At 71.2% G+C, this 53,989-nt stretch carries 61 protein-coding genes and 1 tRNA gene (2 of these 62 only partly in view); 27 read left to right on the top strand and 35 right to left on the bottom strand.

The window, feature by feature from the left end; translation table 11 throughout:
- The 6 genes from leuE to ABZ635_RS00800 form a co-directional block, all read right to left on the bottom strand.
- Positions 1-291, bottom strand: the start of a protein-coding gene (gene leuE, locus ABZ635_RS00825; protein ID WP_357756806.1) for a leucine efflux protein LeuE. 387 nt of this gene lie to the left of the window's left edge; the window shows 291 of its 678 coding nt (coding positions 1-291); its start codon is at positions 289-291; its stop codon lies beyond the left edge, outside the window.
- Positions 292-435: 144 nt separating this feature from the next.
- Complete coding sequence (locus tag ABZ635_RS00820) at positions 436-1,119, bottom strand: hypothetical protein (RefSeq protein WP_357756803.1); 684 nt, start codon at positions 1,117-1,119, stop codon at positions 436-438.
- A 138-nt stretch (positions 1,120-1,257) separates the two neighbouring features.
- On the bottom strand, positions 1,258-2,208 hold the full coding sequence (locus ABZ635_RS00815; RefSeq protein ID WP_357756800.1) for a M56 family metallopeptidase: 951 nt from the start codon (positions 2,206-2,208) through the stop codon (positions 1,258-1,260).
- Positions 2,205-2,582 (bottom strand): BlaI/MecI/CopY family transcriptional regulator, encoded by a 378-nt coding sequence (locus tag ABZ635_RS00810; protein ID WP_357756798.1) that lies wholly within the window; start codon positions 2,580-2,582, stop codon positions 2,205-2,207. Before ABZ635_RS00810 ends, ABZ635_RS00815 begins: the two co-directional genes overlap by 4 nt.
- 155 nt (positions 2,583-2,737) lie before the next feature.
- Positions 2,738-3,727: a cytochrome c biogenesis CcdA family protein gene (locus ABZ635_RS00805; RefSeq protein WP_357756795.1), complete on the bottom strand. Its 990-nt coding sequence runs from the start codon at positions 3,725-3,727 to the stop codon at positions 2,738-2,740.
- Between the two features lie 5 nt (positions 3,728-3,732).
- Positions 3,733-4,521: a thioredoxin domain-containing protein gene (locus ABZ635_RS00800; protein ID WP_357756792.1), complete on the bottom strand. Its 789-nt coding sequence runs from the start codon at positions 4,519-4,521 to the stop codon at positions 3,733-3,735.
- Positions 4,522-4,632: 111 nt separating this feature from the next.
- Between ABZ635_RS00800 and ABZ635_RS00795 the strand changes: the two genes are divergently transcribed.
- Positions 4,633-5,112 carry a hypothetical protein gene (locus tag ABZ635_RS00795; protein WP_357756789.1) on the top strand — a complete coding sequence of 160 codons (480 nt, stop codon included), beginning with the start codon at positions 4,633-4,635 and terminating at the stop codon, positions 5,110-5,112.
- A 69-nt stretch (positions 5,113-5,181) separates the two neighbouring features.
- Positions 5,182-6,399, top strand: a complete 1,218-nt coding sequence (gene fdhA / locus ABZ635_RS00790; RefSeq protein ID WP_357756786.1) for a formaldehyde dehydrogenase, glutathione-independent — start codon at positions 5,182-5,184, stop codon at positions 6,397-6,399.
- A 121-nt stretch (positions 6,400-6,520) separates the two neighbouring features.
- Here fdhA and ABZ635_RS00785 read toward each other — a convergent pair whose 3' ends face one another.
- A complete protein-coding gene (locus ABZ635_RS00785; RefSeq protein ID WP_357756783.1) occupies positions 6,521-6,727 on the bottom strand; it encodes a hypothetical protein in 207 nt (68 codons plus the stop codon).
- A gap of 183 nt (positions 6,728-6,910) precedes the next feature.
- Here ABZ635_RS00785 and ABZ635_RS00780 point away from each other — a divergent pair, with 183 nt between their 5' ends.
- The 8 genes from ABZ635_RS00780 to ABZ635_RS00745 all read left to right on the top strand — a co-directional run bounded on the left by ABZ635_RS00780 (position 6,911) and on the right by ABZ635_RS00745 (position 14,529).
- Entirely contained in the window at positions 6,911-7,105 is a 195-nt protein-coding gene (locus ABZ635_RS00780) for a DUF1918 domain-containing protein (RefSeq protein ID WP_357756780.1), read from the top strand.
- A 646-nt stretch (positions 7,106-7,751) separates the two neighbouring features.
- Complete coding sequence (locus ABZ635_RS00775) at positions 7,752-8,831, top strand: Gfo/Idh/MocA family oxidoreductase (protein WP_357756777.1); 1,080 nt, start codon at positions 7,752-7,754, stop codon at positions 8,829-8,831.
- Complete coding sequence (locus ABZ635_RS00770; RefSeq protein ID WP_357756774.1) at positions 8,824-10,212, top strand: hypothetical protein; 1,389 nt, start codon at positions 8,824-8,826, stop codon at positions 10,210-10,212. The genes ABZ635_RS00775 and ABZ635_RS00770 overlap by 8 nt, the downstream gene beginning before the upstream one ends.
- Positions 10,209-11,453, top strand: coding sequence for a hypothetical protein (locus ABZ635_RS00765; protein WP_357756771.1), 1,245 nt, complete (start codon positions 10,209-10,211; stop codon positions 11,451-11,453). The genes ABZ635_RS00770 and ABZ635_RS00765 overlap by 4 nt, the downstream gene beginning before the upstream one ends.
- Positions 11,454-11,595: 142 nt before the next feature.
- Complete coding sequence (locus ABZ635_RS00760) at positions 11,596-12,459, top strand: phytanoyl-CoA dioxygenase family protein (RefSeq protein ID WP_357756768.1); 864 nt, start codon at positions 11,596-11,598, stop codon at positions 12,457-12,459.
- Positions 12,456-13,127: an ABC transporter ATP-binding protein gene (locus ABZ635_RS00755; RefSeq protein WP_357756765.1), complete on the top strand. Its 672-nt coding sequence runs from the start codon at positions 12,456-12,458 to the stop codon at positions 13,125-13,127. Before ABZ635_RS00760 ends, ABZ635_RS00755 begins: the two co-directional genes overlap by 4 nt.
- The gene (locus ABZ635_RS00750) at positions 13,103-13,840 is read left to right on the top strand and encodes a hypothetical protein (protein WP_357756762.1); all 738 of its coding nucleotides are present in this window, start codon (positions 13,103-13,105) and stop codon (positions 13,838-13,840) included. Before ABZ635_RS00755 ends, ABZ635_RS00750 begins: the two co-directional genes overlap by 25 nt.
- Positions 13,837-14,529 (top strand): hypothetical protein, encoded by a 693-nt coding sequence (locus tag ABZ635_RS00745; RefSeq protein WP_357756760.1) that lies wholly within the window; start codon positions 13,837-13,839, stop codon positions 14,527-14,529. Before ABZ635_RS00750 ends, ABZ635_RS00745 begins: the two co-directional genes overlap by 4 nt.
- 121 nt (positions 14,530-14,650) lie before the next feature.
- Here the strand turns inward: ABZ635_RS00745 and ABZ635_RS00740 are convergent.
- The 3 genes from ABZ635_RS00740 to cysS form a co-directional block, all read right to left on the bottom strand.
- A tRNA-Thr gene (locus tag ABZ635_RS00740) sits at positions 14,651-14,723 on the bottom strand.
- A gap of 86 nt (positions 14,724-14,809) precedes the next feature.
- Entirely contained in the window at positions 14,810-15,787 is a 978-nt protein-coding gene (rlmB, locus tag ABZ635_RS00735) for a 23S rRNA (guanosine(2251)-2'-O)-methyltransferase RlmB (protein WP_357756757.1), read from the bottom strand.
- Between the two features lie 173 nt (positions 15,788-15,960).
- Positions 15,961-17,364, bottom strand: a complete 1,404-nt coding sequence (cysS, locus tag ABZ635_RS00730) for a cysteine--tRNA ligase (RefSeq protein WP_357756754.1) — start codon at positions 17,362-17,364, stop codon at positions 15,961-15,963.
- A gap of 321 nt (positions 17,365-17,685) precedes the next feature.
- On the opposite strand from cysS, the gene ABZ635_RS00725 reads away from it, so the two are divergent.
- Entirely contained in the window at positions 17,686-19,707 is a 2,022-nt protein-coding gene (locus ABZ635_RS00725; RefSeq protein WP_357756927.1) for a DUF2637 domain-containing protein, read from the top strand.
- Positions 19,708-20,342: 635 nt separating this feature from the next.
- Here ABZ635_RS00725 and ispF read toward each other — a convergent pair.
- The 3 genes from ispF to phoU form a co-directional block, all read right to left on the bottom strand.
- Positions 20,343-20,813 (bottom strand): 2-C-methyl-D-erythritol 2,4-cyclodiphosphate synthase, encoded by a 471-nt coding sequence (gene ispF, locus ABZ635_RS00720; protein WP_357756925.1) that lies wholly within the window; start codon positions 20,811-20,813, stop codon positions 20,343-20,345.
- Between the two features lie 31 nt (positions 20,814-20,844).
- Complete coding sequence (locus ABZ635_RS00715) at positions 20,845-21,327, bottom strand: CarD family transcriptional regulator (RefSeq protein WP_357756751.1); 483 nt, start codon at positions 21,325-21,327, stop codon at positions 20,845-20,847.
- A 355-nt stretch (positions 21,328-21,682) separates the two neighbouring features.
- Complete coding sequence (phoU, locus tag ABZ635_RS00710) at positions 21,683-22,345, bottom strand: phosphate signaling complex protein PhoU (protein ID WP_357756748.1); 663 nt, start codon at positions 22,343-22,345, stop codon at positions 21,683-21,685.
- 124 nt (positions 22,346-22,469) lie between these two features.
- On the opposite strand from phoU, the gene ABZ635_RS00705 reads away from it, so the two are divergent.
- On the top strand, positions 22,470-23,660 hold the full coding sequence (locus tag ABZ635_RS00705) for an ATP-binding protein (protein WP_357756745.1): 1,191 nt from the start codon (positions 22,470-22,472) through the stop codon (positions 23,658-23,660).
- Positions 23,657-24,355: a response regulator transcription factor gene (locus ABZ635_RS00700; RefSeq protein ID WP_357756742.1), complete on the top strand. Its 699-nt coding sequence runs from the start codon at positions 23,657-23,659 to the stop codon at positions 24,353-24,355. The genes ABZ635_RS00705 and ABZ635_RS00700 overlap by 4 nt, the downstream gene beginning before the upstream one ends.
- A 111-nt stretch (positions 24,356-24,466) precedes the next feature.
- Here ABZ635_RS00700 and ABZ635_RS00695 read toward each other — a convergent pair whose 3' ends face one another.
- Entirely contained in the window at positions 24,467-25,924 is a 1,458-nt protein-coding gene (locus ABZ635_RS00695) for a PLP-dependent aminotransferase family protein (RefSeq protein WP_357756739.1), read from the bottom strand.
- A 70-nt stretch (positions 25,925-25,994) separates the two neighbouring features.
- Between ABZ635_RS00695 and ABZ635_RS00690 the strand changes: the two genes are divergently transcribed.
- Positions 25,995-26,633: a pyridoxamine 5'-phosphate oxidase family protein gene (locus ABZ635_RS00690; protein ID WP_357756736.1), complete on the top strand. Its 639-nt coding sequence runs from the start codon at positions 25,995-25,997 to the stop codon at positions 26,631-26,633.
- Between the two features lie 96 nt (positions 26,634-26,729).
- Here ABZ635_RS00690 and dtd read toward each other — a convergent pair whose 3' ends face one another.
- Together dtd and ABZ635_RS00680 are read right to left on the bottom strand one after the other, a co-directional pair.
- A complete protein-coding gene (gene dtd, locus ABZ635_RS00685; RefSeq protein WP_357756734.1) occupies positions 26,730-27,155 on the bottom strand; it encodes a D-aminoacyl-tRNA deacylase in 426 nt (141 codons plus the stop codon).
- 48 nt (positions 27,156-27,203) lie between these two features.
- Positions 27,204-29,054 (bottom strand): DUF2207 domain-containing protein, encoded by a 1,851-nt coding sequence (locus tag ABZ635_RS00680; RefSeq protein ID WP_357756731.1) that lies wholly within the window; start codon positions 29,052-29,054, stop codon positions 27,204-27,206.
- A 213-nt stretch (positions 29,055-29,267) separates the two neighbouring features.
- On the opposite strand from ABZ635_RS00680, the gene ABZ635_RS00675 reads away from it, so the two are divergent.
- The 3 genes from ABZ635_RS00675 to ABZ635_RS00665 all read left to right on the top strand — a co-directional run bounded on the left by ABZ635_RS00675 (position 29,268) and on the right by ABZ635_RS00665 (position 33,882).
- Positions 29,268-30,155: a neutral zinc metallopeptidase gene (locus ABZ635_RS00675; protein WP_357756922.1), complete on the top strand. Its 888-nt coding sequence runs from the start codon at positions 29,268-29,270 to the stop codon at positions 30,153-30,155.
- Between the two features lie 176 nt (positions 30,156-30,331).
- Entirely contained in the window at positions 30,332-31,309 is a 978-nt protein-coding gene (locus tag ABZ635_RS00670; RefSeq protein WP_357756920.1) for a neutral zinc metallopeptidase, read from the top strand.
- A gap of 74 nt (positions 31,310-31,383) precedes the next feature.
- Complete coding sequence (locus ABZ635_RS00665; protein WP_357756729.1) at positions 31,384-33,882, top strand: hypothetical protein; 2,499 nt, start codon at positions 31,384-31,386, stop codon at positions 33,880-33,882.
- A 147-nt stretch (positions 33,883-34,029) separates the two neighbouring features.
- Here the strand turns inward: ABZ635_RS00665 and ABZ635_RS00660 are convergent, their stop codons facing one another.
- The 3 genes from ABZ635_RS00660 to ABZ635_RS00650 form a co-directional block, all read right to left on the bottom strand.
- Positions 34,030-34,329: a DUF2516 family protein gene (locus tag ABZ635_RS00660; RefSeq protein WP_017585774.1), complete on the bottom strand. Its 300-nt coding sequence runs from the start codon at positions 34,327-34,329 to the stop codon at positions 34,030-34,032.
- 156 nt (positions 34,330-34,485) lie between these two features.
- Positions 34,486-35,430 carry a M56 family metallopeptidase gene (locus tag ABZ635_RS00655; RefSeq protein ID WP_357756727.1) on the bottom strand — a complete coding sequence of 315 codons (945 nt, stop codon included), beginning with the start codon at positions 35,428-35,430 and terminating at the stop codon, positions 34,486-34,488.
- 5 nt (positions 35,431-35,435) lie between these two features.
- A complete protein-coding gene (locus ABZ635_RS00650; protein WP_083926756.1) occupies positions 35,436-35,798 on the bottom strand; it encodes a BlaI/MecI/CopY family transcriptional regulator in 363 nt (120 codons plus the stop codon).
- A gap of 175 nt (positions 35,799-35,973) precedes the next feature.
- Between ABZ635_RS00650 and ABZ635_RS00645 the strand changes: the two genes are divergently transcribed.
- On the top strand, positions 35,974-36,411 hold the full coding sequence (locus tag ABZ635_RS00645; RefSeq protein WP_357756725.1) for a hypothetical protein: 438 nt from the start codon (positions 35,974-35,976) through the stop codon (positions 36,409-36,411).
- Positions 36,412-36,413: 2 nt separating this feature from the next.
- Positions 36,414-36,569 carry a hypothetical protein gene (locus ABZ635_RS00640; RefSeq protein WP_357756723.1) on the top strand — a complete coding sequence of 52 codons (156 nt, stop codon included), beginning with the start codon at positions 36,414-36,416 and terminating at the stop codon, positions 36,567-36,569.
- Positions 36,570-36,602: 33 nt separating this feature from the next.
- Here ABZ635_RS00640 and ABZ635_RS00635 read toward each other — a convergent pair whose 3' ends face one another.
- Positions 36,603-37,916, bottom strand: a complete 1,314-nt coding sequence (locus ABZ635_RS00635; protein ID WP_357756720.1) for a deoxyribodipyrimidine photo-lyase — start codon at positions 37,914-37,916, stop codon at positions 36,603-36,605.
- 87 nt (positions 37,917-38,003) lie between these two features.
- Here ABZ635_RS00635 and ABZ635_RS00630 point away from each other — a divergent pair, with 87 nt between their 5' ends.
- The 5 genes from ABZ635_RS00630 to ABZ635_RS00610 all read left to right on the top strand — a co-directional run bounded on the left by ABZ635_RS00630 (position 38,004) and on the right by ABZ635_RS00610 (position 42,901).
- The gene (locus ABZ635_RS00630) at positions 38,004-38,975 is read left to right on the top strand and encodes a DUF523 and DUF1722 domain-containing protein (protein WP_357756718.1); all 972 of its coding nucleotides are present in this window, start codon (positions 38,004-38,006) and stop codon (positions 38,973-38,975) included.
- 164 nt (positions 38,976-39,139) lie between these two features.
- Positions 39,140-40,135: an alpha/beta hydrolase-fold protein gene (locus tag ABZ635_RS00625; RefSeq protein WP_357756917.1), complete on the top strand. Its 996-nt coding sequence runs from the start codon at positions 39,140-39,142 to the stop codon at positions 40,133-40,135.
- 120 nt (positions 40,136-40,255) lie between these two features.
- Positions 40,256-41,554 (top strand): D-inositol-3-phosphate glycosyltransferase, encoded by a 1,299-nt coding sequence (mshA, locus tag ABZ635_RS00620; protein WP_357756715.1) that lies wholly within the window; start codon positions 40,256-40,258, stop codon positions 41,552-41,554.
- 40 nt (positions 41,555-41,594) lie between these two features.
- Entirely contained in the window at positions 41,595-42,107 is a 513-nt protein-coding gene (locus ABZ635_RS00615; RefSeq protein WP_357756712.1) for a YbjN domain-containing protein, read from the top strand.
- Positions 42,108-42,154: 47 nt separating this feature from the next.
- Positions 42,155-42,901 carry a phosphoglyceromutase gene (locus ABZ635_RS00610; protein WP_357756710.1) on the top strand — a complete coding sequence of 249 codons (747 nt, stop codon included), beginning with the start codon at positions 42,155-42,157 and terminating at the stop codon, positions 42,899-42,901.
- An 82-nt stretch (positions 42,902-42,983) separates the two neighbouring features.
- On the opposite strand, the gene ABZ635_RS00605 is transcribed toward ABZ635_RS00610, so the two are convergent.
- Together ABZ635_RS00605 and ABZ635_RS00600 are read right to left on the bottom strand one after the other, a co-directional pair.
- The gene (locus ABZ635_RS00605) at positions 42,984-43,346 is read right to left on the bottom strand and encodes a DsrE family protein (RefSeq protein WP_357756707.1); all 363 of its coding nucleotides are present in this window, start codon (positions 43,344-43,346) and stop codon (positions 42,984-42,986) included.
- A gap of 13 nt (positions 43,347-43,359) precedes the next feature.
- The gene (locus tag ABZ635_RS00600) at positions 43,360-44,127 is read right to left on the bottom strand and encodes a hypothetical protein (protein ID WP_357756914.1); all 768 of its coding nucleotides are present in this window, start codon (positions 44,125-44,127) and stop codon (positions 43,360-43,362) included.
- Between the two features lie 215 nt (positions 44,128-44,342).
- Here ABZ635_RS00600 and ABZ635_RS00595 point away from each other — a divergent pair, with 215 nt between their 5' ends.
- Both ABZ635_RS00595 and ABZ635_RS00590 read left to right on the top strand, forming a co-directional pair.
- Positions 44,343-44,888, top strand: coding sequence for an FABP family protein (locus ABZ635_RS00595; protein WP_357756705.1), 546 nt, complete (start codon positions 44,343-44,345; stop codon positions 44,886-44,888).
- 353 nt (positions 44,889-45,241) lie between these two features.
- Positions 45,242-46,261: a folate-binding protein gene (locus ABZ635_RS00590; RefSeq protein WP_357756702.1), complete on the top strand. Its 1,020-nt coding sequence runs from the start codon at positions 45,242-45,244 to the stop codon at positions 46,259-46,261.
- Between the two features lie 82 nt (positions 46,262-46,343).
- On the opposite strand, the gene ABZ635_RS00585 is transcribed toward ABZ635_RS00590, so the two are convergent.
- The 13 genes from ABZ635_RS00585 to ABZ635_RS00525 form a co-directional block, all read right to left on the bottom strand.
- Positions 46,344-47,258: an NADP-dependent oxidoreductase gene (locus ABZ635_RS00585; RefSeq protein WP_357756699.1), complete on the bottom strand. Its 915-nt coding sequence runs from the start codon at positions 47,256-47,258 to the stop codon at positions 46,344-46,346.
- A gap of 214 nt (positions 47,259-47,472) precedes the next feature.
- A complete protein-coding gene (locus ABZ635_RS00580) occupies positions 47,473-47,664 on the bottom strand; it encodes a DUF397 domain-containing protein (RefSeq protein ID WP_357756696.1) in 192 nt (63 codons plus the stop codon).
- A gap of 203 nt (positions 47,665-47,867) precedes the next feature.
- The gene (locus ABZ635_RS00575; protein ID WP_357756694.1) at positions 47,868-48,056 is read right to left on the bottom strand and encodes a DUF397 domain-containing protein; all 189 of its coding nucleotides are present in this window, start codon (positions 48,054-48,056) and stop codon (positions 47,868-47,870) included.
- Between the two features lie 227 nt (positions 48,057-48,283).
- Complete coding sequence (locus tag ABZ635_RS00570; RefSeq protein ID WP_357756692.1) at positions 48,284-48,655, bottom strand: ASCH domain-containing protein; 372 nt, start codon at positions 48,653-48,655, stop codon at positions 48,284-48,286.
- A 47-nt stretch (positions 48,656-48,702) separates the two neighbouring features.
- Entirely contained in the window at positions 48,703-48,891 is a 189-nt protein-coding gene (locus tag ABZ635_RS00565; RefSeq protein WP_357756690.1) for a DUF397 domain-containing protein, read from the bottom strand.
- 220 nt (positions 48,892-49,111) lie between these two features.
- Positions 49,112-49,300: a DUF397 domain-containing protein gene (locus ABZ635_RS00560; RefSeq protein ID WP_357756688.1), complete on the bottom strand. Its 189-nt coding sequence runs from the start codon at positions 49,298-49,300 to the stop codon at positions 49,112-49,114.
- Between the two features lie 31 nt (positions 49,301-49,331).
- On the bottom strand, positions 49,332-49,916 hold the full coding sequence (locus ABZ635_RS00555; protein WP_357756685.1) for an HD domain-containing protein: 585 nt from the start codon (positions 49,914-49,916) through the stop codon (positions 49,332-49,334).
- 10 nt (positions 49,917-49,926) lie between these two features.
- Positions 49,927-50,115 (bottom strand): DUF397 domain-containing protein, encoded by a 189-nt coding sequence (locus ABZ635_RS00550; RefSeq protein ID WP_357756682.1) that lies wholly within the window; start codon positions 50,113-50,115, stop codon positions 49,927-49,929.
- A 222-nt stretch (positions 50,116-50,337) separates the two neighbouring features.
- Positions 50,338-50,868, bottom strand: coding sequence for a UTRA domain-containing protein (locus ABZ635_RS00545; RefSeq protein ID WP_357756679.1), 531 nt, complete (start codon positions 50,866-50,868; stop codon positions 50,338-50,340).
- 283 nt (positions 50,869-51,151) lie between these two features.
- Positions 51,152-51,346, bottom strand: a complete 195-nt coding sequence (locus ABZ635_RS00540) for a DUF397 domain-containing protein (protein ID WP_357756676.1) — start codon at positions 51,344-51,346, stop codon at positions 51,152-51,154.
- Positions 51,347-51,510: 164 nt separating this feature from the next.
- On the bottom strand, positions 51,511-51,708 hold the full coding sequence (locus tag ABZ635_RS00535) for a DUF397 domain-containing protein (RefSeq protein ID WP_357756674.1): 198 nt from the start codon (positions 51,706-51,708) through the stop codon (positions 51,511-51,513).
- Positions 51,709-51,932: 224 nt separating this feature from the next.
- Complete coding sequence (locus ABZ635_RS00530; protein ID WP_357756672.1) at positions 51,933-52,121, bottom strand: DUF397 domain-containing protein; 189 nt, start codon at positions 52,119-52,121, stop codon at positions 51,933-51,935.
- A gap of 12 nt (positions 52,122-52,133) precedes the next feature.
- Positions 52,134-52,991 carry a helix-turn-helix transcriptional regulator gene (locus ABZ635_RS00525; protein ID WP_357756669.1) on the bottom strand — a complete coding sequence of 286 codons (858 nt, stop codon included), beginning with the start codon at positions 52,989-52,991 and terminating at the stop codon, positions 52,134-52,136.
- A gap of 429 nt (positions 52,992-53,420) precedes the next feature.
- On the opposite strand from ABZ635_RS00525, the gene ABZ635_RS00520 reads away from it, so the two are divergent.
- Positions 53,421-53,989 carry the 5' portion of an ATP-binding protein gene (locus ABZ635_RS00520; RefSeq protein WP_357756666.1) on the top strand. The gene runs 40 nt beyond the window's last position, so 569 of the gene's 609 nt are visible here — the first part of the coding sequence; it begins with the start codon at positions 53,421-53,423; its stop codon lies off the right edge, out of view.

The raw sequence follows: 53,989 nt of genomic DNA, 5'->3' as shown, positions 1-53,989 counted from the left end.
GGCGTGCGCGGAGCGCAGCATCCCGATCGCCATCCAGATCAGGTAGGCGGCGCCGGCGTACTTGACCACGGAGAACAGCAGCGGGTTGGCCCGCAACAGGGAGGCCGCCCCCGCCGCGGCCAGCAGCATCAGCAGGGCGTCGCCGGTGAACACCCCCGCGGCGGCCCGGTACCCGGTGCGGGTGCCGCTGCGGGCGGCGACGGAGAGGACGTAGAGGGAGTTGGGCCCCGGCAGGAGCACGATCAGGACGAGTCCCGCCAGGTAGGTCGGCAGGTCGGTAATACCGAGCATGGCCGTAGTGTGTCACCCCGTGCCCGGGCGGCGACGCCTCGGGCGCCGTTTGCGGACACGTCCGGGCCAGGCGTCCCAGCGGCCCGGGCGGGGCCGTGACCGTCCCGGTCGGAGCGCGGGCGGGCCCGGCGCTCCGGGACGGGCTCAGTGCTCGGGGACCGGCGGTTCGTCGAGGGTGACCAGGTCCAGGAACTGTCGCGCTTCGGAGAGGGCGTCGGCCAGTTCCGTCTGCCCGGTTTCGGACACCTCGAAGAACGCCTGCTCCATCCATCCCCGGGTGGTGGCCAACCAGGCCACGACCCGGGGGTCGCGGCGCTCGGGCCTGGTGTGCGTGACCTCGCCCACCAGCGCGACCAACCCCCACAGTGCCTGCGGGGTGTCCCGCCCCCACCACGCCTCCAGGTACGGGCCGAGGTCGTCCCCGGCCTCCGCGAGGGTGCCCCAAGGCGTGTGGCCGAGATCCCCCTCGGTGAGGCCGTGCTCCCACCAGACGGACAGGCACGCCCGCAGTGAGTCGGCCTCGTCCTCGGGCCAGTCGGTCCACCCGGCCCGGCGCAGTGTGGCGAAGAGTCCGTGGAGGTCGCCGTCCCCTCGGAGGGAGAGTTCCAGGAGCCGGGGCAGGAAGTGGCGCAGGTCGTCCACGTCGCCCCAGGTGTTGAGGACCTTGTGGGAGAACCGGCGCAGTCGGTCGGCGTCCAGCTCGCGCAGCGGGACTCCGAGCAGGTCATGGTGGTCGTTCTCGGTGACGCAGTGCTGACACCCCTCGACCCGCGCGGGTCGTGGGTAGCGCGCGAACACCCGGTACACGTCCTCGATCTCGCTCTGCACGTCCCCAGGATGGACCAAGGGCGCCGCGTGCCGCTACGGGTGCGCGGGGTCGTGTCGCGCCCGCCTCGGCGGCCCCCGCGAGGGCGCGTGTCCGCGCCGAGGGCCCGCCGCGTTCGTCCGCTTCCCGGGACGCCCTGGTCAGCCGACGCACTCGCAGTGCGGGAGGACCACGTTCAGGACGGTCGCCACGGCGGTGAGCGCCAACGGCAGGAGCACCGCCAGCGCGGCGACCGCGTAGGCGCCCCGCCCGGCGGTGGGCGGCGGGGCGGGGCGGACCTGACGGCGCACCCGGCGCACCGGGCAGGCCCCGGTCACCGCCAACGCCGCGTCCGGGCCCCGCTCGCCCGCCCCGGCCATGATCCCCAGGGCGTGTGCGAGGGCGCCGGGCCCCTCCTGACGCGCCGCGTGGTCGTCGGCCACCCATTCCACGAGCTCGGGAACCTCCCGTGCGGCCGCTCTGAGCAGGGGGACTCCGGGGAAGGCCGTGTCGAGCAGCCGCGTCCAGGTGACCAGGAGGTGGCGGCGTCCGCGCAGGTGGGCCCGTTCGTGGGCGAGTACGGCGCGGAGTTCGGGGCCGGTCAGCCGGTCCAGCGCGCCCCGGGTGACCACGATCCCGAACCGGCGGCCGGGCACGCAGTAGGCGGCCGGCGCGGGGCGCTCCACCAGCCAGACCCGGTCGAGGTGCAGGGTTCGGCGGTGCGCCTGGACGGCGAGCGCCCGCCCGTGCTCACGGGTCCACGTACGGCGCCGCCGTGCGCGGCGCGCCGCCGTCCACGAGAGCCGGGCCAGTCCGAGGACCCCGAGGAGTCCGGCGACCGCCACCCCTCCCTGGGCCCCGTTCTGCTGGACCGCCTGGAACAGGTCGACGCAGGCGGCGACGACGGCCTTCACTCCGGGCCCCATGACCCGTGTCGCCAGGGTCGCGAGCAGGAGCGCGCAGGCCAGCGGCCACACGACCGTGGTGAGGGTCCACAACGCGAGCGCCGCCCGGGCACTGGCGCCCGTCCCCTCCTGGAACGCGCGCAGCGCCCTGGGCCCCGCCGTGCTCCACAGCACGACGGCGGCCAGGGCGCCCACCGACCAGGTCACGGGCGCTCGTGTCGGGGGATGTCGGCGAGCAGGTCGCGGAGCAGGTCGAGGTCGCTCGGGGCCATCCGGTCGACGAAGCGCAGCAGGGCCCCCTGGGAGTCGCCGCTGTCGTCGAGGGCGCCGTGCATCCGGTCGGCCGCGTACGTGGCCCGGTCGCGCAGCGCGCGGTAGAACCACAGGCGACCGGTGCGTTCCCGGTCGACCCAGTCCTTGCGTCGCAGGTTCTCCAGGACGGTGGAGATGGTGGTGTAGGCGGGTTTGCGGTCGGCCAGCCCCTCGACGACCTCGCGCACGCTCAGCGGGCGTCCGGCGGCCCACAGGACCCCCATCACCGCGGACTCCAGTGACCCGAGCCCCGGAACCGTGTTACTCATGGCCCGCCGTTCCTCATGCGCTTCTCCGTCCCAGGATAGGCAGCCCCGCGCGTCGGAGGCCGGATCGGTGGCGGGCCCCCGCTCGGGAGACCGAGCGCAGCGGTCTTCGGAGACCGTGCGGTGCCGTCCTCGGGGGCCGCGCCCGCCCGGGGGTGTCACTGCGCACGCCCCGCCGCCCCTCCGCTGGCCGGGGAGTCCCCCTCCGGTTCGGGCTCCGCGTGTTCGGACCCCTCGCGTTCGGACCCCACCGGTTCGGGCCCCTCGCGTTCGGACCCCTCCGATTCGGGGGCCTCTCCTGCGGGACCCTCGTCCTCGGCACGGTTCCGGCGGCGTGAGAGCACGGCGGCGCCCACCGCGAGCGCGGCCACCACGGCCAGCGCCACCAGGGCGACCAGGTCGGTACCGGTGCCCAACCGGACGAACACGTCCTGCGCGCGGTCGGCGGTCTCGGCCATCCAGGACGATCCGGGCAGCCCGGTCATCGAGGCCGTGCCGTCGAAGGCCACGAACAGCGCGCCGATGGCTACGAACAACCCGCCGGACAGCAGGGCCGTGGTGTGCGTGCGCAGCGGTCCCAGGGTCACGGTCCGCCCCCGCAACCAACGGCGCCCGCCCAGGTCGAAGTGGTCCCAGAGCAGGGCCAGGAAGAACATCGGCAGCACCATGCCCAGCGCGTAGGCCGCCATCAGGAGCGTCCCGCGCCCGGGTGTGCCGGTCGCCGCCACCGTGAGCACCGCGCCGAGGATGGGCCCGGAGCAGAACCCGGCGAGGCCGTAGACGGCGCCCAGACCCAGGACCGACAGGTTGCCCTGGCCCCCGGCGAACCTGCTCTGCGCGCGGGCCATGACCCCCCAGGTGAAACCGAGGCCGAGGATCTGCGCGATCCCGAAGGCGATGATCACTCCGCCCGCCACCGTGATGAGCAGGTCGCGGTGCCCGTAGAAGAGCACGCTGACCATCGCCGATCCGGCTCCGAGGGGGACCAGGGTGAGGCAGAGCCCGGCGTAGAACACCACGGTGCGCAGGAGCAGCTGGCCGGTGTCGCGGAACGCGTAGGCGAAGAACGACGGCAGGAGCAGGGCGCTGCACGGGCTGAGCAGGGCCAGCAGGCCGCCGAGGACCGCGGCGACGTACCCGATGTCCACGGCGGTCACTCCCCGGCCGCGGCGAGCGCGGTGTCCACGCTCCGGACGAACACGTCGAGGGGCTGCGCGCCCATGACCGGGTCTCCGTTGATGACGAACGCGGGCGTGGCGCTCACCCCGATCTGCTGCCCCTCCACGAAGTCGTGGCTGACGGCGAGACCGGCCTGTTCGGCGTCGGCGTCCTCCCGGAACCGGTCGGCGTCGAGGCCGAGTTCCTCGACGATGTCGTCGAGGAGCGCGTCCGGGTCGTCACTGGACTTGAGTTCCTCCTGCTGGGCGAACACGGCCTCCTGGTACTCCCAGAAGGCACCCTGCTCACCCGCGGCGACCGCGCCGAGGGAGAGGGTGCGGGACAGGTCGCCCAGGTAGGGGAACTCGCGCCACTCGATCCGCAGGTCACCGGACTCCACGTAGCGCTCGACGAGTTCGGGCTGGGTCTCCTGGGCCCAGGAGGCGCAGTAGGGGCAGGCGAAGTCGGAGTAGGCGACCAGGACCACGGGCGCGTCCTCGCTGCCGAGGGACATGGGGTCGTCGGCCTGTCGGCGGGCCAGTGTCTGTCCCCACGCGCGCTGGTCTGCGTCGATGTGGTCGACCACCGAGGCCTCGTCGGGGGCTGCCGCCTCCTGTTCGCCTCCTTCGAGGCGCAGGCCCACGACCACGGCGACGACCAGGGCGGCCACGACCGCGCCGCCGATCAGGAGCGGTGACAGCCCGCCGCGCCCGCGCGCGCCGACGCCCTTGGCCCCGGCCCCCTTGCGGCCCCCGTCCCGTGGCTTCACAGCGTCCTTCGGCATACCGACCCCCATTTTCTATGCTGGATAGAGACTACTCTATGCTCCATAGAAACAAGGTGGGACGCACCGGCGCGGACGAGCCCGGGGCCCACTCTCCCGGAAGGACGGAACATGCGCGACTGGGGCCCGCGCCAGTGGGCGACCGCGGCGGCGGGGACCGCGCTGACACTGGTGATCCTCGGACTGCCCGCGGTACTGATCCCCAACGGGATCTTCGCCCGGGAGATCGAACCCGCGTGGTGGTCGCACCCCGTCTGGGTGGCCGCGGCCGTGCTGTCCGGACTGCTCATGGGCGCCTACACCCGGCCCGCGACCGGGGGATCGGAGGGCCAGGGCGGCAAGCGGGGCCTCGGCGGCGGACTCCTCGCCTGGTTCGCGATCGGGTGCCCGGTGTGCAACAAGCTCGTCCTGCTGGCGCTGGGCACCAGCGGCGCCATGGCCTGGTTCGCCCCGATCCAACCCCTGCTCGCCGCCGCCGGACTCGCGCTGCTGGCCGTCGCCCTGCGGGCCCGGCTCCGGGCGAACGCCTCCTGCCCCCTCCCGGGCACCGCCACGTCGTCACGCCCGGATTCGGTTAGCCGGGGCCGCTAGCGGAAAGAGTGGGAGGACACCCCCACGCAACCGGAGCGAGGCCGCCCAGGCGGAGAGGTAGGAAGGACCATGACCGGTAACAGAGGAGTCGTGTACCAGGGCCCCGGCAGGGTCGAGGTCGAGGACATCGCGTATCCGGACTTCGTGCTGCGCGACGGCCCCGGAGTCAACCCGGCGAACGTGGGACGCGAGGTCCCGCACGGGGTGATCGTGAAGGTCGTCGCCACCAACATCTGCGGCAGCGACCAGCACATGGTCCGGGGTCGCACCACCGCGCCCCAAGGGCTGGTCCTGGGCCACGAGATCACCGGTGAGGTGGTCGAACGGGGCCCCGACGTCGAGTTCGTCCAGGTGGGCGACCTCGTCTCGGTCCCGTTCAACATCGCCTGCGGGCGCTGTGTGAACTGCAAGTCCCGGCACACGGAGATCTGCCTCAACGTCAACCCGGACCGGCCGGGCTCGGCCTACGGGTACGTGGACATGGGCGGCTGGGTCGGCGGGCAGGCACAGTACGCGCTGGTGCCCTACGCCGACTGGAACCTGCTGAGGTTCCCCGACCGCGACCAGGCCCTGGAGAAGATCCTGGACCTCACGATGCTCTCGGACATCTTCCCGACGGGCTACCACGGGTGCGTCAGCGCCGGAGTGGGCGTGGGGTCGTCGGTCTACGTGGCCGGTGCCGGACCCGTGGGGCTCGCGGCGGCCGCCTCGGCCCAGCTGCTCGGCGCCGCGGTGGTGATCGTCGGCGACCTCAACGAGGAACGGCTCGCCCAGGCGCGCGGGTTCGGCTGCGAGACGGTCAACGTCGCCGCGGGCGACCCCGGCGACCAGATCGAACAGCTGCTCGGCGCGCCCGTCGTCGACTGCGCGGTCGACGCCGTCGGGTTCGAGGCGCACGGGACCGGCGACGACGCCGTCAAGGAGGCGCCCGCGAGCGTCCTGAACACGGCGATGGACGTCACCAAGGCGGGCGGGGCCATCGGTATCCCCGGCCTGTACGTGACCGGCGACCCCGGCGCCTCGGACGAGGCGGCCAAGGTGGGTTCGCTGTCGATCCGCTTCGGGCTGGGCTGGTCGAAGTCGCACGCCTTCTTCACCGGCCAGTGCCCGGTGATGAAGTACCACCGCGAGCTGATGGCGGCGATCCTGAACGACCGCGTGCGGATCGCCGACGCGGTCAACGCCGTGGCCATCCCGCTGGAGGACGCTCCCGAGGGCTACCAGTCCTTCGACCAGGGTGCGGCGAGCAAGTACGTGCTCGACCCGAACGGCTACCTGGGCACCTGAGCGCGTGCCTCGGGGCGGCGGTCGGCGGCTCCGCCGCCCCGGGGCCGCCGCCTCCGCGCGCCTGCTCCGGGTCCCGGGCCACCAGGCCCCGAGACACGAGCCGAGGAGGGCGGAGGGCGGGCTACCCCCCGGAGATGCGCCGGGACACGTAGAGCACCGCCCCGGCGGCGAGGGCCGCGATGCCCATGGAGGCCACGAGGGAGGCCAGACCGAGGATCACCCCCTCCAGGGCGACCCAGGACTCCAGGAAGTCCCGGGTGGCGGTCCGCGAAAGCACGAACACACCCATGAAGACGACGAACGCGATGATCGGGGAGAACTTTTCCACTCGTTCATTATGCGAGGTGCGGGCCGGTCCGCACATCCGGGAGGCACGAGCCCCGAACGTTCGCGTTCGACCGAATGGTGAACGTATCCGCAGGTCGACCGGGTTCGTCCGTCCTTGCGAGCGGGTACCACCCGACTGTGACCGGCCTGGGGGAGGCCGGTCCCGGAGCACGGAGGAGAGCGGATGCGCGCCACCATCGGAGACCAGTTGCACACGCACGGCGTCACCAGTTCCAAGGGCGAGCACGAGGCCGAGATCATCGACGTCCTCGGGGCCGATGACGGCCCGCCCTACCTGGTCCGCTTCGCGGACGGTGAGGAGCGGGTGGTCTACCCGGGCCCACGGACGGTCGTGCGCCCCCGCACGCCGAGCGACTGACCGGCGGGGCCCCGGCCCGGTTCCGACCGCACGGGCCGGGGCCCCGGGGTGCCCACACCGTCGATCGGGGCGGGACCATGTCCCGGGCCCTGGGGAGCGAGGTTCCCGACTCCCGGGCCGTCCGCCCCACCGCCTCCCCGGCCATCGCTCCGGGTGACGCCCACGTCACGCCAGCGGGACGCCCGCGCGGCCGCCGACGCGCGCCAGTACGGCCCGAAAGCGACCCCGCGCCCCCGAGCGGAGCCGCGCCGACACGCCCCCGTGCGCACCGGACACACCCCCGGACGGCCGTTCTCCTTTTTCACCGACCGCACTTTTCCACCCCTTCCACAGATCCTCCCCTAACCCGCCGCACACCCGTTCACCGCTTCACCTGCGAGAACGAATACTCCCCCCCAGACAAAGGCGACGTGACCTGGATCACACTGCGCGATCCCTATTGACTCCCGAAGACCGCCGGTGGAAAAGTCACCCCCAGCAAACAACGAAAGGAGGAAACATGAAGACCAAGCGCATCCTCACCGACGTCGTCGGCTAGTCAGTGCATTAACGGGGAGTGGAGTTTCCGGTCCGGAAACTCCACTCCCGATCACTTGGAAACAGGGAACACCCGCACTGATCCATTCATGAGACGGTTGGAGCCATTGTGAAGGTCGCCGTAGTGGGAGTCGGCGCGATCGGGTCCCGGCACACCGCCTACCTCCGCGGAGCCGGCCACCGGGTCGTCACCGTGGACCCCGAACGCCCCGCGGACTTCTCCCACGTCGACGGGCTCACCACCGTCTCCGACGTCGACGCCTGGATCGTCTCCACCCCGACCGACGCCCACCTGAGCGTCGTGGACGAGATCCTGGTACGCGCCCCGGCCGCCCGGGTCCTGCTGGAGAAGCCCGCCTGCGAACCCCGTGACCTCCCGCGTCTGGAACGGTACGCCCTGAACCACCGGGACGCGCGCATCGTCGTCAACGACGTGTACGACCACAGCGTCGCGGTCCGCCAGTTCGCGCGTCTCGTGCGTGACGTAGGCGCGTCCGACCCCGTCAGTAAGATCACGGTCGAATTCACCAAGAACAGGGACCTCGACGCCGACCGGGGGCGTTTCGTCGACTCCTCCTATGGAGAGGTCGGATACGAGTGGTTCCACATGCTGGCCATCGTCAGGTCCCTCGTCCCACGCGACCAGTATCGGCGTTATCTCGCGCGAAGACCTCAGGTCGTCACCGACGAAATGCGGACCCGAACGCGGACGGGCGATATTCCGGAGATCGAACTCTACGCGTCCACCAAAGGTGAAGTGGCATTTCCCGAAACCGCGTCCTTCGCTTTCACGGAGGCTTCCACCAGGGAACAGATCAACAGTGGAGCCATTCCGTACGGATCTGATCTCAGATACCGGTTCGTCAATGTGGAAACACACTCCGGAACCGCGCTCACCCTGGTCTTCGAACCGCACTTCGGGGCGGGGCACGACTACAAGAACGAACACGCCATCCACGTGCGCGGAGCCGAGGTTCCGCACTCGCTGACCATCTCCGGAAACCAGCTTCACCACGCGCTGTCGATCCAACTGCGCGAGCTGGTCGGCGGCGGGCGGGGGACCTCCCGGCTCCGTCTCGCCGAGCACCGGCACATGAGCATGCTCACGGACGCCGTGTTCGCGGACCGCCTCTGCGGACCACGGCCGCCGACGAACCTCCTGGACCTGCGGGGAGTCTCCCATGTATGAGAAGTACTTCGTCGGACCCGAGCGCCGCGAGCGCCGGAGCGTGGAGGAGGTCCTCGACCTCTTCCCGAAGCTCGCCTTCGACGCCGAACGCGCGGACGAGGACCGTGAGCACACTCCCCACCTGCTGGAACGGCTCTCCCTCTTCGCCGCCTACGTGGAGGGGCACACACCGGAGCCGTTCGTCTGGGACCGCCGGGCGAGCGAGGTGGTCGCCCCGCACCCGGTGTACCGGGACGAGGCCTACCGGCGCGGCGACCTCCGGGACCTGCCGACCCTGGACCGGGCCCGGCTGCGCCGGACCCAGCGCCCGTTCGACCCCGAGGCCGCGGGGGCGACGAGCGTGTACGAGAACCGGACGTCGGGGACCTCCGGGGCGCCTCTGACCATCTACTACAGCCCCGAACACATGGCGCGGTCGCTGCACCTGAGCCTGCCCATGGCCGCCGTACGGGCGGGCATCCGCGGGCTCGGCGCACGACCGGTGTTCTCCGTCCTCGTCACGGACAACCCCGCGCTCCCCCACGGCGCCCTGCTGCCCACCCCGTGGGAGCTGTCCGGGCACCGTCTCATCTGGCACGTGGACACCGCCGACCCCGCGTCCGTCGACGATCTCGACACCATGCTGCGCCTGCTCACCCCCGAGGTCATCTCCTCGAAGCCGAACCTCTTCCGCATCCTGCTGGAGCACTGGGAGCGCGCGGGCGTCCCCGCGGCTCCGGGCCCGCTCTTCCTCGCCTCGGGCGGCGCCATGTTGCCCGACCGCACCAGGGAGCGACTGAGGGCGGTTTTCTCCTGCCCGGTCCTGAGCGTGTACTCGACCGGTGAGGCCAGCTACCTGGGATCGGAGTGCGCTCTGGGCACCATGCACCTCAACGAGGCGCTCCACGAGCACTTCGAGTCGGTCCCCCTGGAGGACCCCGCCACCGGCGAGGAGGGCCTGGGCGAGCTCGCCCTCACGTCCCTGGGCAACACCTACATGCCGCTCGTGCGCTACAGGGTCGGCGACACCGTACGGCTCTCCAGAGACACGTGCGCATGCGGGGCGCCCGGCCCCGTGCTCGACGAGCTGCGCGGCAGGACCACCCTCGTCTTCGACCTGGGCGACGGTCACATGCTCTCGCCGACGCGCTACATGGACCTGTTCAAGAACCATTCCGAGCTGCGGGAGTACCAGCTGGTCCAACGGACTCCCCGATCCTTCCTCGTCCGGATCGACCTCATCCCCGGCACGCCCTCCGACGGGCGCGAGGCGGCCTGCGTACGCGTGCGGGACGCCATCGCGTCCGGCATGCCGGTCGAGGCCGAGGTCGCATGGGAGGAGTCCACGCTCGAAACCGAAGGCACGAAGTTCGCGCGATTCAGAAGCGAGGTCACCGCATGAGTACCCCCCGTGAGTTCGACACCGAGACGCTGCTGGCAATGACGCCGGACTCCCTGACCGCCGTCGGCGCGGCCCGGGGCGGCGTGACGGAGTTCGCGTCCGAGGTGGCCGACCGTCTCCACAAGGAGGGCAAACCGCACGAGGCCCTGGAGAAGACGCTCGGCTTCACCGCGCCGTTCGGCGAGAGCTGGCTCCACCAGCCGGGCGAGACCGCCCCCTACCTCTCCCTCGAACTGGCGGGCCGTGTCCTCGCCCCCGACGCGTACCGCGACGCCATGGCCGCGATCGTGCTGTCCGGGTCGCCCTCCGTCCCCTTCGACTACAGGGCGCTGGCCGCCGAGGCCCTGGCCTCCTGCGGCGCGGGCCCGTGGACCGCCGAGTTGGAGCGCGTGGTCGCGGAGACACAGGCGCTCCCCCTCCGCGGTCTGGACACGAAGATCGGGATCAGGACCGACGGGATCGACCACCTGTTCCACATCCCGGAGACCGTCGACCAGAGGTTGGAGCTTCTGCGGACCGCCAGCGCGCTCAAGACCGCGGAGAGCCGCGCGCTCCTCGCCCGCCGGGTCCTGGAGCGCGCGGGCGGCGGAGGGGCCGACGCCCCGGCGCCCCCGGCTGACGCCCTCGTGTCGGCGGAGGCCGAACGGCTGATCGCCGAGGACACCGGGACCGGCATGGTCGCGCCCGGCGACTACCTCGTGCGGTGGGACCAGGAGCTGGCCGTCCCCGACGGCAGCCCCCATCCGCTGACGCTCGCGGAGCTGCTGCGTATCACCCTGCTCGCCCCCGAGTTCAAGCTGCCCGACATCAGGGTCCGCCCGGTCCTCGTGGACTTCTACCGCGCGATCCTGCGGATCAGCGGCCGTGTCACCATCGGCCTCGGGAGCGGGGTGTTCTACGTCGAACACGGGGCGCAGGCCCGACCGTCGTACTTCTACATGGGTCGAGACGCCGTGTTGGGCAAGGGCTGCACCATCGACTGCGTCGGCGGGGCGGTGCTCCAGCAGGGGTCCTTCCTCGGCGGGGGCTTCATGCCCGTCCTGGTGCACACCCACAAGCACATCCGCAAGGGCGGGGAGCCCGGAGTGGCCGAGCGCAAGCGGGTCCTGCCGTGCGTGTTCGCCGCCGAGGCCGGGGCCCGGCTGCCCATGGACGCCATCGGCATCTTCGAGACCGCAGACTACCTGGGCGCACCGTCCAGTCCGCACGAGGGCATCCGGGCGCTCGCGCTGGACACCTGAGGCGCCGCCCCCCGCCCCTCTCCCCGACACCGACCCCCCCCCTCCCCCCCCCGTCCGGGCGCCCCCGAGCCGAGCGGCCGCGGGCTCCGCCCCGCACCGGCTGGGCCGCGACGGACCGCCACACCGACGAGTGAGGACGCAGATGCAGCAGTCAAGCCCCGTAACCGCGCCCCGTGGGTTCACCCGGGAGACCTGGTCGCGGTTCGCCCGCGACGGAATCCTCGTTCTGGAGGACGTGCTCTCCGAGAGCCAGGTCAAGGACCTCACCGCGGCCCTCGAGGAACACCCGGAACCCTCGGCCTGGAACGTGGTCGAGTCGGACCCGAGGCTCGCCGAGATGATCGACTCCCCCACGCACGTGGGCTACGTCTACGACGTGTACGGGGAGATGCTCAAGCTGCTGCGCAGCGAGTTCTTCAAGAGGGAGCCTGACCAGCAGATCCGCAACAAGTGGCACTTCGACGGCCCCCGTGCCCTCCCCTTCGAGGTCTTCAGCCCGAAGGCGCCCCTGCGCCTCAAGGTCGGGTACTGGCTCACCCCCCTGCACTCCGAGGACATGGGCAACCTGACCTACGTCCCGGGCAGCCACCACTGGGCCCACCTGCCCCAGTACCACACCCACGAGCGCCACCCCGAGGAGCGGCAGATCCTCCTGCACCCCGGCGCCATGACCCTCATGTGGAGCGGACTCTGGCACAGGGTGGCGGAGAACCGCAGCGACCGGACCCGCCTCAACCTCTTCTACGAGTACGGGCCGACATGGATGGTCACCAGCGACCGCACCGGATCGGACCAGGCCTGGCTGGAGACCCTGCCGCGCGAACGCAGAATCCTGATGCGCCAGCACCGGCACCCGAACCAGTCCATCAAGCTCCCCCAGGACGAGGTGCCCCTCTACCTGCCCCGCCCGGACGAGCCCGACCCCGAACGGGACGTCTACTCGGACGCCGTACCGCTCGCCCTGCGCAAGCGGAGCACCTGGCTGGAACGCGAGGGCCTGCTGTGACACCGGTCCTGGAAACGGAGGACATCGGCTATCGCTACCCGGGGGCGGCCAAGGACGCCCCCGCGGTCCTGCGAGGCGTGAACCTGCGGGTCCAGGACGGCGAGTGCGTCGGTCTGGTCGGTCGGAACGGGTCGGGCAAGAGCACCCTCCTCAAGGTGCTCGCCAGCCTGCTGCGCCCCACGTCCGGGAAGATCCGGCACCGGGGGCGCGTCGTCACCCCCAACGACCGGGGCTACCGATCGGTCCTCAACTACTGCGCGGGAGCACCCCAGGGCTTCTACCCCCGGTTGACCGCGGTCGAGAACCTGCGCTTCTTCTCGGGGATGAAGGGGCGCATGTGCTCCCGTGCGCAGGCTCTGGACCTCCTGGAACGCGTCGACCTGGCCGCCAGCGCGGACGTGGTCTACTCCAAGTTCTCCCTCGGGATGCGGCAGCGCACCCACCTGGCCTGCCTCCTGCTGGAGCCCTCCCAGATCTGGATTCTGGACGAGCCGACCACCGGTCTCGACACGGAGGGGGTGGAGATCCTCCGCGACATCCTGGGAAGCGCCCGGGACAAGACACGGCTCGTCGTCACCCACGACTCCGAGTTCCTGCGCGGTGTCACGTCCCGACAGCTCAACCTCCACGAGGGAACACTGACGTGCCCCGATTCTTCCTCTTCCTGATCCGCGTCCAGTGGATCGACCGGAAGGCGACATCGTCCTTCCTGGTCGGCATCACCGTGCAGACGGCGCTGCTGACCCTGGCCCTGTACCGGTCGGCGCCCGGCCCGGAGGAGGCGCTCGTCCTGGCCACCCGCGCCTCGATGCTGACCTGCACGTCCATCGTGCTCCTGTCGGCGATGTCCAACGTCCAGAACGAGTTCCGCTACGGGACGATCGAACGCGTGATGCTCGGCCGCGTCCCCTTCACGACCCTCCTCGGCATCCGGTCCGGGGCGTCGGCCGTCGTCGCCTCCCCCGCGATCGTCGTCCCCTTCGTCGGTGCGGTCGCCGCCTACCCGTCGCTATTCGCACCCCACACGCTCCTCCTCGTGGCCATGACCTACGTCGGCCTCGGGACCCTCTGCTACCAGGCCACCCTGCTGCTCTCCCAGGTCAGGAACCCGCCCCAGGCGGTGCCCTGGATTCGGATGGTGTTCATGTTCCTCGGGCTGTCCGTCGTCCCGTTCCCGGGTTCGGAGACGATCTCTCTCTTCTTCCCCACCGGTTGGATGGTCGCCTTCGCCACCGCGGGGTCCGTCGGCGGCCTGGTCACGGCGGCCCTGATGTTCACCCTGGTGGTGGGCGTCTGGACGTTCGGGGTGTGGTTCCTCTTCAGGGACAGGACCCTGCGCGTGGTGGAACGCAACCTCGTCGACGGACCGGAAGCCGTATGAGGACCTGGACCCTCGCCCGCCTCGTGCTGAGCAACCGCGTGCGCCGCGAGGGGCGCGCGGCGTTCCTCTCCCGTGTGACGCTGCTGGCCCTGCTCAACGTCCTGCTCCTGTCGGCGCTCTTCTCCACCGCGTCGGGGAACACCCTCGACCTCACCCTGCTCGCCGGGCAGTACTGCTACTTCATCCCCCTGCTGGTGCTGTCCTCGGCCGTGGGCTCGTGGGAGGTCGAACTGGTCTCGGGGGTCGGCGAGAGGTACCTCCAGCACCCGTTCTGGGTACTGCCGAGCCGCCTCCTGGTGATCGTCACCGAGTGCGCCGCCCCGTTCGCCCTCTTCACCGCCCTGCTCCTAGCCACCGGGGGCGAGGACACCGGAGCGCACCTGGCCGTGGCAGCGGGGATGTTCGCGGCCTTCGCGGTCCTGGGCGCCGGGCTCGGCTTCTGCGTCGGGTTCCGGCACGAGAAGGCCGTGAACAACTTCGTCCACCTCGCGCCCTGGCTGCTGGGCTTCGGGCCCGGACCGTTCTTCGGCAACGAGGCCTCCGGGCCCGCCGTGCTCTTCCCCGGCGGATTCTCCGTACAGGGCGACTTCGCCCTGGAGTGGGTGAAGCTGGCCGTCTTCGCGCTCGTCGGTGTGGGCCTGCTGTGGTGGGGCGGCCGCACCCGCCGACATCGCTTCTTCGCCCGCTGAGCCCCGGGCCCCGACCGGCCCCGGTCGGGGTACGGATCGAGGCGGGGCGGGAAGCCGGTCGGCCCCGGCCGCGGAGACGACTCCGGCCCGGTCACGGGTGACCGGGCCGGGAAAGCACGAGAGCCGACGAGGGGACTTGAACCCCTAACCTATCGCTTACAAGGCGATTGCTCTGCCAATTGAGCTACGTCGGCCGACCGCCGGGGCCTGGGCCCCGGTACGTCCAAGCTGAATGGTACCGGGTCCGGTGCCGGGTGTCCTACTCGGCACCGGGACCGGGCTAGCCCGCGTCGGCTCCCCGGCGGCGGGCCACCTCGTACAGGGACACCCCGGCCGCCACGGAGGCGTTCAGGGACTCCGCGCCGCTGATCGGAATGCTGGCGACCACGTCGCACACCTCGCGCACCAGACGGGACAGGCCCTTGCCCTCCGAACCCACGACGACCACCAGCGGGCCGGTGGCGAGTTCGAGGTCCGGCAGCTGGGTGTCGCCGCCCGCGTCCAGACCGGCGACGAACAGACCCGCCTTCTTGTAGGTCTCGAGCGCCCGGGTCAGGTTGGTGGCCTGGGCCACCGGCAGCTTGGCCAGGGTTCCGGCGGAGGTCTTCCACGCGGACATGGTGACGCTGGCGGTACGCCGCTCCGGGATGAGCAACCCGTGCGCGCCGAAGGCCGCGGCCGAACGCGCGATGGCGCCCAGGTTGTGCGGGTCGGTGACCCCGTCGAGGGCGACGATCAGCGGCGGGGTGTCGGAGGCCAGGGCCTTGTCGAGCAGGCCCTCGGCCGCCCAGTACTGGTACGGGCGCACCTGGAGGACGATGCCCTGGTGGGTGGCGCCGGGCAGACCGTTGCTCTCGCAGCGGCGGTCCAGGTCGGTGCGGTTGACCTCGACGACGTCCACGCCCTGGGCGCCCGCCAGTTTGGCCGCCTCGTTGACACGGTCGTCCGGGTCCAGGCTGTTGGCCAGGAACAGGCGGGTCGCGGGCATGCCCGCGCGCAGCGCCTCGACCACCGGGTTGCGGCCGATCAGGAGGTCGGAGTTGTCCGGCCGGTTGGGCGAACGCTCCTTGCGGGGGCTGTCCGAGGCTCCGGCCGGGCCGCCCGTCTGCGCCGCGCGCTTGTTGGCCTTGTGCCGCTGCTTGCCGTCGTACCAGTGCCGCTGTTCGGCGGGCAGGGTACCGCTCTTGGCCTCCAGGGAACGCCGACCCTTGCCGCCGCTGCCCTTCGTGGGGCCCTTCTTGCTCTTCTTCGCCGGCATGGTCGCCGCCTCCCGTTACGTGTCGCGGGCATGCCGGAAGAGCTCTTCCGGCCGATGGGGTAGCCGCGGCGCCGAGGGGCGGCGGCAAACTCCCAGCCTAGTGCCGCCCCGGCACCACACGCGTCGGTGCCGGTGCCGGGTCCACCGCCCCCGGCACCGGCCTCCACGGACGCTCAGCTCCGGCGCAGGTCCCAGCGCGGCCCCTGCGGGGTGTCCTCCACCACGACTCCCGCCTTGGCCAGCTGGTCGCGGATGGCGTCGGCGGCCGCGTAGTTCTTGCGCCCCCGCGCGGCCTGGCGCTGTTCGAGGGCGACCGCCACCAGGGCGTCGACGACCTCGGTCAACCCGTGGTCGGAGCCGCCGGACCACTGCTCGCTCAGCGGGTCGAGCCCGAGCACCGCCAGCATGGTGCGCAGTTCGGCCGCGAGGTCGCGGACCCGCTCCTTGTCCCCGGAGGCCAGCGCCGTGTTGCCCTCGCGCACGTGGCCGTGCACGATCGCCAGCCCCTGGGAGACCCCCAGGTCGTCGTTGAGCGCCTCGGCGAACCCGGACGGCACGTCCGCGGCCGGCTCCACCGTGCCCGTCACCTCCACGGCGCGGGTGAGGAAACCCTCGATGCGCTGGTAGGCGGCGGCGGCCTCCTGGAGCGCGGCGTCGGAGTACTCGATAGTGGAGCGGTAGTGGGCCTGGCCGAGGTAGTAGCGCAGCTCGACCGGGCGCACCTTGCGCACGACCTGCGGGATGAGCAGTGAGTTCCCGATGGACTTGCTCATCTTCTCGCCGCCGATGGCCAGCATGCCGTTGTGCAGCCAGTACTGCGCGAACCCGTCACCGGCGGCGCGCGACTGCGCCTGCTCGTTCTCGTGGTGCGGGAAGATCAGGTCGATCCCGCCGCCGTGGATGTCGAAGCTGGGGCCCATGTACTTGGTGGCCATCGCGGAGCACTCCAGGTGCCACCCGGGGCGGCCGCGCCCCCAGGGGGTGTCCCAGCTGGGCTCGCCCGGCTTGGCGCCCTTCCACAGGGCGAAGTCGCGGGGGTCGCGCTTGTCCCGGTCCGGGTCGGAGTCGGCGGACTCCACGACCTGGTCGAGGCGCTGGTTGGAGAGCTCCCCGTAGGCGGGGTGCGAACGCACGTCGAAGTAGACGTCGCCCGAACCGTCGTCGGCGGCGTAGGCGTGCCCGGCGTCGATCAGGCGGCGCATGAGCTCGATCATCTCCGGCACGTGACCGGTGGCGCGCGGCTCGACGGTGGGCGGCAGGCAGCCGAGGGTGTCGTAGGCCCAGGTGAAGGCGCGCTGGTTGCGCTCGCTCACCTGCCACCACGGGACGCCCTCCTCGGCCGCGACCCGGATGATCTTGTCGTCGATGTCCGTGACGTTGCGGCAGAAGGTCACCTCGTAGCCGAGGTGGGTCAGCCAACGGCGCAGGATGTCGAAGTTGACTCCGGACCGGATGTGGCCGATGTGCGGGGGTGCCTGCACGGTGGCACCACACAGGTACAGCGAGGCACACCCCTCACGGATCGGGGTGAAGTCTCGGACCTGTCGGGCACTGGTGTCATAGAAGCGCAGACTCACGTTGTCAAGACTATCCGTTCTCCCTTCGCCGGAGCATCACAAACCCGTAAGCACCACCGGGTTCGGTACGGGGTCCGTCGCGGGACGCGGTCTGCTCGGCTCCGGACAGCCCGGAGGACTCATATGGGGCGAGCCGTATCGGGCCCGCCCAGGTGTGAGATCCGGCGGCCCCGTGACCCCGCCCCCGCAGGGGATCGCCCGGCACACTCCGCCCACCACGGCCGACCCCCGCGCCGCCCGCGGTGACCAGGCGCCGGGAAGCAGCCGGAATCGGCCGGAATCTCGTGTTAGCGGCACCTCCTCGACTACGCTTCGGTGACGATGGCCCCTTTCAACAACGCCCCCGAGACAGGGACACGGAGCGGTCGGACCGCGGGTCGCGGCGCGGGAGCCGGCGCTCTCGTCGGCGGCGCCGCGTTCGTCAGTGTCATCGCCCTGTGCGCCCTCGTCATCGCCTACAACGGCATCTACCAGTTCGCCCGGATCGTGCACGACGAGGGCGGATACCTCGCACACGTCTTCCCGGTGACGTTCACCCTGCTGGTCCTCATGGCCTTCTGGGTGAGCTACGTGCTGCGCGCGGCACCGCCGGGTGAGCGCCTGTGGGTGGACGTCGTCCTCATCCCTCTGCTCATCCTCGCCGCCGCCGTGCCGATGGTGCTGCACAGCAGCGACATGGTGGACCGGATCGCCGACAGACACGAGGGGATCGTCCAGGTGGTGGTGGCGGTCGCGCCGCTGGCCGCCCTCCTGGTCGCCTTCCTGCTGTGGATGACGGTGCGCGCGCACGTACGCAGACGCAACAGCGGCGGTCGCCCCCGGGCCAACCCCTCCGACGACCGCGCCACCGTGCTGCGCGGTCGGCCTCGGCAGCGGACCGCGCCCGCCGAGGAGGAGGAGACGGAGGCGCTCAAGAACCGGCTGCTGCGGCTGGGCGCCGACGAACCCGACGAGGCGGAGGGTTCCGCCGGTTCCGCGACCCGGGCCGCGCCGCTGCCCTCCCGAACCTCCACCCTGCGCCGTGACGGCGGTCAGGACCGGGAGCGCGCCGAACGCGAGGACGCCGAACGAGCCGAACGCGAGGACGCCGAACGAGCCGAGCGTGAGGACGCCGAGCGCGCCGAGCGTGAGGAGACCGAACGAGCCGAACGCGAGCGGGCGGAACGGGAGAGGGCCGACGCGGCCGTCTCCGAGAGCGGCACCGCGCGCGGGGCATCCGACGTCGCGGACCGCGCGGACGCACCGACCGTGCCGATCCCCCTGGAGGAGTCAGGCTCCGCACACGCCACGGGCACCTCGGACGACGGGGAGGACACGACCGACCCCTCCGTGCCGCCGCTGCCCCTGCCGCGACGGGCCCGCGACGGCGACAACCCGATCAAGCGGGCTGCCGAGGAGCCGCCCGTGGTGCCGGTCCAGCCCGCGCCGTCGGAGCTCGCGGACGCCGACGAGGACACGGACGCGATCGGCGCGACCCCGGTGCCCGGGGAGGCCCGGGCTGCGGAGGCCACCGACATCGAGGGCGACGGCGTCCCCGACCACCTGGCGGACGAGGGTTTCGAGCACGACCCCCCGGTGGCCGATCCCAGCAGCGACGAGGCGGAGGCGCCCGTCCCCGCCCCGGTCGACCGGGAGCCGCACCCGGTCTCGGCGGTGGGGACCACCGCCGAGAGCTCCGAGGGCGGTGCCTCCCCCACCTCCCTCGGCGGAGACACCCTGGAGCTGTGGCCGGAGGGGAACGCGTCCGGTGCCCTCACCGAAGCCGAGGAGCCGCCGGGCGAGGACGCCCGGACCGGGGTCGAGCCCGGGGAGCCGTCGCTGTGGGAGCCGCCGGGCGAGGACGCGGTGCCCTCCCGCGTGGCCGAGTACGTGCCACCGGTGTGGACCCCGCCCGAGGACGACTCCACCGTGGAGCCCGACGCCGCCCCCCTCGTCGGACGATCGACCACCGCCGACGACCGGACCCCGGTACTGGACCACGACACCGGCCCCTCCGTCCGGGCCGCGTTCCGGATGGGTTCGGTGCCGCCCGGCGCCGCCCGCCCCGAGCCCGAGCCCCTTCCCGAACCGGTGCCGCTGCCCGAACCGGAGCCGTTGCCCGACGACGAACCGGAGCCCGAGCCGCAGCCCGAGGGGGTTCCCGGCCCCGAGGTCGGGGCGGAGCCCGAGCCCGAGCGGGCGACGGTGCGGACGTCCCGCCCCGTGCCGTGGTCACGCGGACCCGTGGAGAAGCGTCCGATGGTGCTGAAGCCGAAGCGCCCGCCCATGCCGGACTTCGCCTCTGGCCCGCCGTCCCGCCGGGTGCGCAGCGAACCGCTTCCCCCGGAGGAGCCCTCGATCTGAGGCCACCGGTCGGTCCACCACGGCCCAGACGTGCCCCAGAGGGGTCGTCGGCCCCGAAGCCCCAGGGTTCCGGGGCCGACGCGTGTCCCGGTCCGCCCGTGTGAGGGAGTGGCCCGGCACCGACGCCACGCCGGTGGGCGCGGGTCCGCCAGGGCGGACCTCCGCGACCGTGGACACCCCGCCGCCGCGCGGGCGCGCGTGAGAGTCGATGGCGTTCTTGGTAACCCCTGCGGGCCCAACCCGCCCGCGCGGGTGAGGGTGAGTACGCCGCCCTGGACACGCACCACCCCGCCGCGCGGGTGCGGGCGCGGGTGAGGCGACCACCGGTTTCGGCCACCGGACCACGCGCAAGGCCTCGGTCCGGATAGCGGCACGTCGCGCGGCCTGTCGCACACGTCCACGTGACGAGGGCCGGACCATGCCCCCGTGTCCTCCCCGCTCTGCTCCCTGCCCCTACTCAGCGAGCGCCGTGGCACCGGGCGCGTGCGCGGCGCCCGTGAGGGAGCGAGACCGCGCGGCCGTGGTGCGCCGACTCCGCCGCGCGGGCCGTGTCCCCGGACACCAGCTCGGTCCCGGAGCGGGCGGACACGACGAGGGCGGCCCCGGAGTCGTCCGGAGCCGCCCTCGTGCGTGTGTCAGTCCCTGGCCGCGCAGACGGCCGTGGCGAAGGCGGCGATGCCCTCGCCCCGGCCGGTGAGGCCCAGGCCGTCGGTGGTGGTGGCCGACAGGCTCACCGGCGCTCCCACGACCTCGGAGAGGGTCTTCTCCGCCTCGTCGCGCCGGGGAGAGAACTTGGGTCGGTTGCTGATGATCTGGACGGCCACGTTCCCGATCTCGAAACCGGCCGCGTGCACGCGTGCGACGGTCTCGGCGAGCAGGGCCGCGCCGGAGGCGCCCTTCCAGCGGGGGTCGGAGGTGCCGAAGTTCGATCCGAGGTCGCCGAGCCCGCACGCGGACAGCAGCGCGTCGCACGCCGCGTGGGCGGCGACATCACCGTCGGAATGGCCGCTGACGCCGTCTTCGCCCGGCCATTCCAAGCCTGCGAGGAAAAGTGTTCGTCCAGGAGAAAACGGGTGGACGTCGGTCCCGACGCCCACCCGAGGCATTTTCGTCATGAATTACGTGATTCCGCGACTATCAGTTCGTCAGAACCTCGTCGAGGAGGGCTTCGGCCTTGTCCTCGTTGGTCTTTTCCGCGAGTGCGAGTTCGCTCACGAGAATCTGCCGGGCCTTGGCCAGCATCCTCTTCTCGCCCGCGGACAGCCCGCGCTCCTTGTCCCGGCGCCACAGGTCCCGAACCACCTCGGCGACCTTGTTGACGTCGCCGGACGCCAACTTCTCCAGGTTCGCCTTGTAGCGCCTGGACCAGTTGGTGGGCTCTTCGGTGTGAGGTGCGCGCAGCACCTCGAAGACCTTGTCCAGGCCCTCCTGCCCCACCACGTCACGAACGCCGACATCCTCGGCGTTCGCGGCCGGCACACGCACCGTCAGATCGCCTTTGTCAACCCTCAGGACGAGGTAGGATCTCTCCTCGCCCTTAATGGTGCGAGTCTCGATCGCTTCAATACGAGCAGCCCCATGATGGGGGTAGACAACAGTGTCGCCGACCTTGAAAGCCATGTGACAGGTACCCCTTCCGCTACCACAAGGATACCACGAATCTGTGACTTAACGTACCTATTAGGTTTGCGAACACGCAGGTCAGGCCACACATTTTAGGTCTTGACAAAGTGTACCCGAGGAGTCTCGGGCGGCCGCTCGGAGCGCTCCCAGAGGCCCTCCACCCCCACTGGCCAGCCGAAGCGCGACTTGACGACCGCGCCGATCGGGGTAGGGTTCGCCCCCGCTCGACCACCCTCCGCGAGCGCTCGAAGCGATACACGTCACGATTTCGGCTCGGGTCGGCCGGTCCGATCCCCGTCCGGATCTCCCGTCCCGGCCAACCCGATCCCAACGGCGCGTCACACGCCGGTCATCATCCCTCGGGCTCGTAGTCCTCACGCTTCTCGCCCGTCACCATGTAGACCAGGTTGTCCGCCACGTGCACCGCGTGGTCACCGAAGCGTTCGTAGAACCGGCCGACCAGGGTGACGTCCATGGTGGCCTCCACCCCGTACTCCCAGCCCGGGGCGAGGATGCGCTGCAACAGCTTGCGCCGCAGCCGGTCCATCTTGTCGTCGTCCTTGTCCAGCTCCAGGGCGGTGTCGGGGTCCCGCTCCAGGATCACCTCTCCGGCCTTCGTGACCAAAAGCTCGGCCTGGTGACCCATCTCCAGGACGATGGAGCGGACCGGCTTGGGGATGGCCGAGTCCGGGTGGCGGCGCCGGGCGATCTTGGCCAGGTGAACGGCGTGGTCACCCATCCGTTCGAGGTCTCCGCGCATCGCCAGGGCCGTGATGATCGTCCGCAGGTCGGAGGCGACCGGCTGCTGCCGTGCCATCAGGCTGAAGGCGGTGTCCTCGATCTCCTGGTCGAGGCGATTGAGCGCCTCGTCACCGGAGATCACCTCCTGGGCCGCGTTCAGGTCACTGTCCAGCAGGGCGGTGGTGGCCCGCGCGACCGCGTGCCTGGCGAGCCTCGTCATCTCGACAAGGCGTTCGCTCAGGCTGTCTAGGTCCTCATGGTAGGTATCGCGCATGGCGTCAATGCTCCCAGTCCGTGTTTGAAGAATCGGTCAAGGGTTGGTGAACGATGGAAGAACCTCGGTGGTGTCACATGGCCTGACCGGGTAAAGCCCCAGTCCGCACGTTTACGATCGAATCGTGCAAGGGGAACTTCTCGCCGCGGTCGTCGGCATCATCGGGCTCGTCGTGGGCGTCGCCATCGGCGTCGTCGCCGCGAGCCCTCTCTTCCGTACCCGCGTCGCGGACACGCCGCCGTCCGCGCACCACGACGGCAGCACCCTCCCGCAGGGGGTCGCCGAGGTGCTGTCCGCGCTCCCCTCCTCCGCGGTGGTCCTCGACTCCGGGGACCGCGTGCTGCGCGCCTCCTCCGCCGCCCGCGCCTTCGGCATCGTGCGCGGGGAGGAGCTGGTCATCGCCGAACTCCTCACGCTGGCCCGCAAGGTCCGGCGCGACGGGGTGATCCGGGAGACCGACATCGAGGTGGCCGTCCGCAAGTTCGGCCCGGACGCGACCTCCTTCGCGGTGCGGGTCGCCCCGCTGGGCGGCACCGGCCTGGTGCTGGTCCTGGCGGAGGACCAGACCGAGCACCGCAGGGTGGAGGCGGTCCGGCGCGACTTCGTGGCCAACATCTCGCACGAGTTGAAGACCCCCGTGGGCGCGCTGTCCCTCCTGGCGGAGACCGTACAGGACGCCAGTGACGACCCGGAGGCGGTGCGCCGCTTCACCGGGCGCATGCAGACCGAGGCGTCCCGGCTCACGGCCGTCATCCAGGACCTCATCACCCTGTCCCGTATCCAGGGCGCGGAGCCCATCGCCGAACCCGCGCCGGTGGATCTCGGCTCGGTCGTGGAGGAGGCGATCGACACGGTGCGCATGCCCGCGGACGCCAAGGGGATCGAGCTGGTCGGCAGCGGCGCCGAGGGACTGACCGTCCTGGGCGACGAGGCGATGCTGGGGACCGCCCTGCGCAACCTCATCGCCAACGCCGTGGCCTACAGTCCCAAGGACACGCGGGTCGCGGTGTCCGTCGGGACCTCGCGGAGCAGCGTGGACATCAGCGTCGCCGACCAGGGGATCGGTATCCCCCAGCAGGACCTGGAGCGCATCTTCGAGCGGTTCTACCGTGTGGACGCCGCTCGGAGCCGGGCCACCGGTGGTACCGGTCTCGGCCTGGCCATCGTCAAGCACATCATGACCCACCACCGTGGAGAAGTGACCGTGTGGAGCAAGGAGGGGTCGGGGTCGACGTTCACACTACGTCTGCCCAGGCCCGAGAGCCGGGAGCTCGACGCGACCCGGAACGACAACCACCAGGAGACGGCACAGTGACGCGCGTACTCGTAGTAGAGGACGAGGAGTCCTACAGCGACGCCCTGTCGTACATGCTGCGCAAGGAGGGCTTCGAGGTCGCGGTGGCGCCCACCGGGACAGTCGCTCTGGAGACCTTCGACCGGACCGGCGCCGACCTGGTGCTGCTGGACCTCATGCTGCCGGGTCTGTCGGGCACCGAGGTGTGCCGGACCCTGCGCCAGAAGTCCAACGTCCCCGTGATCATGCTCACGGCCAAGGACTCCGAGATCGACAAGGTCGTCGGTCTGGAGCTGGGTGCCGACGACTACGTGACCAAGCCGTTCTCCTCGCGGGAACTGGTGGCGCGCATCCGCGCGGTGCTGCGCCGCCGGGGTGAGGACGAGATCGTGCTGCCCGCCGCGCTGGAGGCCGGTCCCGTCCGGATGGACGTGGAGCGGCACGTGGTGACGGTGCGCGGCGACCACGTGCAGCTCCCGCTGAAGGAGTTCGAGCTGCTGGAGGTACTGCTGCGCAACGCCGGGCGGGTGCTCACCCGGATGCAGCTCATCGACCGCGTGTGGGGCGCCGACTACGTCGGTGACACCAAGACCCTCGACGTGCACGTCAAGCGTCTGCGCGCGAAGATCGAGGAGGACCCGAGCAGCCCCCGGTACATCGTGACCGTGCGCGGCCTGGGGTACAAGTTCGAGCCCGTGACCGTCGAGACCGAGTAGGGCGGCGCCGGGCACGGCCCCCTCCCCGGTTCCCCTCCCTTCGTCCCCTCCTCTCGCCCGTCCCGGGTCGCGGTGTGCCGCGACCCGGGACTTTCCGTGTGTCCGGGTCCGTCAGCTCCGGGTGTGGCGCGCGACGGCGCGGGCCAGTACCTCGCAGGCGCGCCGGAGCTCGGCGCGGCTCACCGATCCGTAGCCGATGACCAGGCCGTGCACCCTGGGCGCGCCGTGGCTGGTGCGGCTGGTGTCCTCGACCAGGACCCCCTCCTCGGCGGCGTCCGCGATCACCGGGGCGACCGCGTCCTCCGGGAGGGGGAGCAGGACGTGCAGCCCCGCGGTGTCTCCGCCGATCCTGGGTCCGAGGTGTTCCACGACCATGGCACGGCGGCGCGCGTACTCCAGGCGCATGCGCCGCAGGTGGCGGTCGAGGTCCCCGCGTTCGAGCAGCAGGGCCGTGGCGGCCTGGACGGGGCCGCTGGTGCGGTCGGACAGGTCGGCCCGGACCCGGGCGAGCCGGGAGAGCAGGTCGGGTTCGGCGACGATCCAGCCGATGCCAAGGTCGGGGTCGAGGGTCTTGGAGAGCGTGCCGAGCAGGACGACCCGTTCGGGGTCGAGTCCGTGGAGGGCGGGCAGGGGCGCCACGTCGTAGCGGAACTCGGCGTCGTAGTCGTCCTCGACCACGACGGCGCCTGTCCTGCGGGCCCAGGCGATCAGGCGTTCCCGGCGCGGCAGCGGCAGTCGGCCGCCCAGCGGGTACTGGTGGGCGGGGGTCGTGTAGACGAGGGCGAGGTCGTCGGGCAGGTCGGCGGGGCGGATGCCGTCGTCGTCGACCGGGCAGGGCACGATCTCGGCGCCGCGTGCGGCCAGGATGGTGCGGGCCTTGCCGTAGCCGGGTTCCTCCACCCCGGCGCGGAAGCGGGCGGCGGACCGTTCGGACGCCGTCCCCTGGAACGGTCCCTGACCGGTGGCGAACATCGCGCCGACGAGGTCGAGTCCGTTGCCGGTTCCCCGGGTGACCAGGACGTTCTCGGGCCCCACCCGCACGCCACGCGTGCGGCGCAGGTGCTCGGCGAGCAGGGCGCGCAGCCGGGGCTCGCCCCGGGGGTCGGGGTCGTCGGAGGGCAGGAGTTCGGCGGCGTGCCGCCAGGCCCGGCGCAGGGCGGCGCGGTCGTGGTCGCGGACCCAGGGGGCGCCCGCCCGCAGGTCGGCTACGCCTGCCCCGCGTACCTCCTGCCGTGAGGGGCGGCCCAGCACCGGGTCGGCGGCGCGCGGGGGTTCCGGCTCGGGTGGTTCGGGGGGCTGGGGCAGGGGTTCGTGTTCGGCGACGTAGGTGCCCGAACCGTGGCGGCCGTCGAGCCAGCCCTCGGCGTAGAGCTGTTGGAAGGCGTCGGTCACCACCGTGCGGCTCACCCCGAGCTGGACGGCCAGGGTGCGGCTGGAGGGCAGGCGTTCACCCGCCCGGAGCGCGCCCGAGGCCATGGCCGCGCGCAGCGCCTCGACGAGCTGGGCGGTCAGCGGTACCGGGGCGGACCGGTCGATGCGGACCGGTGGTTCGGTGAGGCGTCTCGACAAAAAAGTGGTCCTCTGGTTTCTGCCATAAGTGGACATGGTTCAGGTATCCACTTCTTCCTACGGTGGACCCATGCTCTCCACCACCGAACGTACGCGGCTCAACCGCGCCAAGCACAAGACCCGGACCGACCGGGCCGAACTGTACGCCCTCCTCGACGAAGGGCTGGTCTGCCACATGGGCCTGGTCGTGGACGGCTCTCCCCGGGTCATCCCGACCGGGTACGGGCGGATCGACGACACCCTGTACCTGCACGGCTCGACCGGCGCCCGCTCGCTGCGGACGGAGGGGGAGGTGTGCGTGACCGTCACGCTGCTGGACGGGATCGTGCTGGCCCGTTCGAGCTTCCACCATTCCATGAACCACCGCTCGGCGATGATCTTCGGTACACCGTGCGTGGTCACCGACGAGCGGGAGCGCTGGGACGCGCTGCGCGCGATCACCGAACACCTCGCTCCGGGACGGTGGGACGCCGCCCGCCGACCCGACGCCAAGGAGATGGCGGCCACACGCGTGCTGGCCCTGCCGTTGGCGGAGGCGTCGGTGAAGGTGCGCACGGGCCCGCCCGGTGACGACGAGGAGGACTACGACCTCCCGATCTGGGCGGGCGTGCAGCCGGTGCGCACGGTGTTCGACCCTCCGGTCGCGGACCCCGCGCTCAGGCACGACCTTCCCGTACCGGAGCACGTCCTGGCCCGCGTGACCCGCTGACACAGCGGAGGCGCCGCCGACCGGCGGGCCCGCTCCCGGACCGCGCCCGCCTCGCCTGGCTCGGGCTGACGCCGGACGGCCGCCGAGGCGGCCCCCTCAGGCCTCCAGCAGGACGGTGAAGGGGCCCTCGTTGGTCAGGGCCACGGACATCGTCGCCCCGAACACCCCGGTGGCCACCTCCGCTCCCTGCTCGCGCAGCTCCTTGACGACCGCGTCCACCAGCGGTTCGGCGACCGGCCCGGGCGCGGCCGCTTGCCAGGTGGGGCGGCGGCCCTTGCGGGCATCGCCGTAGAGGGTGAACTGGCTGACCACCAGGATCGGGGCACCGATGTCCGAGCAGGACTTCTCGTCCGGCAGGACGCGCAGCGTCCACAGCTTGCGCGCGACCTTGCGGGCCTCCTCCTCGGTGTCGGTGTGCGTGGCCCCCACCAGGGCCATCAGACCCGGTCGGGTGATCTCGCCGACCACCTCTCCGTCGACCGTCACCGACGCGTGCGACACCCGCTGTACGACAGCGCGCATGATCCCCCCCGTTCTCGTCCGTGCGCTCCCCGCTCCCCGGCGGGGCCGCTACCTCGATCGTTGCAGCTGGTTGAGCAGGCGTACGCGCCGGGTGTTGGTGATCAGGCCGGTGAGGGTGACGACGAAGGTGCTGATCGAGTCCGAGAAGTCCTCGATCCGCCACTCGCGGGGGCCCGTGTACCAGTGCAGTCCGTCGCCGTCGAGCTCCTCGGGGCTGAGGTCGGCGATCGCGGCGGCGGCGAGGATGTTGGCCCAGCGGTCCACGTCGTCGAAGATGACCGCGTACGGGAGGTAGCGCGAGTACAGCTCCACCCGCTCTCCGGGCGGCGCGCTCTGGGCCCGCTGGCTGAGGAGGTAGTCGCGAAAGCCCATGGTGTGGGCGTACACGGAGCTGCCGAGCCGGGTCTTGGCGGGCATGTACTGCGCTCCCGCGGTGACGGCCGCACCGGCGATGATCACGGCCAGGCCGGTGAAGGCCGCGCTGGTGAACACCGCGAGCAGGCCGGTCAGCACCACCCCGGCGGCGGTCAGCGCCATGCCCGCCGTCGTCCAGGTGCCGCGGACCCGGCTGGGCGACCGGGAGAACCACTTGAGCCGCACCATGTCGCGGTACAGCTCCTCGCGGACCCGGTCCACGCGCTCCGGGAAGTCGTCGAAGTGGCGTGCGGAACCCAGCTCGGACAGGCGCACGGACCGGCGTTCGCCGAACAGGGCGTCCAGCAGGAGCCACTCGGAGGACAGCAGGGTCTCGTCGGCGGGGCCGTCCAGGCGGACCAGCCGCCAGTCGACCGAGGTGAAGTGTTCGTGCGGCAGCTCCTCGACCCGGATGTGGCCGCGTACGGCCAGGTCGAGGACGGTGCCGGTGAGGTCGGCGATGTCCACGCGCTCGTCCACCAGCGTGCCGATCTGGCCGGGGTGGACGTCGTCCGGCGGGGCGAAGCGCATCCGGCCGTGCTCGCCGCGGGCCACGGGTGCGTGGTCGCCCTCGGCGGCCTCGCTGCGCAGCGCCCGTTCGTCGCGGCCCCTCAGGCGGATCAGGCCGACCAGCCCGCCGACCAGGACCAGCAGGAGGAGCCCGAACACGCTGGCGGTCCCCGGGGTGACCTGGAACGCCGACGCCAACGACCACCGGCGGCTCAGGAGGGGTTCGCCCTCGGCGGTGCCGGGCGGGTAGTTCACGACGATGTCCAGCCGGTCGCTGGGGGTCATGTCGGCCTGGAGGAAGTGCGCGACGACGGCGTCTCCGCCCATGTCCGAGGCGGTGCAGTACATGGCGCTGCGGGGCTCCCCCGCCAGGCACGACAGCGCCTCGGGGGGCTCGGGGGCGACGACCGTGACGTCGGTGGAGCGGACGGGGTGGCTGTAGGCGCCCACGGCCCGCCACTCCAGCTGCACCCCCTGGGCGACCTCGCCGACAGTGCCGCTCACGCGGTAGCTGAGCTCGACCCCGCGCGTGCCCTCGGTGGGGATGCGCACGAGCAGGGCGCCGTCGGTCTCCTCGGTCTCCACCTGGAGGCTGGTGCCGCCGGAGTCGACCGCCGTGACCCCGTTGATCTCGAACCGGCGGTCGTGGTCGGTGTCATAGAGCATCGTGGCGGTGAGGGCGCGGGTGAAGGTCTCCGGTGCGGGTCCCTCGAATCGTAGGGACTCCTCGCCGTGGAGGATGCCCCGTTGGTCCAGTTCCAGGCGGATGTCGTTGGTGATGACCGTGTCCGTGGCGGAACGTCGGGCGATGACCGCCGGTCCCTGCCCCGGTACTGTGGTTGCCGGTGCGGTCGCCGTCACCGCGTGCGCCGTTCCTCCCGGCCAGCCCACGGCGACCACCACGACCAGCGAGGAGTACACGAGCAGGGCCGTCGCCACCGCGACGGCCGGGCGCCAGGAGCCGACCCACCACATGACGCGAGAGCCTATCCGGTCCGTGAGCGGACCGTGCCCACGGGGCGCCCGGCGCGGTGCCCCGTACCGGTCCCCCGCCGGCAGCTCCGCCGACCGCCTCTCCGGCGCGCTCGGACCGGTCGCCCCGGGCGGAGGCGCGGTGCCGTGCTGACCCGCCGACGGAACCGACCCGAGTCCGACCCGTGGGCGGAACGCCCCGGATTCCTCCAGCGCATGGGGCTGGGTGTCTCCCTGTCCCTGGGGACGGGGCTGGCCGCGGTGGGGTTCACGGGGTTCCTGGCGTTCTCCGCACTGCTGCCCACCGCGCAACCGGCCTGGGGGGAGCCGATCGGACCGGACGCCACCCAGGTGCTCGCCGCCGAGGCGGAGGAGACCGCCGAGGCCGCCCCGGCCGCGGTCGAGGACCCGCTGGGACAGAATCCGCTGTACGCCAGGGGCGAGCTGGGTGAGGTCACGTGTCGGCCGCCGAAGATGGACTCCGACGACCCCAAGTCGGTGGAGGCCTTCGTGCACTCGATCGCGGACTGTCTGGACGCGGCCTGGGGCGCGTACTTCAGCGACGCGGGGCTCCCCTTCTCCTCCCCGAACCGGGTGTACTGGTACGCGGCGGGCAACAGCCCGTGCGGGCCCTTCCCCAAGGAGGGGACGGCGGCCTTCTACTGCCAGGCCAACCAGGGCCTCTACCTGGGGGTGGAGGACATCGTGGCGGCGTCGGCCGGCAGCGAGGAGGCCGAGGCGTACACGTTCCTGCTCAGCCACGAGTACGGCCACCACGTCCAGGGCCAGTCGATGATCCTGGCCGAGTTCCGCTCGCTGCGCGCCAACGCCGACGAGGAGACCGCCGACGAACTCACCCGGCGCAACGAGCTCCAGGCCAACTGCCTGGGCGGGGTGTTCGTCGGCTCCGCCGGGGAGTCCCTCGGTTACGGACGCTCCGAGCGAGCCAATATCCTCGACTCCGTTGGGCTGCGCTCCGACCACGCGGGCACGAGCACGCACGGTTCGGTGGAGAACGGTCGTCTGTGGACCGCGCACGGTCTGGACCGCCGTGACCCGGCGGCCTGCAACACCTGGGAAGCCCGCGAGGAGCTGGTGCGGTGAGCGGTGACCACGAATCGGGGGATTCCTCCGATCCCTCCGGCGGCGGCCCCGGACCCGGCCCCGGGCGTGGGCGTTCCCCTGTTCCCAGGGGGCCGTACTCGGACCCGAACTCCGAAGGCGCGTACTCCGCGGGTGCCCTCACCCCCGTCCGCGCCCCGTCGGCGACACCGACCCGGCTGGAGCACTCCCGCAGGGCCCACCGGACCAACCGCAGGGTCTTCAGCGCGGTGTGCGGGCTCGTGGTGGCCCTGTTGGCGCTGTCGCTCCTCTCCTGGACCACCGTCGACGGGGACGGCGCCGCCACGGACACCGTCTCCGAGAGGGCGGAGCCGGTCGGCGGCGACGACAAGCCCGGCCAGCCTCCCGGCCCGACGGCCCAGGCCCCCACCGGCCAGCTGGCCCTGCCCGGGCGTGAGGTGCCCGACCGGCCCACCGGGCGCCTGGCCCTGGTCGACAACCCGGTCTACGACACCGGACGGCTGAGCCCGCTGCCGTGCCCCGTTCCCGAGCTGGACGTCGACGACCCCGGCTCCATGGCCGACTTCCTGCACCTGGTCGCCGACTGCCTGGACGACGTGTGGAAGACCCAGTTCGACCGCGCGGGCCTGCCGTTCTCCCCGCCGGACCGGGTGTTCTGGGAGGAGCCCGGGGTGAGCCCCTGCCGCGCCTACCCGTCCCCGGCCGGGGCGTTCTACTGCCGGGCCAGCGGGGCGATCTACATCGGTACGACCGACGTGGTGGAGAAGTGGAACGGCTCGGAGGACAGCGTCGTGTACGCCTCACTGCTGGCCCACGAGTACGCGCACCACGTGCAGGGCGAGTCGGGCCTGCTGGAGTACTACCACCAGCAGCGGCAGCTGGAGGACGACGACGAGGGCCGCAACTCCTGGACGCGGCGGGGCGAACTCCAGGCCAACTGCCTGTCGGCGGCCTTCCTCGGGTCGGTCCGGGTGAGCTATCCGCTGTCGGACTCCGACCTGTCCACGCTCCTGGACGACGCCTCGGCCACCGCCGACCGTCCGGACGGGCCGGAGGAGGACCGCACGCACGGGTCCGCGGACAACAGCGTTCGGTGGACCAGGACGGGCTGGGACGAGCAGTCGGCGGGTGCCTGCAACACGTGGGCCGTGGAGGACGAGGCACTGGTGGAGTAGGACCGGGGCCCGGCGTTGTCCACAGGTTCCGGTTCCGCGTGTTTCATCGCCACCCTGCGTGGCAGGATGCTGACATGCCGGACACCCCCGCTCCTTCCGGCTCGTACGAGCCGGAGCACCCGTCCCCAGCCTCCCGAACCCCCTCCGCCACGAGGGCCCCGAGCGCCCGACTCCCGGTGGACACCACGGTGACCGCCGTCGTCCCCCCGGTGTCCCCGACCGAGGAACCCCCGACCGCCCCCACCCGTAACTGCGTGGAACTGCGCGTGCACGGGGTGAGCGGGGGCCAGGCCGAGGAACTCCTGGACGTGGAGCCCGCCATGCGGGTGGGCGGCGACCGCCTCGCCGGGTTCTTCCGCTGGCGGCGCGAGCCGGACACCCAGAGCGTTCCGGGGGTACGGCGCGAGATCTTCGCCTGGGGCAACCTCACCTCGGGCAGCGCCTCGCGGGCGTTCTGGCTCCTGCTCCTCCCGTTCATGATGCTCAACGTGGCGTACTGGATGCGGCCGGGGCACATGGTCCGGGGCCGTACCGGGGTCCGCAGAGCGGCCAGCACCGCCTACGGCGCGGGGGTACGCCTGCTGGCGCTGTCGTTGACGGTGCTCATCACCCTGGCCGCGGCCGGGGTGGGCATGGACCTGGTGGGGTGGCAGTGCGCCGGGCTGGGCGAGGCCTGTGTCCAGGCGCGCCCGTGGCTGGGGTTCCTGGCGTCGCCGTCCTCACCGCTGTCGACGCCGGGGTGGGGGCTGCTGGTGGGCGCGGTGCTGCCCGCGGCGGTGGTCCTGGTGCTGTGGCGGCTCTCCCGCAGAACGGCGGCCGACTACGAGGTCGTGACCGGTCCGGTACCGCCGGACCACTCCGAGGACGCCCCGCTGAGCCAGCCGGACTTTTGGCGCAACAGCGAGATCATGGCCCGTTTGAGGTCGGCGCACATCGCCGTGGCGGTGGCCACCGTAGCGGCCCTGCTGTTGGTGCCCGCTCTGGCGTTCGACCTGGCGGAGCGCGGCACGGGGGCGCCGACCGATCCGGCGCCATGGTGGATCGGGGCCGTGCTGGCGGTGCTGTTGGGGTCCGTGGCGGCGGCGAGTTCCGCGAGCGTGCTGGTCCCCGGGATGGACCCCCGGTGGAACGCGCGCGCCGACCGGTTCTGCCGGGTGCTGCGCGACACCACCCTGCTCCTCGTGGCGGCCGTGGCGGTGTACACGGTGTGGCCGCGCCCGGGTTGGGCCGCGCAGGGGCGCCTGCCCGGGAGCGGCACCATGCTCAACACCCTCTTCGCCGTCCAGGGCGTGCTGGTGGCGCTGCTCCTGGTGGCGGCCCTGGTGCTGTTCGCGGTGGACCGACCGCACGAGCGGACCGCCATGCGCGGGCTCGCGGGACCGTCGACGGCCGCGCTCGGCACCCTGCTGGGCGGGGGGTTCTCGGCGGCCGTGGTGTACCAGGGGTCGCGCTGGCTGAGCGGTTGCGGCTCCGTGAACGCCCCGGAGGCCGACTGCCTGCCGTTGTCGCCGCCGACCGCCTACTCGTGGTTGCAGTTGGCGTTCGCGTTCGAAGCGGTGATCGTGCTCGCCCTGGTGGCGGTGCTCGCGCTGCGTCTGCGCGGCGCGGTGCGGGCCGAGCTGCCGGAGGTCACCTCGCTGTACTCGCGGAGTGTGCGGGACCGCCGCACCTGGGACATCGCCCGCGCACGGGCCTCGGGTCGGATGACCGAGGTACTGCCCACCGTGCTGGCCGCGCTGCTGCTGCCAGCGGTTCCCCTGGTGGGGTTGGCTCTGTACTCGATCATCACCGGCAACCTGGTGGCCGGGCCCGTGGACGCCCCCATGGCGGTGGCCGGGGAGCTCCAGGGCGTGGCCCAGGGGGCACTGGACGCTCTGGTGGGTGTGGGTTCGATCATCGGTGCGGCGAGCCTGGTGGCCCTGGTGTGGATCGGTCGGAGCGCCTACCGGGACCGCCCGACCCGGCAGGCGGTGGGCGCGGTCTGGGACGTGGGCACCTTCTGGCCCCGGGTGGCGCACCCGCTGGCCCCGCCGTCCTACGCGGAACGCGCGGTGCCGCAGCTGACGGCACGCGTGGCGAGGATGGCCGACGAGGGCACCGAGGTGGTGCTCTCCGGCCATTCGCAGGGGTCCGTGCTGGCGGCGGCCACCGTGTGGCAGCTGCCCCGGAGCTGCCGGGGGCGGGTCTCGCTGCTCACCCACGGATCACCGCTGGACCGGCTGTACGCACGGTACTTCCCCGCCTACTTCGGCCCGGCGTCCTTCGCGGATCTCACCGGCCGGGTGTCGGCCTGGCGCAACCTGTGGCGGGTGACCGACCCGATCGGTGGACCGGTCAGACGCCGGGGTGCCGAAGGTGGCGGGGAGGTCCTGGACGTGGTCGCCCACGCGGAGCCGCTACCCGACCCCCGCTCCTACGACGCTCCGCCCGGGGAGGCCAGACGCCCGGAGATCCTGGGGCACTCCCACTACACGAGCGACCCGGCCTACGCCGGGGCCCTGTCCGAGATGCTGCCGAGGGAACCCGTGGCACCGAGGCGGGAGCCGCCGGGCGGACAGCGACGAGGCGGGTGAGGCCCCGGCACGGCGGGCCCCCGCGCCGTGAGCCGGGGCCGTGAGCCGGGGGCCGAGCGCAGCGCGGACGGCCACTGGCTGCCACGGGAGTGGACCCGGTGGGGACTCGGCACCGCTCGGCGGAGCCCGCCGGGTCGTGAGCCGGGGTTACCAGGGGCCGTAGGGGCCGTTGTTCTGGTTGCCGCCCACGCCCTTCACGGCGGGGCGGACGTCCAGCAGGAAGATGAGGGTGGCGACCAGGCCCAGGATGACGAACATGCCGGTCCCGGTGAGGACCGCGAGCAGGGAGACACCGGTGGCCACACCGGTGAGGATCACCCACAGCTTCTTGGTCTGCTTGTCCATCACCACGAAGGCCTGCTCGGGTGTGCGCAGGGCCTCGATGAACGCGTAGAGGCTGGCCACGAAGGTCACGAGGTAGATCAGCTGCCAGATCCAGAAGAACAAGACTCACTCCAGTCGCCACACGCGTCCGAACGGGGTTCCGCCCGCTCTCCACGTTAAACGGACCGGGTGCGGGGATCGTGCCCGAGCGAGGGGAGGATCACGAACGGGCCGATCTCACGGGGAGTCGGCTCCGGGCGGGCGCGTCGCGGCCGCCGGTCAGATCGGGATGTGCCAGAGACAGGTCACGGTGGCCAGCAGGAAGGCCGAGGCGCCCATGATCACGGCGCCCGCGTGGTAGGGAAGCTCGGTGTCGGGGCGCAGGAGCCGGTTGACCCTGCGCATCACGCCCGGTTCCGCGGCGTGCACGGCGGCCATGGCTCCGGCGGGAACCGGGGCGGGGCCGGCGGCACCGAACCGGAGCAGCGCCATGGCGAGTTCGCGGGAGGAGCTCCTGCGGCGGGCCTGGTCGTCGGCGCACATCTCGATGAGCAACGCGACGCTCTCGTAGTAGGTGCGCACCAGGTGCACGCGCGGGAAGGCCCGCTTGAGGGAGGAGAACGGGAGCAGCACCAGGTCGTGGCGCTCGCGCAGGTGGGCGTGCTCGTGGGCGAGCACGGCGGCGAGTTCGCGGGTGTCGAGCACCTCCAGCGCTCCGGCGCTGATCACCACCTGGGAGCGCAGCACGCCGGGCAGGCAGTACGCGGCGGCCGCGGGGTGGTCGACCACGCGCGCGCCGGGAACGTCGGGGTGCTCGCTGGCCACCAGTTCGAGGAGGTCGTGGTGGCGTCTTCGCACCCGCACCACCTGGACGAACGAGGCGACCAGACCGGAGAAGAGCACGAGGGTCAGGACCACCGCCAGGGCGACGGCCACGAGGTGGCTCACGCCCTCCACTCCCTGCGAGAACTCGGAGATGATGAACTCGCCGGTGTAGAGGTCGGTGGCGGCGGCCAGCAGGCCGCCCGCGGCGCCGAGCTCGTAGGAGGACAGGCCGTAGGCCAGCAGGGCGCCGATGGTGGACACGCCCCAGGCCAGGCCGAGCGCCTGCCAGGCGATGACCGCCGTGTAGGGACCACGGGAGGGCCACTTCGCCCGGTGGAGAACCTCCATGGCGACGAGGCAGCTGACCGCGACAAGGGTGAGGAGGGCGGCACTGACCATACGGACTAGTTCCTTGGCTGCTCGATTTCCGCGAGTGCGCGACGGAGCGCTTCAGCCTCCTGGCCGTCCATGGACTGGACGAAGGCGGCCAGGGCCGCGTCGCGGTCGACCGTCTGACCGAGTGCGTCGAACATCAGCTCCGACACGTAGTTCTCGCGGCTGGCTGCCGGACGGTAACGCCACGCACGTCCCTCACGTGCCCGGTCGACGACCTTCTTCTTGGCCAGTCGGTCGAGCACCGTCATGACGGTCGTGTGGGCCAGGTCCCGCTCGGCGAGAGCCTTGCCGACCTCGCGAACCGTCATTGGTTCGTTGCGTGCCCACAGTACATCCATCACCGCGCGTTCAAGTTCGCCAAGCCGATTCATGTTCACAAGTCTACGACCGTTAGTACTACTTGCCGTAGCACCCCCACGTTAGATCGGAATGCCCGTGGGGGAAGGGGTGCGGGACCCCGGCGTCGGGCGGGGCGCCCCGCCGTTCGGGGGGACGGGTCCAGCACCCGTCTACCGTGCCGCCTCCGTCCGACGTACGCTCCGTTCCATGGGACACCGGCATCCGAGCAAGCTCAAGAACCCCGAAGTGAGTCACGCGCGGGCCCGATGGCTGCTGCGGGCGGAACTCGCCGGGTGTGGCGCGTGCCGGGCCGAGGGCGACGAGGACGCCCTGTCCGATCTCGTGTCGGGCGGCGTCTTCGACTCCCTGATCACGGGGTTCGTCCTGTCCCGCGTCCAACAGTGGCACTCGCCGAGCCGCCCCGCGCGGTATCCCGCCACGGTGTACCGCATCGCCCCCATCGACGAACGCGACTTCTGGCGGCCCCCGACCCAGCACTGCATGCGCGTGTGCACGGTGACGGGCTCCGACGGGGACCGTGTGGACACCCTCCCCGCTCTCCGGGAACTGCGCCTGATGTCGGCCTCGGACCGCTCGCTGGTCCTGGACGACGTCGTCGACGGGCTGGCCGAAACGGAAGGTTGACCTTGAACGCCCTGCTCCGGCTCCCCCTCCTGGCCCTCCCCGGACCCCGGATGTCCCCCAAGCACGACAAGCCGATCGTCGGCCTGTGCGAGAGGTGCGGGGAGTACCTCAACGCCGGGGTGCGCACCTGCCCCAACTGCGGTCACTACAACGGGTGAGCCGCCCGGCGGGTCCGTGTTCGCGCCCGCTCGCTACCTGCCGGGGTCGGCGATCGGGGACGGATACCCCTCGACCCCGTCCCCGTCCGCCTCCAGCCAGGGGGCGTGCGCCCGGGCCCCGGGCAGGTCCGCCAGTTCGGGCACGTACCGCCGCACGTAGACGCCCTCGGGGTCGAAGCGGCGCGCCTGCCGCGACGGGTTGAAGGCGCGGTTGGGCCGGGTGTCGTTACCGGTACCCGCCGTCCACTGCCAGTTGCCGTACTCGTTGGCCACGTCGCCGTCGGTCAGGTGCGCGTCGAAGTGCGCGGCGCCCTCCCGCCAGTGCACCCGCAGCGTCCTGGTGAGGAAGGCGGCGGTGATCATGCGGGTGCGGTTGTGCATGAACCCCTCCCGGAGGAGTTGCCGCATACCGGCGTCCACGATCGGCACCCCCGTCCGTCCCTCGCGCCACGCCGCGAGCGCGTCGGGGTCGCGCCGCCACTCGCTGTCGCGCGGACGGTAGTCGTCGGTGGTGATCCTCGGGAACGCCGCCGTGACCTGGTGGTGGAAGTCGCGCCAGGCGAGTTGGCGCACGAACTCGGAACCGCCGGGGCGGTCCCGGGCGGCGACGGCGACCTCCAACGGGGAGAGGCAGCCGAACCGGAGGTCGGCGGACAGACCCGAGGTGGCCGCGCCGGGCAGGTCGTCGTGGCGGTCGCCGTAGTCGGCCAACCCGTCGTCGAGCCACGCGCGCAGGCGGTCGCGGGCGCGGGTCCATCCCCCGGCGGCGCGGTCCGGGGCCAGGTTCCCCGTTCCCTCACCGTCGTGCGCCAGGTCGGGGAGCGCGCCCGGTTCGAGCCCCGGGGGCAGGTCGAGGGAGTCGGGCGCGGGCAGGGGCTCCCGCCACCGCGTACCCTCCCACGCGCGCCAGTAGGGGGTGAACACCTTGTAGTGGTCGCCGCCTGCCGGGGTCACCCCACCGGGCGGAACCACGGTGAGCCCCGGGTGGGTGCTCACCTCCAGCCCGGTGGCGCGCAGGGCCTCCAGGCGGCGGGCCGCGAATCCGGTCACCCCCGCGCTCAGGTGCACGGCGCCGGCCCCGGTCTCCTCCGCGAGCCGTCGCACCTCGGTGGCGGTGTCGCCCCGGCGCAGCAGGAGGTCGCCGCCGCGCTCGCGCAGGCCCGAACGCAGGTCCGCGAGCGCCTCGCCCAGGTGGGCGCGGCGGTTGCGTGCGGCCCTCCCGAGGATCGCCGGGTCGAGGACGAAGACCGGCACGACGGGCCCGGTGGCGCGGACGGCGGTCGTCAGGGCGGGGTGGTCGTGCGGGCGCAGGTCCTGGGTGAACAGGACGATTACGGGGGTGCCCAACGGGACTCCTTCACTTTTCGAGATCATCACACTACTGGGAGTGTTCAGTGGTGATTACCTGACGCCCCACGGGGTAGAGCCCCTCACATGAACCCGCCCAGCCGTCCGGTCGTCGGTGTCTCCAGCTGCCTCATCGGGGCGCCCGTGCGCTACAACGGCGGACACTCGCGCTTCAGGTTCCTCACCGACGAACTGGACCGGCACGTCTCGTGGCTCCCGGTCTGCCCCGAGGCGGAGATCGGACTCGGGATACCCCGCCCCACGCTGCGCCTCCAGGAGGGGCCGACCGCCGCCCCCGGCGGGGAACGGGTGATCTCCAGCAAGGACGGCGCCGACCACACGGACGACCTCGCCCGGGTCGCGGACCGGCACCTGCGCGAGTTGCGCCGCGTGGACGGCTACGTCCTCAAGAACAAGTCGCCGAGCTGCGGCCTGTACGCGATGCCGGTCTTCGACGGGAACGGCGACCGCCAGCGCGGCACGGGCCGGGGCGCCTTCGCCGCGCGTCTGACCGAGCTGCTCCCCCACCTGCCGGTCGAGGAGCAGGGCCGTCTGTCCGACCCCGTCCTGCGGGAGCACTTCGTGGAGCGGGTGTTCGCGCACGCCCGGCTGCGCGCTCTGCTGGAGGAGGGATGGCGCCCGCGCGACCTGGTGGCCTTCCACACCCGGCACAAGCTCCAGCTGATGGCGCACTCCCCGGACGGCTACCGGGAGACCGGCCGGATCGTGGCGCGCGCGGGCGACGGCGACCCCGAGGAGGTCGCGGCCTCCTACACCGACGCCTTCCACCGCGCGCTCGCCGTCAAGGGCAGTCGCGGCAGGCACGCCAACGTGCTCCAGCACGTCTTCGGGATGATCAGCCCCCTGCTGGACGACGCCCGCAGGCACGACCTGCTGGCCGCGATCGAGGACTACCGGGAGACGCAGGCCCCGCTCAGCCTGCCGGTGGCGCTGTTGCGGCACCACTGCTCGGCCGAGGGCGTGACCTGGGCGACCGAGCAGACCTACCTGCGCCCCTACCCCGAGGCACTGCGACTCCGGCACCCCGTCGCGGTCTGATCCGGGGCGCCCCGGGGACCTCCCGACGGGGGCCCCGACTCGGGGCCCGCCGACCCGGCACGTTCCATGCGAATCGAACACATTCGACTACAGTGGGTGACAGTTCTCGGCCGCGGCGTGCGCGGTTCCCGGTTGCCCCCGACCCCGACCCCGAGGTCATCGACGTGTTCGTCTCACTACCCCGACGCGCCGCAGTGCTCGTCTCCTCCTGTGCCGTCGTCCTGCTCGCCACGTCCCTGGCCACGACACCGCCGGAACGCCTGGTCGAACGGATCGGAGAGCACCTCGCCGCGCCCGAACCGGAACTGACCCACGGCCACGCGCTGTTCCCCCCGCAACCGCTTCCCACTCCCACGCCCATCCCGCACCCGGGGCAGGTCGCGGTGTGCCAGGAGCCCGGGCGCGACCAGGTCGTCACCCTGCCGGACACCGGGGCCACCGACGACGGAGGGCGCCCGGTGTGGATACGGCGGCCGCCCGGCCCCGACAGCACCGACCTTCCCGTCCTCTACCTGCTGCACGGTTCCGCCTCCACCCACCGCACCCTGATGGACGCGGGCCTGGGTGCCCGGCTGGACCGGCAGATGTGCCGTACCGGCGTGGAGTTCGTCGTCGCCGCCCCGTACGGGCAGGAGAGCGGGGGCTCCACCACCGAGTGGGGCGACGCCCACGACGGCCGCTTCGCCCTGGAGAGCTTCGTCACCGAGGACGTCGTCTCCGCCGTCGAGGGGGAACACCCGCGACCCCGGTCGCTGCGCTCGATCGGCGGCTTCTCCATGGGCGGCTACGGCGCGGCCGCCCTGGCGCTGCGCCACCCCGACCTCTACTCCCAGGTGGTCGGATGGGCCGGGTACTACCGCGTGGACGATCCGCACGGGACCTTCGGAGAGGACACCGCGCCGCACTCCCCCGACCTCCTGCTGGGCTCCGACGACGTACGCGACCTCAGGTTCCTGCTCGTGGAGGGGCGCTCCGACCACACCCCGCTCCAGCGGGGCAGCATCCAGGGGGAGGCCGAGCGCTTCTCGGCGCTGCTCACCGACCACGGTATGACGGTGGACACCCTCCGGCCGAGGGGCGGCCACGACATGGGGACCTGGACATCCACCTTCCCCGACACCGTGGACTTCCTCGTCTCGGGATGGACCGCTACAGGGTGATCCCGGCCGGGTCAACCCCGGCCCCCTCGGACGGTCCGGTGGGGAACAGTGTGTACCTTCGTCGCTGTTGACGACTACGGCTCGCACGCTCGTTTCCTACACGACTCGGAGGAACCCCCGGTGTCCGGACCCCTGCCGCTGGGAGAGAAGTCGGCGGTTCCCTCGAGGATCGCGACCGTCAGTCTCCACACCTCCCCGTTGGACCAGCCCGGGACCGGCGACGCCGGAGGGCTCAACGTGTACGTGGTCGAGGTGGCCCGGCGCATGGCCGAGCGCGACGTGGCCGTGGACGTGTTCACCCGCGCGACCAGCGCCGACCTGCCCCCGGTCGTCGAGCTGGCTCCGGGAGTCAACGTGCGGCACGTGCCCGCCGGACCCTACGGCCACCTCGACAAGAACACCCTCGCCGACCACCTGTGTCCGTTCGTGTTCGGGATGCTGCGCGCCGAGGCCCAGGGCGACCCCGGCCACTACGACCTCGTCCACGGCCACTACTGGCTCTCCGGCAGGGCCGGGGTGATGGCGGCCCGCCGCTGGGGCGTGCCGATGGTGCAGTCGATGCACACCATGGCCCGTGTCAAGAACGCCGCCCTGGCCGAGGGCGACACCCCCGAACCCGAGGCCCGGGTGCGGGGCGAGGACCAGCTGGTCCGGCAGGCCGACCGGCTCATCGCCAACACCGACGACGAGGCCCGCCAGCTCACCGGCTTCTACAACGCCCGCCAGGAGCAGATCAGCACGATCCCCCCCGGCGTCGACCTGGACACCTTCACTCCGGGCTCGCGCGGGCGGGCGCTGGAGCGGATCGGCCTTCCCCGGGACACCGAACTCCTGTTGTTCGTGGGGCGCGTGCAAAGACTCAAGGCCCCGGACGTCCTCATCCGCGCCGCCGCCGACCTGCTCGAACACGACCCCTCACTGCGTTCCCGCCTGGTGGTCGGGATCGTCGGCGGGCTCTCCGGCGGGGGCAGGCACGAGCCGCGGCTGCTCACCGACCTCGCGCGTTCGCTGGGCGTCGCCGACGCGGTGCGGATCGAGCCGCCGCAGGACCGACAGCGTCTGGCCGACTACTACCGGGCCGCCACCGTGACCGTGGTCCCCTCCTACTCCGAGTCGTTCGGCCTGGTGGCCGTCGAGTCGCAGGCCTGCGGCACCCCGGTGCTGGCCGCCCGGGTCGGCGGGCTGACCACGGCGGTCGCCGACGGTGTCTCCGGGGTGCTCGTGGACGGGCACGACCCCCGGCACTACGCGGCGGAACTGCACCGGATGATCACCGAACCGGCCTGGCGTGCCAAGCTGGCCGAGGCGGGCCCCCGACACGCCGCCACCCTGGGGTGGTCGCGGACGGTGGACGAACTCCTGGACGCGTACCGGGACACCCTCGCCCCGCGCGGGCTGCGGCTGGCCCAGGCCCGCTGACACGGGAGCGAGGAGGAGCGCAGTGACGAGAGGCGAAGGCGTGGCAGCGGAGACCGAGCGCGAAGGCGCCATCAGGGCGATCGACGAGGCCGTCGCGGAGGCCGGCCTGGAGGTCGAACGCCCGCGTGAGGGGTCGTTCCTGGTGACGCTCCCCGGCACGGCCAAGCTGAGGACCATGGTGTGGCTGGAGGCCGGACCGCACAGCCTCACCCTCACCTCGTTCTTCTGCCGCCAGCCCGACGAGAACCACGCCGCGTTCTACCAGTGGCTGACCCGGCGGAGCTCGGACATGTACGGGATGGCGTTCGTCTCCGACGACGTCGGCGACGTGTACGTCCGGGGACGGCTGCCGCTGGGCGGCGTCACCCCCGCCGAGGTGGACCGGCTGCTGGGCTGCGCGCTCACCTACTCGGACGAGAACTTCAACACCGCGCTGGAGCTGGGCTTCGCCACGGCGATCCGCAAGGAGTGGAAGTGGCGGACCTCGCGCGGCCACGACACCCGCAATCTGCGGGCCTTCGCGCACCTGGCGGAACCGCCCGCCGAACAGTAGGCCCCGCCGTGGGCGGCCCCCCGGGCGCAATCGCTAGGCTGGCCCCCATGGGAACTCTGGTACTGCTTCGACACGGCGAGAGTGTCTGGAACGCGAAGGGCCTGTTCACCGGTTGGGTGGACGTGGACCTGTCCGCGCAGGGCGAGGAGGAGGCGCGCCGGGGCGGCGAGCTCCTCAAGGCCGCCGGGGTGACCCCGGACGTGCTGCACACGTCTTTGCTCAAGCGCGCGATCCGCACCGCGAACCTCGCGCTGGAGACCGCCGACCTGCACTGGCTGCCGGTCGAGCGCTCCTGGCGCCTCAACGAGCGCCACTACGGCGCCCTCCAGGGCAAGGACAAGGCACAGACCCGCGAGGAGTACGGCGACGACCAGTTCATGGTCTGGCGCCGCTCCTACGACACGCCCCCGCCGCCCATCGCCGACGACGACCCCTACTCCCAGGCCGGGGACGCCCGCTACGGCCTGCTCCCGCCGGAGCTGCTGCCGCGCACCGAGTGCCTCAAGGACGTGCTGGACCGCGCCCTTCCGTACTGGTACGACAGCATCGTCCCGGACCTGGCCGCGGGCCGGACCGTCATGGTCACCGCGCACGGCAACTCGCTGCGCGCCCTGGTCAAGCACCTGGACGGGATCAGCGACGCCGACATCGCGGGGCTGAACATCCCCACCGGCATCCCGCTGGTGTACGAGCTGGACGACGCGTTCCAGCCGACCAACCCGGGCGGCACCTACCTCGACCCGGAGGCCGCCAAGGCCGCCATCGAGGCCGTCGCCAACCAGGGCAAGAAGTAGCCGTCACCCGATCCGTTCCGTGCCCGTGCCGCCGTCAGGCGGCGCGGGCACCGTCGTCCGGGGCCGGACCCGGGCGGACGGGTCAGTAGACCAGCGCCTGGGCGCCCTCGCGGAGGGTCTCCTCCACGAAGGTCGCCGCGCCCGCGATCCGCACGCCCTCGATCAGGTCCTCCTGCGAGAGCTCCCTGCGGGCGGCGCACTGGGTGCACACCGTGACGCTCCCGGCGGCGAGCACACCCGCGAGGAGGTCCTGGAGCGGTGCGGCGTGCGGAAGCTCGAACCGCTCGGCCCGGCCGGGGAGGGCGAACCAGGAGGCCTCCCCGGTCAGCCAGAGCGAGACGTCCGCGCCGCTCGCGACGGCGGTCGCCGCGACCGTGAGGGCCTGGTTGCAGCGTTCCGGGGAGTCCTCACCGGCCGTGACCTTGATCACCAGGGAACGAGTCATGCGGCCAGCCTACTCAGAAGGCGGTGGCGGTGAGGACGGTGCCCGCGATCGCGCACAGGGCGAAGGCCGTCAGGAGCAGGACCGCCTCGCGGCGGCGGGGGGAGACCCGGGCCGGGCCCTCCTCGACGCCGTGCTCGACGGTGAGCGGGGAACCCTCGGAGGCGACCAGCACCACGCGCCCGTCACGGAGCTCGACGTTGCCGGTGACGCGCACGCGCGCGCCCTGGCGGATGATCCACTCGCGGTACTCGAACTCGATGGTCTCGCCGCGGAAGACACCGGAGATACGGCCCCGCACCCTCGGCAGCAGGTCGTCGGCGGCGGCGGGGACCCCGGGCTGGGGGCGGCCGACCAGGCGCTTGAGGCACAGCTCCGGGTCGCGCGGCTCCGCGCCGGAGGGGTCGACGTAGACGCGTTCGGAATCGCCGGTACGCCCCTCGGCGACCAGCCCGAACAGTTCCTCCGAGCCGTAGTCGGCGATGGAGTCGCAGGCGCGCTCGGTCACCGCGCCCTCGGCCCGGTCGCGGACGAGCGGGCGGTAGTGCCGGAGCACCTCGTGACCGTGCCAGACGCACTCCGAGCCCGCGAGCCCGGACTCGATGGGGCCGGAGGGGCCGGGGGCGGCCACGCCGGTGAGCGTCACCCTCTGGCCCTTCAGCGGCACGAGGGCGCTCGGGAGGAGCTGGGCCAGCCCGCGCTGGCGCAACCAGCGGCGCAGCCCCACGACGGTCAGCGGCAGCAGGACCACCGCGACGGCGAGCAGCGCCACACCGATCACCATGAACACAGGCAGCCCCTTAGTAAGCGCGTCGGAGGTCAAGGACGACTGCGGGCGCCGAGCCCCAAGGACACACCGCGTCTGTTGACAATCTTTACCAGTTCTCCAGGAAAGCGGGGCCAATTGGGCATGTCCAGTCCAAGGCTCCCCGATGGCACGGAACGCACCCGCGGCGGGGCGTCACGGAGAGGTTCGGGGCGCCGCTAGGCTCGTTGGTTATGGACGCTGAGGTACACCCCGATCTGGAGAAACTGTCGTTCCTGTTCGGACGCTGGGAGGGCGTCGGCGTCGCCGGATACGCCGACGAGGAAGAGCTCCAGTTCGGGCAGGAGGTCGAGTTCGCCGTCAGGGACGGAGCCCCGTACCTGGACTACCGGAGCCGTGCCTGGCGGATGAAGGCCGACGGCACGCTCGGTGAGCTCATCACGGAGGAGTCCGGCTACTGGCGCGCCCTGTCCGAGGAGGACACCGCCCAGTACGCCAAGGACGACGAGAAGAACATCATCCACCTGGAGATCCTGGTCGCCCACAACGAGGGCTTCATCGAGTCCTACCTGGGCAACGTGTTCGCGAACCGGGTGGAGATGGCCACCAACGCGGTGATGCACACCATCACCGGCCTGGAGGTCCAGGCCTCGCACCGCCTCTACGGACTGTTCGGCGAGGACCGGGACACCCTCGGCTACGCCTGGGACCTGGCCGCGCGCGGGCACGACCTGCGCTCGTACATGTCGGCGCAGCTCAAGAAGGCGGGCGGCAACTAGCCGCACACGGGCGCGGTTCGCCTTACTCCGACCGGGAGGGTCGGAGGAGGGAAGGGGCGAACCCCGGGCTCTGTCCCGCGTGTGCGGGGCCGGTCGGACCAGGTCCGGCAGCCCGGGGTTCGGGTGTCCGTCAGGGATTCGCACGAACGACGTCGAGCGAATGCTCGGCGTCGCCCTAGCGGACGGCCACCTCGCCAGTCCTCGAGTGAATCATTTCTCGGACCACCTCCTTTCCTGCGTGCCTCGAAGGTACGTCCCCCGGCCACGGTGGGGCAAATGTTTTTCCGGGCGGCGTCGCGCCTGCTCACGCGCGGTCCTCACGGGAGTTCGGCGGGCCGGATAACCTCGGTTCCATGACTTCGCCGCTGCTGACCACACCGGGTGCCGTGAGCGCCGACAGCCCCGACTCCGACGTCGCCGCGCACTACGGCGACCCCTCCCACGAGGCCCGCGCGATGGAGCGCTCCAGCGCCTGGGTCGACCGGAGCAACCGGGGCGTGGTGCGCGTGACCGGACCCGACCGCCTGGGCTGGCTCAACGACATCACCAGTCAGCTGACCCGGGACCTGGCCCCCGGAACCGCCACCGAGGCCCTGGTCCTGGACACCCGGGGGCACCTGCGCCACCATCTGTCCCTCGTGGACGACGGCGAGACCACCTGGGTGCACACCGAGCCCGGCGGCGGCGCGGGCCTCGCCGAGTTCCTGGACTCCATGGTGTTCATGCTGCGCGTGGAGGTCGAGGACCTCTCCGAGGCGATCTCCGTGCTGACCGTGCTGGGCCCGGAGCGCGCCCGGGTCGCCGACGCGGCCGAGGGCGTGGCACGGCGCGAGACCGAGGACGAGACCGACCTGTTCGTGCCCTCCGGCGACCTCGTCGCGGTCGCGGAGAAGCTCACCGCCGCCGGGGCCCGACCCGCGGGGATGTGGCCCTACGAGGCCCACCGGATCGCCGCGCACCGGGCGCGCCCCGGTCTGGACTCGGACGAGCGCTCCATTCCGCACGAGATGGACTGGATCGGCTCCGCCGTGCACCTGGAGAAGGGGTGCTACCCCGGTCAGGAGACCGTGGCGCGGGTGCACAACCTGGGCCGTCCGCCCCGCCGACTGGTGATGCTGCACCTGGACGGGACCGTCGAGAGGCTCCCCAAGCTCGGCAGCGACATCGAGTTGGACGGGCGCAAGGTGGGCCGGGTGGGGACCTCGTCCCGCCACCACGAGCTGGGCCCGATCGCCCTCGGCCTGGTCAAGCGCACCGTCCCCGTCGACGCCGACCTGGTCGTGGACGGGATCGCTGCCGGGCAGGAGGTCATCGTGGACCCGGACACCGGCGCCAACGCCGACCTCGACGACTTCCGCCGCAGGCCCAGGTAGGCGGGCGCGGCCGACCCGACGGGTCCGACGCGGGCGGGGGCGGACCGGATCACCGGCCCGCCCCCGCCCCTTCCGTGTGAGGTCAGGGGACGAGGACGATCTTGCCCCGGGTCCGGCCGGTCTGGTTGAGGCGCCAGGCCTCGGCCGCCTCCGCCAACGGGAACTCCCGGTCGACGTGCACGCTCAGAGCGCCCCGGTCGGCCAGACCGGCGAGTTCGACCAGGTCGTCGTGGTCGGGCCGCACCCACACGTACTGGCCGCCGAGGGCGAGCACCCCCGGGTCGGCGATCGACACGACCCGGTCGGGCCGGTCGGTGACCGGCAGCTCGGCCACCCCGCCGCCCACGAAGTCGAGGACCGCGTCCACGCCCCCTGGCGCCAGTTCCCGCACCCGCTCGGCCAGCCCGTCCCCGTAGGTGACCGGTTCCGCGCCCAGTTCCCGCAGGTACTCGTGGTTGCGCTCACTGGCGGTGCCGATGACCCGCGCGCCCCGGTCGACGGCGATCTGCACGCCGAACGCGCCCACGCCGCCAGCCGCCGCGTGCACCAGCACCGTGTCACCGGCGCCCACGGCGACGCGCTGGAGGGACTGGAGCGCCGTCAGGCCCGCGAGGGGTACCCCGGCGGCCTCCTGCCAGCTCAGCGAGGCGGGCTTGGGGGCGATCAGTCGGACGCTCGCGGAGACCAGCTCGGCGTAGGAGCCGTTGCGCGCCCAGTCCTTGCGGACGTAGCCGTAGACCTCGTCGCCGACCGCGTACTCCCCCGCGTCGAAGCCGACCGCCTCGACCACGCCCGCGACGTCCCAGCCCGGGATCAGCGGGAACGCCGCCTCCATCACCGGGTCGAGCCCGCCTGCCGCGAGCTTCCAGTCCACGGGGTTCACCCCGGCCGCGCGGACGCGGATCAGGACCTCCCCGGGTGCCACCTTGGGATCGGGCAGGTCCACGAGGGACAGGTCGTCGGCGGAACCGTACTGCTGTAGTGCTATGGCCTTCATGTCCGTTGACAAGGAGCCGTACCGGGGATTCATTCCGTCCGGACGCGACGGGGCCGGTGGGATATCCCTGTCCCCCGGACTCGGCCCCGCCCCCGTGCTCGACGGGGCGTCAACAAGCCGGGACCGCGCGGCCGCTGGTGAGGTCCATCCCCGCCTGGTCTCGGGCACATGTGGCCCCCTGGGGGCGTCCAGGGGGTCACATGGCTTCTCGGGGTTACGACTCGGCGCGAGCGGTGGAGAGCAGGGCCACCCACTCACGGCCGGGGAACAGGATGTGCCCCTGGTCTCGGTGCTGGGTGTCGCGGACCGCCGAGGCGCCGGGGAGGTCGGCGACCTCGACGCAGTTACCGGTCGCCTGGCTGTAAGAGGACTTACGGAAGAGAAGTTCAGTGGGCTGGGGATGCATGAGTAGGCCTCCGCCGGGGGTGGGAACACGGGCTGCTTCATGCACTGTCCTGCCCACTGCTCTGAGGAGAAGTCCCGAATCGTGTCCGACGGTGGACATCCGAACCCGCTCTTGGCCTGTGGCTCAGATATACGGCGGTCATGGGGCATCGAGCTACAGAGAGGGACCAGCGGATCTCCTCGCTGGCCCCTCCGCTCGGCCAGCTACACGCTCCGGGTAATCGTGCTCAGCGCCGCCTGCCACTCCGTCGCGCTGAACAGAAGATGACCGTGCTCACGGTTCTGGGTGTCACGGACAGCCGAGGCGCCGGGGATGTCGGCGACCTCCACGCAGTTCTGTTGCTGCGTGTAGGAGGACGTGCGGAAGGTGAGTTCGGTGATGTGGGGGTGCATGGGTGGGGCCTCCGCTGGGGGTGGGGGTACGGACTGATTCATGCTCTGTCCTGCCCACCGCTTGGAGGAGAACGCCCTGAACTTGTGCCCAGCAGGGGATAGTCGAACCCACTGTTCACCCCTAGGTCCACCGCGTGCGGATGCTGGTGAGCCGAGGAGAAGGCCCCGGCCACGAGAATCCAAGCTCAAGGGCAGGGGCCCTCGCGTTGCCTATGGGGACAGCGAACTCAGCAGTCCCGCACGAGTTCGATGCCGATCGCAACCACACCCAGCGCTTCGCGCTCGGCCGGGTAGATCTCCCGGATGTTGCGGAGCTGATCAGCCTTGGACGCGGTCGGGTTCACCGACGAAACGGGTTCGTGGTCGAACATCTCATCGAAGTCCCGGTAGCGGGCGATCCGGGTGATCCGCGTGAGCACTTCCTCGTCGCGGCACTTGAACCGCAACAGGTCGCCCTCCTTGAGCCGCTTGCGGGATGAGTCGTTGACCCTGATCTCGGTTGTCTTCTCGCCCGAGGTGATCAGGTCGAAGTACCTCTTGTAGATGCCCATCTCGTGCGCACGGGGGCGCTGGTCGAGGTCGGCAGGTCGGTTGCTCATGAGTCGTCCGAGTTCCTTGACGTAGCGCTGATCTTCGCCGTGTTCGGCTACTTGGTGGAGGCGCGCAGGAGCGCGGTCCACTCTCCGGTCGGGAACTCAAGGTGCCCGGCTTCGCGGTTCTGGGTGTCACGTACAGCGGACACCCCGGGCAGGTCAGCGACCTCGACGCAGTTCTGCGACTGGATCTGGCTGTAAGAGGACTTACGGAAGAGAAGTTCAGTGGGCTGGGGGTGCATGAGTAGGCCTCCGCCGGGGGTGGGAACACGGGCTGCTTCATGCACTGTCCTGCCCACATCCGGGCCACTGCTCAGAGGAGAACGTCCCGAACCCCTGTCCAGCACCGGACAACCGAACCTGCTCCCCCGTACGGGCCGGGGGATTACAGTGCGCGCACTTTCAGGAAAAGCACGGCGAAGACCCCCAGCACGCATGACCTGAGGCCTTCGCGGTGTTCAGCTACTTGGTGGAAGCACGCAAGAGCGCCGTCCACTCTGCGGTCGGGAACTCAAGGTGCCCGGCATCGCGATTCTGGGTGTCACGTACGGCGGACACCCCGGGCAATTCGGCGACCTCGACGCAGTTCTGCCCATGGGAGCTGCTGTAGCTCGACTTGCGGAAGGTGAGTTCGGTGGTGTGGGGGTGCATGGGTGGGACCTCCGATGAGGGTGGGTGACATCTACTTCGGCGGTTTCGAGTCCCTGGCCTCGTGCATCCATGCCAGGGGCGACCTGTCCAGCGCGAGCTTCGCGAGGCGTTGCGCGGAGTCGGTCCGCAACGACGCCAACGAAGTATCGATCCACGCCTGGGTGTCCGTGCCCTGCTCCCGGTACTCCAGCGCCTGGAGAAGGCATTCGAGCTTGTCTGCGTCCTTCGCACACCGGGCCTCGGCGGACTCCCTGGCCTCGTACTCCGTTTCCGCACCGACGATGAGCCGTGCCAGACCCTGCGACATTCCGGCCGTCTGATCGGCGGTCACCTCGCTGTTCTGGGACGCCTTCAGGTACCGCTTGCCGATGTAGGGGATGTCCGTCAGTCGTGTCTCCTGGGTGTCATGGAACAGGGCGAGGAACGCGGCACGCTCCGGGTTCGCGCCCTCCAGCTCCGCGATCACGGCCGCGACGAGTGCCGCGCGGTGCGAATGGTCGGCGATCGACTCAGGAGCGGGAACACCAACGATCACCCACCCCGTGCGCTTGTACCGCTTGAGCAACCCCGCCTCGTACAGGTAGTCGAGAGTCCGCAGGTCCGTCTGCTCTTCCATGGAAACCCTTCTAGCGCCGTCGAACCGTGCTCAGTGCCGCCCGCCACTCAGTCGCGCTGAACAGAAGATGACCGTGCCCACGGTTCTGAGTGTCACGGACAGCGGCACTGTTGGGGAGGTCGGCGACCTCCACACAGTTACCGGTCGGCTGGCTGTAAGAGGACTTACGGAAGAGAAGTTCAGTGGGATGGGGGTGCATGTGTGGGACCTCCGCTGGGGGTGGGACACGGACTGCTTCATGCACTGTCCTGCCCACTTCCGGGCCACTGCTCAGAGGAGAACGTCCCGAACCCCTGTCCAGCACCGGACAGCTGAGTCTGCTTCCTGCCCGCAGAGCCGCAGGGCGAAGTGGGCTTTGGGAACTCTGTCAGGACGTAGAGCGAGCCCCGACCACGCAGGTCGGGGCTGTTTCTCGTAAGACTCAGAACTGGTCGGCACCCACTGCCTGGCCGATGGGGAAGGTGTGTCGGGTCGCGGCGCAGATCGTCTCCAGCGCGTGGATCGGCACGTCCTTGGTCGAGTAACTAATGCGGAGTACCTGCACCACCCACTCACCAGGGATATCCAAGAGATCAGCCTCGTAGGGTGTGGGCGGCCGAGCCGTCAACGTCTCCGAAGCATGTCCGAACTCGTGCCCCAGGTCCTCGATGGCAGCCTGGAGTGTGGGAAGAACGAAACCCTCTCCGTCCAGACGGGTGTTCTCACCGACGTCTACCCGGAAGTAGGAGGTCGAGATCCTGACAGGCACCTCGTTGGCCCAGAACATCTTCCGCCTCGCGATCACCTGGGCACCGGGCTCCACCCGAAGGCCCAGGGCGACATGCTCGTTCGCGGGCTCCTGTCCCACGAACAGCATCTTCCGCTTCGGCGTCAGACCTTGCTGCTGGGCTTCGGTGAGATAGAGGCTCTTGGACCCTCGTGTGCTCGGAGGGGTTGGCAGTGCCCTCTGCACCAACACACGAGGACGTGGGTCTACGGGTCCTGTAGGTGCCTTGTGCACCGAGTCTGCGCCTGGTGTGTTCACTGGGAAACCTCCGGTGGGGGTGGGGACACTGCCACAAACAGAGTCCTTCCCGAAAACGGGACCCGCGCTTAGAGGAAAACGTCCCCAGGAGCCGAAGGTGACGCATCACGAGGAGCGCTGTGCTCGTACGACGGAGGACGCTCTGTAACAGAGCGCTCAGGTGCAACAGGCCCCCCGGTCAGAGCGGAGGGCCTGTTTGCTTCCCAGGGGTCTACTGGTCGGCGCGGATGGCGCCAAGGACAGCGGACCACTCGGGCCCGGCGAACCCCAACGTGCCGAGATCCCGGTTCTGGGAGTCGCGCACAGCGGAGCCGTGGGTGAGGTCGGCGACCTCCACACAGTTGGCGTTGCTCGTGGCGGAGTAGCTGGACTTGCGGAAGGTGAGTTCGGTGGTGTGGGGACGCATGTGTGGGACCTCCGCCGAGGGTGGGAACTTGGCTGACTCACACAGTCCTGCCCACTTCTGCGCCCCATGCGTCGTGTAGGTCTCATTGGCTGCGGACACTTGGGCTGACGAGCGCAACAGACAGGCCTCGGCCGGTTCAGCCGGGGCCTGCTGGATGCCAGGGTCTACATCTGGTCGGTACGGATGGCTCCGAGGGCGGCGGCCCACTCCGGACCGGCGAACCCCAGAGCACCCAAGTCGCGGTTCTGGGTGTCGCGAACCAGGTGCTCACTGGGGAGGTCGGCGACCTCCACGCAGTTCTCAGTGCGGCCCTGGCTGTAGGAGGACTTGCGGAAGGTGAGTTCGTTGGAGTGGGGATGCATGAGTGGGCCTCCGCTGGGGGTGGGGACATGGACTGACTCATGCACTGTCCTGCCCACATCCGGGCCACTGCTCAGAGGAGAACGTCCCGAACCCCTGTCCAGCACCGGACAACCGAACCCGCAACTAACTCGTGGGTCCGCTGCATACCGTGATTCCGGCCGATGAGAAGACCCCGGCCACGAGAACTACTCAAGTGTGGCCGGGGCCCTTGTCCGCTACGCGGCTACCGTTCTGTACGCGCGGTGCTCAGCATCGCGGCCCACTCCTGAGACGCGAAAGTCAGGTGCCCTGCATCGCGGTTCTGGGTGTCACGGACAGCCGAGGCGCCGGGGAGGTCGGCGACCTCGACACAGTCACGATTGGTGCTGGAGTAGCTCGACTTGCGGAAGGTGAGCTGAGTGGATGAATGCATGTCGGCTGCTTTCTACAGGGCGTCGTGGATCTTCTTCATGGTGCGGATCGACTCCGCGTGTGACTGGGCTGTGACCTGGAGATGATCGAACACATGCCGGTACTCGCCAACCTCCTCCGTTTCCTCCAGGAACAACCCCTCTGTCCTTGATTCGAGGTAGACAATCGGTGCGTCCATCTCGTCGGGGAAGTCCAAGATGACGAACGGTCCTGACACACCTGGATGAAGCCCGGCGGCAAACGGAAGTACCTGGATAGTGATTCCGTTGTCAGGGTTCTCTGCTGCGTCGATCAAGTGCCGAAGTTGCCCGGCTGCAACACCGTCTTCCGTTGGCATGCGGCGCAGGGCGGATTCATCGATCACAGCCCACACTGTCGGCGGCTGGTCGCCCACGAGAATGTCTTGCCGGGCCATGCGAGCCTCAACTTGGCGCGTGACTTCGTCGGACGGCGTGGCCAGGCTGGCCCGTATGGAGGCGGCCGCGTAGCCCTCAGTCTGGAGCAGTCCGGGGACGACGACGGGCTGCCACGTGGAGACAACAGAAGCCTCTTCCTCGAACCCGACCAGACTGTCGGGCACGAAGACATCCTTGAACTTGGTCCACCAGCCACGTTCTCGGGACTGTCGAGCAAGGTCGATAGTGGCCTGCCGTGTCGCCGTGTCCTCAACCTCGTAATAGTCCAACAGCTGCCTGATGTTACCCAGATCAGGTCTGACCCACTTGTTCCCCTCCATGTGAGCCAGTCTCCCGCGCGACCACTCTAAGTCAGCGGTGACGGCCTCCAGCGTCGCCCCCTTCTCGCGCCGGAGCTGGCGAAGCACGGCAGACAGACGTCGCCTACGCACGGTGGGGCTGATTCTCCTGCTCATGGGGCCTCTCCCTGGGGTGCTGCTGCCGATCGTATGGGGATCTTCCCAAACAGGCATCTTTCGGAATCCTGGTATCGGATTCCGTTGATCCCCTTGCAAAGATTAGATTCCGAAGTTCATCATAGGAGAGCATTCACTCGACCCGCTCTCATCCAGCGGCATCCTGTACCGGAGGTGTGCGCTGATGGCGCCCCGTTACCTGAAACTCTGCGAGCTGGCATGTACGCGCTACCTCGCGTCCGAGGCGATGCGTCGCCGTCGCCCTAGGCAGGCGGCCCGTGTGCGGGCCTTCGCCGCGAACCCTCGCCGCCACCACCCATCCCGCTCCTGGAACCCTGTGATCCCCTCGCCCCGCAGGCCGATCGACGCGGTCCCGGTGGAAGTCCTGCGGGCAGTCCTGGCTGGGTTGCGGCGTTTGGTGGTGGTCCCGTGAGGCCCGCTCCGCCGTTCTCGCCCGAACTCGCCCACCGCGAGGTGGTGGCCCCCGTGGCGAGTTTCATCAAGCCGTTCCACTCCCACTACTTCTCCCGCACCGTGGGACCCCCGTACCGCAAGCGCCAGTACTCGTTCGCCGGACTCCCCGGACTCATGCCCCTGGTGCGGGCGTTCTTGGACACCAGTGCGGCGGAGAGGTGTGAGGAGTTCCAGTTCCTGTTCACCCTCCTCGGGTCAGAGTTGGTCAACAACGCGATCGCCCACAGTCGGTCTAGTGAGCGGGGCAGTACGTACACGTTGACGGTGGATCGGGGTGCGAAGGGGATGACGCTGATCTGCCGCGACCAGGGCAGCCGTCTGCCGCAGGAGAAGGGCAACTTCACCGCCGCCACGTTTGAGCAGATCGAAGCCGGAACCGCAACGGGTCGGGGTCTGGCGCTGATCAATGCGTTGGCGGACCGGTGGGGCGACAACGGCGACCCGAAGTTCCGCCAGGTCTGGTTCTTCCTGGCCTACGACCTGACCGACAACCCGTGGAGCCACATCGACACCGAGAACACCGA

It is taken from the genome of Nocardiopsis sp. NPDC007018 (assembly GCF_040635075.1).
Taxonomy (GTDB): domain Bacteria; phylum Actinomycetota; class Actinomycetes; order Streptosporangiales; family Streptosporangiaceae; genus Nocardiopsis.
The sequence above is the reverse complement of the archived record's forward strand: the minus strand, read 5'-3'. Positions and strand labels throughout refer to the sequence as shown.

What these genes read in the sequence shown, in the direction of transcription:
- ABZ635_RS00810 (WP_357756798.1), bottom strand. Translation starts at nt 2,582, where the DNA reads ATGAGTAACACGGTTCCGGGGCTCGGGTCACTGGAGTCCGCGGTGATG.
- ABZ635_RS00800 (WP_357756792.1), bottom strand. Translation starts at nt 4,521, where the DNA reads ATGCCGAAGGACGCTGTGAAGCCACGGGACGGGGGCCGCAAGGGGGCC.
- ABZ635_RS00795 (WP_357756789.1), top strand. Translation starts at nt 4,633, where the DNA reads ATGCGCGACTGGGGCCCGCGCCAGTGGGCGACCGCGGCGGCGGGGACC.
- fdhA (WP_357756786.1), top strand. Translation starts at nt 5,182, where the DNA reads ATGACCGGTAACAGAGGAGTCGTGTACCAGGGCCCCGGCAGGGTCGAG.
- ABZ635_RS00780 (WP_357756780.1), top strand. Translation starts at nt 6,911, where the DNA reads ATGCGCGCCACCATCGGAGACCAGTTGCACACGCACGGCGTCACCAGT.
- ABZ635_RS00770 (WP_357756774.1), top strand. Translation starts at nt 8,824, where the DNA reads ATGTATGAGAAGTACTTCGTCGGACCCGAGCGCCGCGAGCGCCGGAGC.
- ABZ635_RS00765 (WP_357756771.1), top strand. Translation starts at nt 10,209, where the DNA reads ATGAGTACCCCCCGTGAGTTCGACACCGAGACGCTGCTGGCAATGACG.
- ABZ635_RS00760 (WP_357756768.1), top strand. Translation starts at nt 11,596, where the DNA reads ATGCAGCAGTCAAGCCCCGTAACCGCGCCCCGTGGGTTCACCCGGGAG.
- ABZ635_RS00745 (WP_357756760.1), top strand. Translation starts at nt 13,837, where the DNA reads ATGAGGACCTGGACCCTCGCCCGCCTCGTGCTGAGCAACCGCGTGCGC.
- rlmB (WP_357756757.1), bottom strand. Translation starts at nt 15,787, where the DNA reads ATGCCGGCGAAGAAGAGCAAGAAGGGCCCCACGAAGGGCAGCGGCGGC.
- ABZ635_RS00725 (WP_357756927.1), top strand. Translation starts at nt 17,686, where the DNA reads ATGGCCCCTTTCAACAACGCCCCCGAGACAGGGACACGGAGCGGTCGG.
- ispF (WP_357756925.1), bottom strand. Translation starts at nt 20,813, where the DNA reads ATGCCTCGGGTGGGCGTCGGGACCGACGTCCACCCGTTTTCTCCTGGA.
- ABZ635_RS00715 (WP_357756751.1), bottom strand. Translation starts at nt 21,327, where the DNA reads ATGGCTTTCAAGGTCGGCGACACTGTTGTCTACCCCCATCATGGGGCT.
- phoU (WP_357756748.1), bottom strand. Translation starts at nt 22,345, where the DNA reads ATGCGCGATACCTACCATGAGGACCTAGACAGCCTGAGCGAACGCCTT.
- ABZ635_RS00690 (WP_357756736.1), top strand. Translation starts at nt 25,995, where the DNA reads ATGCTCTCCACCACCGAACGTACGCGGCTCAACCGCGCCAAGCACAAG.
- dtd (WP_357756734.1), bottom strand. Translation starts at nt 27,155, where the DNA reads ATGCGCGCTGTCGTACAGCGGGTGTCGCACGCGTCGGTGACGGTCGAC.
- ABZ635_RS00680 (WP_357756731.1), bottom strand. Translation starts at nt 29,054, where the DNA reads ATGTGGTGGGTCGGCTCCTGGCGCCCGGCCGTCGCGGTGGCGACGGCC.
- ABZ635_RS00675 (WP_357756922.1), top strand. Translation starts at nt 29,268, where the DNA reads ATGGGGCTGGGTGTCTCCCTGTCCCTGGGGACGGGGCTGGCCGCGGTG.
- ABZ635_RS00665 (WP_357756729.1), top strand. Translation starts at nt 31,384, where the DNA reads ATGCCGGACACCCCCGCTCCTTCCGGCTCGTACGAGCCGGAGCACCCG.
- ABZ635_RS00655 (WP_357756727.1), bottom strand. Translation starts at nt 35,430, where the DNA reads ATGGTCAGTGCCGCCCTCCTCACCCTTGTCGCGGTCAGCTGCCTCGTC.
- ABZ635_RS00650 (WP_083926756.1), bottom strand. Translation starts at nt 35,798, where the DNA reads ATGAATCGGCTTGGCGAACTTGAACGCGCGGTGATGGATGTACTGTGG.
- ABZ635_RS00645 (WP_357756725.1), top strand. Translation starts at nt 35,974, where the DNA reads ATGGGACACCGGCATCCGAGCAAGCTCAAGAACCCCGAAGTGAGTCAC.
- ABZ635_RS00630 (WP_357756718.1), top strand. Translation starts at nt 38,004, where the DNA reads ATGAACCCGCCCAGCCGTCCGGTCGTCGGTGTCTCCAGCTGCCTCATC.
- ABZ635_RS00610 (WP_357756710.1), top strand. Translation starts at nt 42,155, where the DNA reads ATGGGAACTCTGGTACTGCTTCGACACGGCGAGAGTGTCTGGAACGCG.
- ABZ635_RS00605 (WP_357756707.1), bottom strand. Translation starts at nt 43,346, where the DNA reads ATGACTCGTTCCCTGGTGATCAAGGTCACGGCCGGTGAGGACTCCCCG.
- ABZ635_RS00600 (WP_357756914.1), bottom strand. Translation starts at nt 44,127, where the DNA reads ATGGTGATCGGTGTGGCGCTGCTCGCCGTCGCGGTGGTCCTGCTGCCG.
- ABZ635_RS00595 (WP_357756705.1), top strand. Translation starts at nt 44,343, where the DNA reads ATGGACGCTGAGGTACACCCCGATCTGGAGAAACTGTCGTTCCTGTTC.
- ABZ635_RS00590 (WP_357756702.1), top strand. Translation starts at nt 45,242, where the DNA reads ATGACTTCGCCGCTGCTGACCACACCGGGTGCCGTGAGCGCCGACAGC.
- ABZ635_RS00585 (WP_357756699.1), bottom strand. Translation starts at nt 47,258, where the DNA reads ATGAAGGCCATAGCACTACAGCAGTACGGTTCCGCCGACGACCTGTCC.
- ABZ635_RS00580 (WP_357756696.1), bottom strand. Translation starts at nt 47,664, where the DNA reads ATGCATCCCCAGCCCACTGAACTTCTCTTCCGTAAGTCCTCTTACAGC.
- ABZ635_RS00575 (WP_357756694.1), bottom strand. Translation starts at nt 48,056, where the DNA reads ATGCACCCCCACATCACCGAACTCACCTTCCGCACGTCCTCCTACACG.
- ABZ635_RS00570 (WP_357756692.1), bottom strand. Translation starts at nt 48,655, where the DNA reads ATGAGCAACCGACCTGCCGACCTCGACCAGCGCCCCCGTGCGCACGAG.
- ABZ635_RS00565 (WP_357756690.1), bottom strand. Translation starts at nt 48,891, where the DNA reads ATGCACCCCCAGCCCACTGAACTTCTCTTCCGTAAGTCCTCTTACAGC.
- ABZ635_RS00560 (WP_357756688.1), bottom strand. Translation starts at nt 49,300, where the DNA reads ATGCACCCCCACACCACCGAACTCACCTTCCGCAAGTCGAGCTACAGC.
- ABZ635_RS00555 (WP_357756685.1), bottom strand. Translation starts at nt 49,916, where the DNA reads ATGGAAGAGCAGACGGACCTGCGGACTCTCGACTACCTGTACGAGGCG.
- ABZ635_RS00550 (WP_357756682.1), bottom strand. Translation starts at nt 50,115, where the DNA reads ATGCACCCCCATCCCACTGAACTTCTCTTCCGTAAGTCCTCTTACAGC.
- ABZ635_RS00540 (WP_357756676.1), bottom strand. Translation starts at nt 51,346, where the DNA reads ATGCGTCCCCACACCACCGAACTCACCTTCCGCAAGTCCAGCTACTCC.
- ABZ635_RS00535 (WP_357756674.1), bottom strand. Translation starts at nt 51,708, where the DNA reads ATGCATCCCCACTCCAACGAACTCACCTTCCGCAAGTCCTCCTACAGC.
- ABZ635_RS00530 (WP_357756672.1), bottom strand. Translation starts at nt 52,121, where the DNA reads ATGCATTCATCCACTCAGCTCACCTTCCGCAAGTCGAGCTACTCCAGC.
- ABZ635_RS00525 (WP_357756669.1), bottom strand. Translation starts at nt 52,991, where the DNA reads ATGAGCAGGAGAATCAGCCCCACCGTGCGTAGGCGACGTCTGTCTGCC.